Below are 54,465 nucleotides of genomic sequence, written 5' to 3'. Positions count from 1 at the left end.
ACCTGACCACCACCGAGCTGGCCGACGACCTGGTCGGCGGGGTGCTCTCCGCAGGACCGCAGCGGCTGTCCGCGGCCGGCCGCGCCGGACTGCCCCAGGTGGTCAGCCTCGGCGCGCTGGACATGGTCAACTTCGGTCCCCGGGACACCGTGCCGGAGCGCTTCGCCGAGCGGAACCTCTACGTGCACAACGCGACCGTGACGCTGATGCGCACCACGCCCGCGGAGAACCGGGAGCTGGGCCGCAGGCTGGCGGCCAAGCTGCGCGCGGCCACCGGGCCGACCGCGCTGTTCGTGCCGCTGCGCGGGGTCTCCGCGATCGACACCACGGGCGGTCCCTTCGACGACCGGGTGGCCGACGCCGCGCTGTTCGGGGTGTTGCGCACCTCGCTCGCGGGCAGCACGGTGGAGCTGCACGAGCACGACGCGCACATCAACGACCCGGAGTTCGCCGTCGCGATGGCCGACCGGTTGCACGAGTTGATCACAGCGGGCGCCCGGTCCGGGAACGCGGCGCTCGCGGGAGGGCCGTCCCGATGAGCCGCAGCGAGGTCCTGGCCGCCTTGCGGTCCACAGTGGAGCGAGGCAGGCCGGTCATCGGCTCGGGTGCGGGCAACGGCCTCTCCGCCAAGTGCGCGGAGGCCGGTGGCGCGGACCTGCTGATCATCTACAACTCCGGGCGCTACCGGATGAACGGCCGGGGCTCGCTGGCCGGGCTGATGCCCTACGGCGACGCGAACGCGATCGTGCTGGAGATGGCCGGCGAGGTGCTGCCGGTGGTCCGGCACACCCCGGTGCTGGCCGGTGTGTGCGGCACCGACCCGTTCCGGGTCATGCCGCACTTCCTGGACCAGCTGGCCGCGCTGGGTTTCGCCGGGGTGCAGAACTTCCCCACGGTCGGCCTGATCGACGGCAACTTCCGGGCCAACCTGGAGGAGACCGGGATGGGCTACGACCTGGAGGTCGAGCTGATCCGCCTTGCCGCGCAACGCGACCTGCTCACCGCGCCGTACGTCTTCGACCCCGGCCAGGCGGCCGCGATGGCCGCGGCCGGCGCGGACGTGCTGGTGCCGCACATGGGTCTGACCACCAAGGGCTCGATCGGGGCTGCCACCGCGGTGTCCCTGGACGAGGCGGTCGAGCGGGTACAGGCCATGCGGGACGCGGCGGTGGCGGTGAACCCGGAGGTCCTGGTGCTCTGCCACGGCGGCCCGATCGCCGAGCCCGCGGACGCGGCCTACGTGCTCTCCCGGACCGAGGGGGTGGCCGGGTTCTTCGGCGCCTCCTCGATGGAACGACTACCCACCGAGCTGGCGATCACCGCGCGGGTGGCGGAGTTCAAGGGCATCGACATCTAGCCCGGCCGTCGACGGTCACCCCCAGGACTTGAGACGGCCTGCCCGTCGTCCGGTGCGGCCCGCCAGCCCGCCGGACGACCCCGAAGCCCCCCGTGTTGCCCGTCAATGCGGGGGGCTTCGCCCCAGTACGACAACGGGCCCCGACCGTCCGAAGTGGACGGTCGGGGCCCGTTGCGTCGTGTCAGGCTCCGGTGCGCTGGCCCGAGCTCACCAGTGCGGCCAGCCGGTCGCCGACCGCGTAGGTCGCGCCGGGCGCCGCGTGGTCCCTGGTGGCCAGGTCGAAGGCCACCGAGGCCTCGATCCGGCGGGCCGACTCGGTCTCGCCGAGGTGGTCGAGCATGAGCGCGACGGAGAGCACCGCCGCGGTCGGGTCGGCCACGCCCTGGCCCGCGATGTCCGGGGCGCTGCCGTGCACCGGCTCGAACATGCTCGGGTTGCGCCGCGTCACGTCCAGGTTGCCGCTGGCCGCCAGGCCGATGCCGCCGGTGACCGCGGCCGCCAGGTCGGTGATGATGTCGCCGAAGAGGTTGTCGGTGACGATCACGTCGAACCGGCCGGGGTCGGTGACCATGTGGATCGTGGTGGCGTCCACGTGCTGGTAGGCCACGGAGACGTCCGGGTACTCCAGGGAAACCTCCTCCACCACCCGCGACCACAGCTGGCCGGCGTGGGTGAGGACGTTGGTCTTGTGCACCAGGGTCAGGTGCTTGCGCGGGCGGTTGGACGCCCTGGCGAAGGCGTCCCGCACCACCCGGTTGACCCCGAACTGGGTGTTGATGCTGACCTCGGTGGCGATCTCGTGCACCGTGTCCTTGCGCAGCAGGCCGCCGTTGCCCGCGTACAGGCCCTCGGTGCCCTCGCGCACCACGACCATGTCGACCTCTGGCGAGTCGGCCAGCGGGCTGCGCACGCCCGGGTAGAGCCGGGCCGGCCGCAGGTTGACGTGGTGGTCGAGCTCGAACCGCAGGCGCAGCAACAGCCCTCGTTCGAGGATGCCGCTGGGCACCGACGGGTCGCCCACCGCGCCCAGCAGGATCGCGTCGTGCTGGCGCAGCTCGCCGAGCACGGATTCAGGCAATAGCTCCCCCGTGGCGTGCCAGCGAGCCGCACCGAGGTCGAAGCGGGTGATCTCCGCGGTCGGAAGGACCTCACCGAGCACCTTGAGCGCTTCAGCGATCACCTCGGGGCCGATCCCATCTCCTGGGATCACCGCGAGCCGCATGCACACACCTCCTGGCTAGTTGCCCCACCTACAGGGACAAACCGTTGCGCGCAGGTTACCGGCTGAGGGGCCGGAAAACGCAGTCCGGACACGCTTTCCCACCGATCTCTCCCGTACTGCGGGACACCCGATCGGGTTTCCCCCGTCAAGGGAGCCCGATTTTGGCCGTTTCGAAGGGTGGAAAGCCCGTCTCAACCGACGAAGTCCCGTCCTGGGGCGGGAGGATGGCAGCCTAACCGGGCTCACCGGGCCCAAACCGGCCGCCAGCGGGGCGTGGCCGGAAGTTGGGGAAAGTCCACCCGTCCGGGTGAACCAAGGGTCAGGTCGTGTCCGCGGAGCCGCGTCTGCGAGAGCCGTGATCGAGGTGGTCGCTGGCGGAGCGGCCGAGGCGCCCTCATACCGGGTCGTATTCGGGTGTCTCGGCCGCTCCGCCAGCGGCCGCCTCGGCGCGGCTATCGCGGGCGCGGCTCCGCGGACACGACCTGTGTCACTCTGGTTCTCGTGCGGAGAGCACCACCGTCGGCAGCGATCCGGAGAGCGTCTCCTGGGTCAGCCGGACCCCGGTGACCCGCTCGGCCAGCGCCAGCGCGGCGGCGTCCGGGTCCGGCGCGGTCCCACCATCCGGATCCAGCCCGACGGCCAGCATCACCGGCAGCAGCGCGTCCGGCAGGCTGCCCCAGCGCAGGTACGGCACCAGCTGGTCGAAGGCGGTGCGCAGGCCGCCGTCCACCGCGTGGCTGATCTGTCCGACCGCGTCCAGGTTGCGGTAGACCGAGAGCACCTCGCCGCCGTGCGAGACCACCGAGAGCACCTCGTCCAAAGTGGACTGGAACCCGTTGGGCTCCACCACCAGCACCCAGTCCCCCACCTTGGTCACCGCGGCCAGCAGCAACGACTCGGGCAGCGCGTCTTGCTGCGCCCGGTCGATCTCCTCCAGCGTCATGGCCCGCGCGCTGTCCGGGTCGGCCCCGAACCGGCGCAGCACCTCGGCCTCGTCCACCCCGCGCACGAAGGCCAGCGCGAACGCCGCGCCCAGCGGCAGCTCGGCCAGCCACGCGTAGGCCCCGGCGCCGTCACCCGCGCCGGAGAGCATCCCGGCCCCTGGAGATCCACATACGCCGAATGCTGCCACCAGAACCCCCAGGACTCCACGGCCATCCGTCGGTCCCGCCCATATCTACCAACGCACGATGCCCCGGCGCGCTCGCACACCGGGGCATCGTGGTCAGGAATCGCTCAGTGGGACTGCCTCAGAAGGCGATGGCCTTCACCGTGCGGGCGCCGACGGTGGCGCCGATGGGCTCCAGCACGCCGGCGTCGACCGGGCGGTCCACCCGGAGCAGCATGGTGGCGTCCTGGCCGTCGCGGGTCTGGGAGATCTGCGCGGCCTCCACGTTGACCCCGGCCTCGCCGAGCAGGGTGCCGACGGTGCCCATCACGCCGGGGCGGTCCGGGTACTCCAGCAGCAGCACGTGGCCCTCGGCGCGCAGGTCGAAGCTGCGGCCGTTGACCTCGACCAGCTTCTCCACCTGGTTGCGGCCGCTGAGCGAGCCGGAGACGCTGTGCGCGGTGCCGTCCGCGCTGACCGTGCGCACGGTGACCAGGCTGCGGTGGTTGGCGCTCTCGGACTCGGTGACCACGCGCACGTCCACGCCCAGGTCGGCGGCCAGCTTGGGCGCGTTGACGAAGGTGACCTGCTCGTCCACCAGGTGCGCGAACACCCCGCGCAGCGCGGCCAGCGGCAGCACCCGGACGTCCTCAGTGGACAGTTCGCCGCGCACCTCGACGGTGACCGACACCGGCGCGCGGTTGGCGCCGAAGGCGGCCAGCACGGTGCCCAGCTTCTGGGTCAGCGGCAGGTACGGGCGGACCTCCTCGCCGACCACGCCGCCGCCCTGCACGTTCACCGCGTCCGGCACGAAGTCCCCGCGCAGCGCGAGCACCACGGACCGGGCCACGTCGGTGCCCGCGCGGTCCTGCGCCTCGGCGGTGGAGGCGCCCAGGTGCGGGGTCACCACGGCCTTGGGCAGCTCGAACAGCGGGCTCTCGGTGCACGGCTCGGTGACGAAGACGTCGATGCCGGCGCCGCCGACCTGGCCCTCGCGGATGGCGTCGGCCAGCGCGGCCTCGTCGATCAGCCCGCCGCGGGCGGCGTTGACGATGAGCACGCCCTTCTTGGTCCTGGCCAGCTGCTCCTTGCCGATCAGACCGAGGGTCTCCGGGGTCTTGGGCAGGTGGATGGAGATCGCGTCGGCGCGCTCCAGCAGCTCCTCCAGGCTGACCAGCTCGATGCCGAGCTGGGCGGCGCGGGCCGGGGCCACGTACGGGTCGTAGGCGATCAGGTTGGTGCCGAAGGCGGCGATCCGCTGGGCGAACAGCTGGCCGATCTTGCCGAGGCCGACCACGCCGACGGTCTTGCCGTTGAGCTCGACGCCGCCGTAGGCGCTGCGCTTCCACTGGCCGTTGCGCAGGCTGGCGTCGGCGGGGGCGATGTTGCGGGCCACCGCGAGCAGCAGGGCCACCGCGTGCTCGGCGGCGGAGACGATGTTCGAGGTGGGCGCGTTGACCACCATCACGCCGCGCGCGGTGGCGGCGGGCACCTCGACGTTGTCCAGGCCGACACCGGCCCTGGCGACCACCTTGAGCTTGCCTGCGGCGGCGAAGACCTCGGCGTCGACCTTGGTGGCCGAGCGCACGAGCAGCGCGTCGGCGTCCGCGACCGCGGACAGCAGCGCGGGGCGGTCGGTGCCGTCGACGTGGCGGATCTCGACATCGTCGCCGAGCACGTCGAGCACCGAGGTGGCGAGCTTCTCCGCGATCAGCACGACGGGGCGGTTGGGGTTGGTCACCGGTGCGCTCCTGAGAGGACGGATTGCCTTGGTCCGGGTCACCGCGTTGTGCCCCGAGCGGGAAAGCCGCAGTCTAGCTGCGGTGTTACCGCCATGTTTCAGGTGGCGGGGGCGAGCTTGGTCACCCCCGCTCCACCCGCTGTTCACCAGGGCTCGGTGAACTCCCCGTCCTTGGCCCCGGCCAGGAACGCCTCCCACTCACCGGTGGTGAACACCAGGATGGGTCCCTCGGGCTGCGCGCTGTTGCGCATCCCGATGTAGGTGGCGCCGCCGGAGTCGACGAAGGCGATCTCCACCTTGCCGGTGCCGTCCGGGTCGTCCTCGCTGGAGAGCCACCGGGCCCCGGAGAAGTCGAGCGTGTCCCTGATCCCGGACTTGTCGTCGTAGACCGGGACCTTGGTGCTGGGGTGCCGCTCGGTCACGCGCCGGTCCCGCGCAAGGCTGGGGCCGCGGTGAGGAAGCCGTGCCACTGGGCGCGGCTGAACACCAGCGCGCCGCCTGCGCGGTTCTTGGAGTCGCGGACCGCGGCGGCGGTCACGGGTAGAGCGACCTCGACGCAGTTGTTACCGCCGCCGCTGTAGCTGCTGACCCGCCAGGACAGCGATTCGGTGTGGTTGCTGGCGAACATGACTTGCTCCTTGCCGGATAACAGATGGTGCGATTCCTGAGCGCAGCGCCGGATGGCCTGCCTCCTGCTCATGCCAGTTCTTCCGCCATGGCGGCCATCAGGGCCACCGACTCCTCGGTGCCCAGCGCCGCGGCGCGGACGTGGTCGAAAACGGTGCTGTACAACCGGATCTCCTCCGGCTTCTCCAGGTAGAGCGCGCTGGTGAGGCTCTCCACGTAGACCACGGTCGGGTCCAGCGGATCGGGGAAGCCGAGGATGACGAACGGGCCGTCGGAGGCCGCGTGCGCGCCCGCGGTGAACGGGAGCACCTGGATCTCCACGTTCGGCAGCGAGCTCATCTTCACCAGCCGGTCGAGCTGTTCGCGCATCACGTCGGCGTCGCCCACCCGCCTGCGCAGCGCGCCCTCGTCCAGCACCGCCCAGTACTTGGGCCCGTGGTCGGCCGAGAGCAGGCCCTGGCGGGCCATCCGGGCGGAGACCCGGCGCTCGACCTCGTTGGGCGCGGCCTTGGGCCGTACCGCGCGGAAGACCGCCAGCGCGTACCGCTCGGTCTGCAGCAGACCCGGCACGACCAGCGACTCGAAGGTGCGGATGGAGGAAGCCTCCGCCTCCATCCCGGCGAAGCCACCGGTGAGCACGTCGCCGTAGTTGTGCCACCAGCCCTTGAGCTTGGCCATCCGGGCCAGGTCGATCAGCGCGTTCTGCCGGTCGCCCTCGACGCCGTAGAGAACGAGCATGTCGCGCACGTCCCTCGGGTTGACCCCGGTGCGGCCGGTCTCGATCCGGCTGACCTTGGCCGCTGAGCATTCAAGATGGGCCGCCACCTCCTCACAGGTGAGGTTGGAGCTCTCACGGAGTCGTCGTAACTCGGAGGCCAGTCGCCTTCTGCGCACGGTCGGGCTGTGACTGGTGGACATCTCCTGGCCTCCGGGCAAGTTCGCGAGATCGCGGCGTGTCCGCGGTGCGGTGCCGGCCGCCCGCCGTGACACGCAGTGAGAAGGAACTTGCGCAGTGTGCCCGTCCAGGCTAGCTACCTGCAATCGCTTGTGGTTTGCAGGACGACACTCTCACCCGATCGTGTCTTTCGCAGTATGTACGTTGCATTTTCGATGGTCCGTCTTGCACGCTAGGTACCCGCGCCGTCGCTCTCCGAAATCGGGGGCAGACACCGACGGTAAGCGATCGGTGACACAGTACTCACGTTAGGGGCGGTGGAGACCGTGTGGTCGTCAGGCAGGCCCATCCTGGATGTGCACGAGGCGCCCGACCGCTGCACGACCCGCGGCCGCGAGTGCTACCGCGCGGTGGCCTCCCGCCTCGCCGAACTGGCGGAGCTGGCTGAGGAGCAGACCGACCCGGCCGCCCGCAACGCGCTGCTGCGCACCGTCCGCGGCTGGCAGTTCCTGCTCGCCCAGCACCGCTCGGTGGGCCGCAAGAAGCGCAGGCGGTGCCGCCTGTGCCGGCCGAGCTGGGGCCTCGGCGGCGAGTGGCCCTGCCCGACCTGGCGGATCGCCTACGTCCAGCTGTGCCTGGTGGAGGACGCGCCCTCCCCTTCCCCTGAGCTGTCGTCCTGGCCTGGTAGCCCCCCGCCGGGCCAGGACGACATCCCCGTGCAGCGCGCCCGCCACCGGTTGCGGCTGGCGCCGGACCAGGTGGCCTAGAACTCGCTGGCGGAACACGGTCGGCACGGACCACGCTCAGGTCCGTGCCGATCATGCTGCCCAGCCTGTCCACCGAAGAGGAATATGCCCAGGCATTGGGCGACCCGGCGGTCTGGTTACCCGTGCACCGGGCCGCGCTGGCCGCCGCGAACCTGCCGCTACCAGCGAGGATGTGGCTGGCGGGGCGCAGCACCTACCCCACCGCGCTGACCGGTTCGGGCCTGGTGGTGAAGCTGTTCACCCCGTTCTGGCACGGCCCGGACAGCATCGAGGCGGAGCGGGCCGCCTACCGCCTGCTGGCCGCGGACCCCGCGCTGCCGGTGCCGGAGCTGCTAGCCGACGGCGAGCTGGCTGCTGGCTGGAGCTACCTGGTCTGCCGCCGGCTGCCCGGCCTGCCGCTAACTACGCTGAGTCACAGGTGGCAATTTTCTGCGGCCGAACGGACCAGGTTCGCTGAACACGTCGGAGCGGTCTTGTGCAGGTTGCATCAACTTGCGTTACCAAGTTCAGGGCGGCTGGCGGCCAGTTCATCGACCATGACCGGGTTACTGCACCGGCGGCTGGCGGAGGCGCCTCGCGAACGACGTGCCGCGGTCCCACTGCGCCGCAGCCTGCTCGATGAGCTGACCGAGTGGCAAGCGACCTTCGTCGGGTCCTGGCGGCCACCGGAACCGGTGCTGGTGCACGGGGATCTCAGCGGCGAGCATCTGTTGGTCTCGGCGGGCCGGCTGACCGGGCTGATCGACTTCGGCGAGGCGCAGACCGGGGACCGCCGCTACGACGTGGTCTCGTTGCACCTGGGCGCGTTCGAGGGCGATGTGCGGATGCTGCGGGCGTTCGCGGCCGGGTACGGCGATCCTGGCCTGCTGGGGGCGCCGGAGGACCTGCTGGGGATGAGCCTGTGCCACGACTTCGAGCTGCTGGGTCCGCTGCTGGCACGGCGGCCGGAGCTGGCGGCGGCGCGCGGCGCGGCCGAACTGGCGGAATGGCTCTGGGGGTTGGGAGCCTGACCGGCCGCCCCCAACCCCTGTCGCGGCCCGCGGTCAGTGCAGCGCGTGCCTCGGACGATGGTCGGCGAAGGCGGTCTGCTGGGCCTGCACCAGCATCTGCGGCAGGCCGCGTTCCACCGCCAGGAAGCGCTGGGCGCTGTCGTAGGCGCGGCAAGGCTCGAAGGGCAGCCGGTGGCGCCGTTTGCCGGGCTGGCACTGGCGGCAGTGGCCGTACTCGTCCGGCTCGTGCGCGTCCAGCACCAGCTTCAGCGCGGAGATCAGACGGGGCATCTCGGCCCTGGCCAGTTCGGCCACGTCCAGGTCGTCGAGGGTGTGGATCAAGGTGAACAACTTGGCCAGGTGGGTCCGGACCGACTCGTCCAGCCCACCGGTCATGTTGCCGGTCATGGCTTTGCACGCTCCCCGCGTCGTCATGAGGCGGCGCTTCCGCCGTCTCTCTGCTGCCGAACTGGGGTCCCAAGCCCCGTCGACGGACCGCGGATCACTGTTAGGTCAATGCTAAATAGGCAAATTACTGAGTGAAATGAACCGATCGGGTGGGATCACGGATGACCCTCCGTAACCCCCTGAACAGCGCGAACGCCGCCCACTCCAGGGTGGACGGCGTTCGCTCTCTGCTGGTTGCAGACGTCAGGCGGTCTCGGTGATGGGCCGGTCGACCCAGGACATGAGCGCCCGAAGCTTCTTGCCGGTCTCCTCGATCGGGTGAGCTTCGCCCTCCTGCTGGAGCTTGCGGTAGTTGGCGCGGCCGTTGTCGTCCTCGGCCACCCACTCGCGGGCGAAGGTGCCGTCCTGGACCTCGCCCAGGATCTTCTTCATCTCCTCCTTGACCGCAGCGGTGATCACGCGCGGGCCGCGGGTCAGGTCGCCGTACTCGGCGGTGTCGGAGATCGAGTAGCGCATGCGGGCGATGCCGCCCTCGTACATCAGGTCGACGATCAGCTTCAGCTCGTGCAGGCACTCGAAGTAGGCGACCTCGGGGGCGTAGCCCGCCTCGGTCAGCACCTCGAAGCCGGCCTGGACCAGCGCGCTGGCGCCGCCGCAGAGCACCGCCTGCTCGCCGAAGAGGTCGGTCTCGGTCTCCTCGGTGAAGGTGGTCTTGATGACGCCGGCCCGGCTGCCGCCGATGGCCTTGGCGTAGGAGAGCGCGAGCGCCTGGGCGTTGCCGGAGGCGTCCTGCTCCACCGCGATCAGGCAAGGCACGCCCTTGCCGTCGACGAACTGGCGGCGGACCAGGTGGCCGGGGCCCTTCGGCGCGACCATGGCGACGTCCACATTGGACGGCGGGGTGATCAGGCCGTAGCGGATGTTGAAGCCGTGGCCGAAGAACAGCGCGTCGCCGTCGTTGAGGTTCGGCGCGACGTCCTGGGCGTAGATGTGCCGCTGCGCGGTGTCCGGCGCCAGGATCATGATCAGGTCAGCTTCCGCGGACGCCTCGGCGGGGGTGAGGACGCGCAGGCCCTCCTCCTCGGCCTTGGCCCGGGACTTGCTGGTCTCCGGCAGGCCGATCCGCACGTCGACGCCCGAGTCGCGCAGGCTCAGCGCGTGCGCGTGGCCCTGGCTGCCGTAGCCGATCACCGCGACCTTGCGACCCTGGATGACACTGATGTCGGCGTCGTCGTCGTAGAAGATCTCGACACTCATGCTCTTGCTTCTCCTATATGTGTACTAGCGAACCGCGGTCGCGGTGATGGAACGAGCGCCCCTGCCGATGGCCACCATGCCGGACTGGACCATCTCCCTGATGCCGTAGGGCTCCAGCATGCGCAGCAGGGCGTCGAGCTTGTCGGTGGTGCCGGTGGCCTCGATGGTCAGCGCCTCCGGCGAGACGTCGACCACCTTGGCGCGGAAGAGCTGCACGGTCTCCAGCACCTGGCTGCGCACGGTGGCGTCCGCCCGGACCTTCACCATCAGCAGTTCGCGGCGCACGGACACCGAGGCGTCCAGCTCAACGATCTTGATCACGTGCACGAGCTTGTTGAGCTGCTTGGTGACCTGCTCCAGCGGCAGCAGCTCCACGGCGACCACGATGGTCATCCGGGACACCTCGGGGTGCTCGGTCGGCCCCACCGCGAGGCTCTCGATGTTGAAGCCCCGCCGGGAGAACAGGCCCGCGACCCGAGCGAGCACACCGGGCTTGTTCTCCACCAGCACGCTCAGCGTGTGCCGAGTCATCGCCTCACACCTCGTCTTCGTCGAACAGCGGGCGGATGCCGCGCGCGGCCATGATCTCGTCGTTGCCGGTGCCCGCGGCCACCATGGGCCACACCTGGGCGTCCTTGCCGACCACGAAGTCGATGACCACCGGGCGGTCGTTGATCTCCATCGCCTGCTGGATGACCTTGTCGACCTCCTCCTTGGTCTCCGCGCGCAGACCGGCGCAGCCCAGCGCCTCACCGAGCAGCACGAAGTCCGGGATGCGGTGCTTGTGCGTGCCCAGGTCGGTGTTGGAGTAGCGCTCGGCGTAGAAGAGGTTCTGCCACTGCCGGACCATGCCCAGGTTGCCGTTGTTCATCACCGCGACCTTGATCGGGATGCCCTCGATCGCGCAGGTGGCCAGCTCCTGGTTGGTCATCTGGAAGCAGCCGTCGCCGTCGATCGCCCAGACCTGCTTGTCCGGCATGCCCGCCTTGGCGCCCATGGCCGCCGGCACGGCGAAGCCCATGGTGCCCAGGCCGCCGGAGTTGATCCAGGTGGCCGGCTTCTCGTACTTGACGAACTGCGCGGCCCACATCTGGTGCTGGCCGACGCCCGCGGTGTAGATCGCCTCCGGGCCGACCAGGTTGCCGATCCGCTCGATCACGTACTGCGGGGACAGCGTGCCGTCGGCCGGCCAGTCGTAGCCCAGCGGGAAGGAGCCGCGGATGCCGTCGAGCATGGTCCACCACGCGGAGATGTCCGCGCGGGCGCCGCCCTCGTACTCCGCGCGCACCGCGGGCACCAGGTCGGCGATGATGTCCTTGACGTCGCCCACGATCGGCACGTCTGCCTTGCGGTTCTTGGAGATCTCGGCCGGATCGATGTCGGCGTGGATGACCTGCGCGTCCGGCGCGAAGGTGCCGAGCTGGCCGGTGACCCGGTCGTCGAAGCGCGCGCCGAGGGTGATCAGCAGGTCCGAGCGCTGCAGCGCGGCCACCGCGGCGACCGTGCCGTGCATGCCCGGCATGCCCAGGTGGCTGCGGTGGGAGTCGGGGAAGGCGCCGCGGGCCATCAGCGTGGTGACCACCGGGATGCCGGTCAGCTCGGCCAGCTCCAGCAGCTCCGCGGACGCCTTGCCGCGCACCACGCCGCCGCCGACGTAGAGCACCGGGCGCTTGGCCGAGGCGATCAGCTTGGCCGCCTCGCGCACCTGCTTGCCGTGCGGCTTGGTGGTCGGCCGGTAGCCGGGCAGCCGCATCTCCGGCGGCCAGCTGAAGGAGGTGGTGGCCTGCAGGATGTCCTTGGGCAGGTCCACCAGCACGGGGCCGGGTCGGCCGGTGCTGGCGATGTGGAAGGCCTCGGCGATCGCGCGCGGGATCTCCGCGGCGTCGGTCACCAGGATGTTGTGCTTGGTGATGGGCATGGTGATGCCGCAGATGTCGGCTTCCTGGAAGGCGTCCGTGCCGATCGAGGAGCGCGCCACCTGGCCGGTGATCGCGACCATCGGGATGGAGTCCATGTAGGCGTCGGCGATCGGGGTGACCAGGTTCGTCGCGCCGGGACCCGAGGTGGCCATGCACACCCCGACCCGGCCGGTGGCGTGCGCGTAGCCGGAGGCGGCGTGGCCCGCGCCCTGCTCGTGCCGGACCAGGATGTGCCGCAGCTTGGTGGAGTCCAGCAGCGGGTCGTAGGCGGGCAGGATGGCACCGCCGGGGATACCGAAGACGATCTCGCAGCCCACCGACTCGAGCGAGCGCACGAGCGACTGCGCGCCGGTCACCCTGACCGGAGCGCCGGCGGGCGGGGTCGGGCGGGGTCTTGCCCCCTGGGACGGCTGGGGCGGCGGCGTGGGCCTCACCTGGGTCATCGGGTCTGCCTCGTGTTCGGTGTGAGCAAGCTACGGGCAACAAAAAACCCTCGTCGGCCTGGGTCGGCCGTACGAGGGTTGCGCGTCGACGAGTGCTTCCTAGGCGTCGACGCGCCTGGGAAGTACGAGGAGGAAAGTCTTGCGCTGCACCCTGCCGACGCTAGCCCTTGGCCGGGACAGGCGTCAACTCTGCGGGACGGTACTCCCGGATGTTGGACACGACCGAGGGACACCGCACCGTCGCGAACACCCGTTCGCGCACGTGGAAGGATCGAGGACGTGAGCGGACTGATTTTCCGGATCCCCACTGCGGCTATGATTCCGGCGGCGCTGCTGTTCGTGTGCGCGACCCCACTCGCCTTCGGCGCGCCCGGTCTCCAGGTGGTCTACCTGGTGCCGCTCGCACTGGTCCTGTGGGTGATCCGCACCAGGACCGTGGTCGACGCCGAACAGGTGCGCATCCGCACGCTGTTCGGCGCTCGCAGCATCGTCTGGTCGGACATCGCCGCGCTGCGCCTGACCAAGGCCTCCGGGGTGAAGGCGGTGCTCACCGACGACTCCGAGGTCACGCTGCCCGCGGTGCGGGTGCGCGACCTCGACGCGCTGGCGCGGGCCAGCGGCGGCCGCTTCGGCGAACCCGAGCCGGCCGCCGAGACCGAGCCCGCCAAGCCGGACCCCACTGACGAACCCCGTTAAGGAGGAGCTGTGCCCCCGCTCCGCTCCCGCGTGACCACCCACGGCCGCAACGCCGCGGGCGCCCGTTCGCTCTGGCGCGCCACCGGTATGACCGACTCCGACTTCGGCAAGCCGATCGTGGCGATCGCCAACTCCTACACCCAGTTCGTGCCGGGGCACGTGCACCTGCGTGACCTCGGTGACATCGTGGCCGAGTCAGTGCGCGAGGCCGGTGGCGTGGCGCGGGAGTTCCACACCATCGCGGTGGACGACGGCATCGCCATGGGGCACGGCGGGATGCTCTACTCGCTGCCCTCCCGCGAGCTGATCGCGGACGCGGTGGAGTACATGGTCAACGGCCACGCCGCGGACGCGCTGGTCTGCATCTCCAACTGTGACAAGATCACCCCCGGCATGCTGATGGCCGCGCTGCGGCTGAACATCCCGGTGGTCTTCGTCTCCGGCGGGCCGATGGAGGCCGGCAAGGCCGTGGTGGTGGACGGGGTCGCGCAGGCGCCCACCGACCTGATCACCGCGATCGCCGCCTCGGCCAGCCCGGACGTCGACGACGAGGGCCTGTCCATCGTGGAGCGCTCGGCCTGTCCGACCTGCGGCTCCTGCTCCGGCATGTTCACCGCGAACTCGATGAACTGCCTCACCGAGGCGCTCGGGCTTTCCTTGCCGGGCAACGGGTCCACCCTGGCCACGCACGCCGCCCGCCGGGCGCTGTTCGAGCGGGCCGGCACCACCGTGGTGGAGCTGGCCAAGCGCTACTACCAGCAGGACGACGAGTCCGCGCTGCCGCGCAACATCGCCAACCGGGCCGCGTTCGAGAACGCGATGGCGCTGGACGTGGCCATGGGCGGCTCGACCAACACCGTGCTGCACGTGCTGGCCGCCGCGCACGAGGCGGAGCTCGACTTCACCATGGCCGACATCGACGCGGTCAGCCGCCGGGTGCCCTGCCTGGCCAAGGTGAGCCCGAACTCCGACTACCACATGGAGGACGTGCACCGGGCCGGTGGCATTCCGGCCATCCTGGGCGAGCTGGACCGGGCCGGGCTGCTCAACCGAGACGTGCGCACCGTGCACAGCGCGAGCATGGACGAGTGGCTGGGCGCCTGGGACATCCGGGCGGAGTCGCCCTCGGCGGAGGCGGTCGAGCTGTTCCACGCCGCGCCCGGCGGGGTGCGCACCACGCAGGCCTTCTCCACCAGCAACCGGTGGTCCTCGCTGGACACCGACGCGGCAGGCGGCTGCATCAGGGACCGCGCGCACGCCTACACCGCCGACGGCGGCCTCGCGGTGCTGCACGGCAACCTGGCCGAGGACGGCGCGGTGATCAAGACCGCCGGGATCGACGAGGAGCTGTGGGTCTTCCGCGGCCCGGCCAGGGTGGTGGAGAGCCAGGAGCAGGCGGTCTCGGCGATCCTGGGCAAGCAGGTGCAGCCGGGCGAGGTCGTGGTGGTCCGGTACGAGGGCCCGGCAGGCGGCCCCGGCATGCAGGAGATGTTGCACCCCACCGCGTTCCTCAAGGGCGCGGGCCTGGGCAAGGTGTGCGCGCTGATCACCGACGGCCGGTTCTCCGGTGGCTCTTCGGGCATCTCGGTCGGGCACATCTCGCCGGAGGCGGCCGAGGGCGGGCTGATCGGGCTGGTGCAGGACGGGGACGAGATCGTCATCGACGTGCACCGGCGCAAGCTGGAGCTGCTGGTGGACGAGGCGGTGCTGGCCGAACGGCGGGCCAAGATGGAGGCCAGCGAGAACCCGTGGCAGCCGGTGGACCGGCAGCGCCCGGTGTCCAAGGCCCTGCGCGCCTACGCCCGCCTGGCCACCTCAGCGGCCACCGGCGCGGTCCGCGACCCGAACAAGTGACCAAGCAGCGCGGGCCCGGCTCGTGGTGAGCCGGGCCCGCGCTGTTTCTTGTGGCGTCAGCGCAGGACCACCAGGGTGATCACCGCGGCGCCCGCCGCGACCAGGAGGAAGAGCACGCCCCACGGGAGTGGGACGCGCGCCCAGGAGCGACCGTTGTCGAGAGAGGCGCGGCCGGGCCCGAGGAACAGCAGCGCGGCCGCCAGGGCGCCGAGCACGAGGTCGAACTCGAAGCCGGAGCCGGTCTGGCCGAGGAAGAAACCGTTGTTCCACTTGAGCGTGACCACGTTGATCATCACGCTGAGCAGGCCTGCCGCGCCGAGCGGGGTCAGGAAGCCCAGCACGATCAGCACGCCGCCGCCCAGCTCGGTGATCCCGGTGACGTAGGCCAGGATCCGGGTCTGCTGGAACCCGAAGGACTCCAGGAACTTGGCGAACCCGTTGATGCCGGGTCCGTTGAACACGCCGAAGAGCTTCTGCGCTCCGTGCGCGATGAACGTGCCACCGAGCACCAGCCGCAGGACGAGCAGGCCGAGGTCGGTGCCACCGTTCCAGGCGAAGGGCTTGCGCCGCACGGTGTCCGCACCGTCGGCCTGGTCAACGGGCAGTGCCGCCGTGGTGCCGGTGGCGGAATACCCCGCGTCGTCGAAGTGGTGCGCGCCCCCGCTGGTGCCGGGGCCGCTGTCGTGAGTGCTCACGCCCAAGCAGGCTAGGTGATCCGAGCCACTTCGGCGACCCGGGCGGCGTGGCGGCGGCGGTTCGCGGGGGTCAGTAGCTGCCGCGGATCAGGTTCTCCGGGTCCTTGCCTGCGGCGAACTGGGCGATCTGCCTGGCCACGATGCGGAAGGCGCGCTGGTGCTGACCAGCCACGCTGCCCGCTACGTGCGGAGTCAGCAGCAGGTTCGGCGCGCGCCACAGCGGGTGGCCCGCAGGCAGCGGTTCCGGGTCGGTGACATCCAGCGCGGCGCGCAGCCTGCCGCTGGTCAGCTCGGCCAGCAGCGCGTCGGTGTCCACCACCGGGCCGCGGGCGCCGTTGACGAAGATCGCGCCGTCGGCCATCCGGGCCAGGAACTTGGCGTCCACCAGGTGCCGGGTGTCCTCGGTCATCGGCACCACCACGACCACCACGTCGTACTCGCCGAGCAGCTCGGGCAGCTCGTCCTCGCCGCGCACCCCCTCCCGCGCGCTGCGCCCGACCAGGGTGACCTCGGTGTCGAACGGGATGAGCCTGCGCTCCAGCTGCCTGCCGAGGTCACCGGCGCCGACCACCAGGATCCGCTTGCCCTGGAGGGTGTCGGTCTGGTGGTAGGCCCACTCCCCGGCGCGCTGGGCGGCGTCGAACTCGCGGAAGTCGCGGTAGATCGACAGCAGCGCGCCGACCACCCACTCCGCGGTGCTGCCGCCGTGCGCGCCCCGGCAGTTGGACAGCTTCACGCGCTCGGGCAGCGCGCCGATCCAGGCCTCCGCGCCCGCGCTGAGCAGCTGCACCAGCTGGAGCCTTGGCAGCGACTCGGCCAGCGGCACCAGCTCCCGGGAGGCCAGGAACGGCGGCACGAACACCTCGGCCTCCACCGCCTCGGCCGGCATGTTGAGCTGGTCGTGCGGGTCGTAGGTGACCACCCGCACACCCTCGATCGCGGACACCAGGTCGGCGGCCCCTGGGTAGTCGGGCAGCAGCACAGTCAGGCTCACCTCGGCACTCTAACCTCGGGTTCACCTGCGGCCACCTACCCTGGAGCCCATGCCAGCCCCGGGTTCGAAGCGACGGACGTCCCTCATCGGGATGGTGGCGCTCGCCCTGCTGGTCTCCGGGTGCGCCAGCTTCCCCGAGGTGCGGCAGGCCGACTGGACCGAGCAGCCCCGGCTGCAACCCCAGGGCGCCCCGCCACCCGGTGGCGGGGGCGGGGGCGGCGGCCCGCAGCCGCCGACCCGGCCGAACACCCCGGTGCCGCCGCCGGACGGCTGCAAGGACTTCGACCCCTCGGTGGTCGCGACCTGCCTCGACCAGGTGGCCGCGGTCGCGGTGCTGCCGGACGGGCAGTCCGCGCTGGCCGCCGAGCGGGTCAGCGGGAAGATCCTGAAGGTGCAGCCGGGCAAGTCGCCGGAGGAGTTCGCCCGGATCCCGGTGGACGGGGCCGGTGGCGGCGGGCTGACCGGGCTCGCGCTCTCGCCCAGCTACGCCGAGGACGGCCTGGTCTTCGCCTACATCACCACCGGCTCGGACAACCGGGTGGTGCGCATCGCCAAGGGCGACGGCCCCAAGCCGGTGCTCACCGGCATCCCGCGCGGCGGCCGCAACAACGGCGGCGCGCTGGCCAGGGACCGCACCGGGGCGCTGCTGGTGGCCACCGGCAACGCGGGCAACGGCGGCGCGGCAGGCGATCCGAACTCCCTGGCCGGGAAGGTCCTGCGGATCACCACCTCCGGCAAGCCGGCCGACGGCAACCCCAACGCCGGCAGTACGGTGGTGGCCACCGGCCTGACCAGCCCCGGCGGCATCTGCAGCACCACCGACCACCGCACCACCTGGGTCACCGACCGCGCGGACAAGCAGGACGTGGTCTACAAGTTCGCCCTGGGCAAGCCCCTCGGCACCCCGGCCTGGACCTGGCCGGACCGCCCCGGCGTGGCAGGCTGCGCCGCCTACAGCGACCGCCTGTCAGTCGCACTGACCACCGGCGCCGGCATGTTCAACCTGGCCGTGAGCAACACCGGCGCCTTCACCGGCCGCCCGGAAACCACCCTGAAGGGCACCTACGGCCAACTCGGCGGCGTGGACCTGGGCCCGGACGGCAACGCCTGGGTGGGCACGCTGAACAAGGCCGGCGGCAAGCCGGTGAGCAGCGACGACCGGGTGTTCGTGCTGCCGCCGCAGGGCGGTGGCACCGGCGGGAACGACTAGCCGGTTCAGTCCCACCACAACACGACGACAAGTCCGCGACGTGCGGCCTCGCCGTAGAAGTCGCGCAGGATGGCGTGCTGCCGGGCCAGTTGTTCGGCCAGATCACCGACTACTTCGCGCGCGATCCCGCCCAGCGCGGCCTCGGCCTCGGCCGCGTTCAATGGCACCACGGCGCGGACCGCTGTGGGTGTTACGGCACGCAACGCCTCGGCGACCTCGCTAACCCGCGATGGCTCCAGCGCCGTAACCGGGTGTTCCCAGATCGTGTCGGGATGCTCCCGGTAGGCCGGGTTCACTTCTTCGTCACCGTCGAATCCGCGCCGGAGAACCGCCAAGGCCCGAGCATCGACTCCGGTCAGCGCCCACGCTCGTTTCAGCGCGCCGGGCCACCAGTTCAGCTCCAGGCGGTCCTCATCCGGAGTCGACGTGAACGAGCAGAGCTCGTCCAGCGCCGCCACCGACTGGCGGCAGGCGGCCAGTCGCGTGGCGGGGATGCGGACCAGCTGCTGGGTGACGGCCATGCGGTGCAGTATGGCGGGGGCCGAACCGTCCCAGCGCCCCCCGGAACCAGGTCCCGAGGGGCGGCGGTGTTGCCGGGGTTTCCGCCCGGGCGGCCGCGCGAGTTGAGCAGGCAGCGGGCGAGTGTGCCGCGGCCCGTGCCGCCCGGGAGTTGTCCGGGCGGCACGGGCCGCGGTGCTGGCGTTGTCGCTGGTGGTGTTACTGGCCGCAGCGCTCCAGGACCAGTTCGCGGACGCGTTTGGCGTCGGCTTGGCCCTTGGTGGCCTTCATGACCGCGCCGACCACGGCGCCTGCCGCGGCGACCTTGCCGGAGCGGATCTTCTCGGCGATGTCGGGCTGGGCGGCCAGGGCCTCGTCGACCGCGGCGAGCAGGGCCGAGTCGTCGGAGACCACGACCAGGCCGCGGGCCTCGACCACGGCGTCCGGCTCGCCCTCGCCTGCCAGCACGCCGTCGACAACCTGGCGGGCCAGCTTGTTGGTCAGCTTGCCCTCGGCGACCATGGCGATCACCCTGGCCAGCTGGGCCGGGGTGATGGCCAGGTCAGCGAGGTCGACGCCCTGGGTGTTGGCCTGCTGGGAGAGGTAGGCCACCCACCAGGAGCGGGCCTCGTCCGGGGCGGCACCCGCCTCGACGGTGGCCGCGACCAGTTCGAGTGCGCCCGCGTTGACCAGGTCGCGCAGTTCCGGGTCGGAGAGTTTCCACTCGGCCTGGATCCGCTTGCGGCGCTGCCAGGGCAGCTCGGGCAGGGTCTGCGCGAGCTCGGCCACCCACTCGCGGGATGGGGCGATCGGCACCAGGTCGGGCTCCGGGAAGTACCGGTAGTCCTCGCTGGTCTCCTTGCGCCGTCCCGGCCGGGTGCTGCCGGTGGACTCGTCGAAGTGCCTGGTCTCCTGGACGACCTCGCCGCCGCTGGTCAGCACCGCGGCGTGCCTGCGCATCTCGAAGTGCACGGCCCGCTCGACGCTGCGCAGCGAGTTGACGTTCTTGGTCTCCGAGCGGGTGCCGAGCACGCTGCTGCCCTTGGGCATCAGCGAGACGTTCGCGTCGCAGCGCAGCGAGCCCTGGTCCATCCGCACGTCCGAGACGTCCAGCGCCTTGAGCAGGTCGCGCAGCGCGCTGACGTAGGCGCGGGCCACCTCGGGCGCGCGCTCGCCGGTGCCGTGGATCGTCTTGGTGACGATCTCGATCAGCGGCACGCCCGCCCGGTTGTAGTCCAGCAGGGAGAACTCGGCGCCGTGGATGCGCCCGGTCGCGCCGCCCACGTGCAGCGACTTGCCGGTGTCCTCCTCCATGTGCGCGCGCTCGATCTCCACCCGGAAGATCTCGCCGTCGTCGAGCACCACGTCCAGGTGGCCGTTGAAGGCGATCGGCTCGTCGTACTGCGAGGTCTGGAAGTTCTTCGGCATGTCGGGGTAGAAGTAGTTCTTCCGCGCGAACCGGCACCACTCCGCGATCTCGCAGTTGAGCGCGAGACCGATCCGGATGGCCGACTCGACCGCCTTGCCGTTGACCACCGGCAGCGCGCCGGGCAGGCCGAGGCAGGTCGGGCAGACCTGGGTGTTGGGCTCGGCCCCGAACTGTGTGGGGCAGCCGCAGAACATCTTGGTGTTGGTGTGCAGCTCGACGTGCACCTCCAGCCCCAGCACCGGGTCGAAGCGCTCGACCACGTCGGAGTAGGGCAGCAGTTCTGCCGTGACGTCAGTCGTCATCGCCGTCGTCCTCCCAGTCGGACAGGATGTCCCGCTTGAGCAGCTCGGACTGGAGCACCATCGTGCCGAGCAGTTCCTCGTCGTTGATCCCGGCGGTGCGCCGGGTGCACCAGGTGGGCGTGCCACTGGCGTCCAGGCACTTCACCACCGCGAGTGCCTCTATCGGGGTCCAGCCGTCGGGCAGCGGGAACAGTTCGAGTCCCCGCAGCACCTGGCCGACCGATTGGCGGGTGTCCTCCCGCTCGCTGCGTTCGCTCACCGCACGCCCGCCGCGAGGTCCGGCACCCGGTGGATCTGCGCACCGCCCTCGGCGTCGTTGCGCGCGACCTCGTAGGCCGCGGCCACCCGGTACATCCGCTCGTCGGCCAGCGCGGGCGCCATGATCTGCAGCCCGACCGGCAGCCCGTCCTCGTCGGAGAGGCCGCTGGGCACGCTCATCGCCGCGTTGCCGGCCAGGTTGGCCGGGATGGTGCACAGGTCGGCCAGGTACATCGCCATCGGGTCGGCGGTGCGCTCACCGAGCCGGAACGCCGTGGTCGGCGTCGTCGGCGAGATCAGCACGTCGACCTGCTCGAACGCGCTGGTGAAGTCGCGCGAGATGAGCGTGCGGACCTTCTGCGCCGAGCCGTAGTAGGCGTCGTAGTACCCGGCGGAGAGCGCGTAGGTGCCCAGGATCACCCGGCGCTTGACCTCGGGGCCGAAGCCGGCCTCACGGGTGAGCGACATGACCTGCTCGGCGTCCAGCGCCGGGTCCTCGCCGCCGACCCGCAGGCCGTAGCGCATGGCGTCGAAGCGGGCCAGGTTGGAGGAGCACTCGCTCGGCGCGATCAGGTAGTAGGCGGGCAGCGCGTAGGTGAAGTTCGGGCAGGAGACCTCCACGACCTCCGCGCCCAGCTTCTCCAGGGTGGCCACCGCCGCCTCGAAGGAGCGCAGCACGCCCGGCTGGTAACCGTCGCCGCTGAACTCGCTGACCACGCCGATGCGCAGGCCGCTGAGGTCGCCGGTCGCACCCTGGCGGGCGGCCGCGACCACCGGCGGGACCGGCACGTTCAGCGAGGTGGAGTCGAGCGGGTCGTGCCCGGCGATGACCTCGTGCAGCAGCGCCGCGTCCAGCACGGTGCGGGCGCAGGGCCCGGCCTGGTCCAGCGAGGAGGAGAAGGCGACCAGGCCGTAGCGGGACACGCCGCCGTAGGTGGGCTTGACGCCGACGGTGCCGGTGACCGCGCCGGGCTGGCGGATCGAGCCGCCGGTGTCGGTGCCGATGGCCAGCGGGGCCTGGAAGGCGGCCAGCGCGGCCGAGGAGCCGCCGCCGGAGCCGCCGGGGATGCGGTCGAGGTCCCACGGGTTGTGCGTGGGGCCGTAGGCGGAGTTCTCGGTGGAGGAGCCCATCGCGAACTCGTCCATGTTGGTCTTGCCGAGGATGACCACGCCCGCCTCGCGCAGCCGCCGGGTGACGGTGGCGTCGTAGGGCGGGATCCAGCCCTCCAGCATCTTGGAGCCGCAGGTGGTGGGCACGCCCTTGGTGGTGAGCACGTCCTTGAGCGCCAGCGGCACCCCGGCCAGCGGCGAGGCCGGGGCCTCGCCGGCGGCGATGGACTTGTCCACGGCCTCGGCGGCGGCCAGCGCACCCTCGGAGTCCACGTGCAGGAAGGCGTGCACGGCGCCGTCGACCGCGGCCACGCGGTCCAGGTGCGCCTTGGCGACCTCCACCGCGGAGACCTCACGCGAGTGGATCTTGCCGGCCAGTTCGGCCGCGGTGAGCCTGGTCAGGTCGGTCATGTCAGGCCTCCCCGAGGATGCGCGGCACGCGGAACCGGCCGTCCTCGGCCGCGGGCGCCGCGGCGAGCGCGTCCTCCCTTGGCAGCGAGGGGGTGATCTCGTCGGCGCGGAAGACGTTGGTCAGCGGCACGGAGTGCGAGGTCGGCGGGACGTCCTCGGCGGCTACCTCGCCGACCTTGGCCACCGCCTGGATGATGCCGTCCAACTGGCCGGCGAACAGGTCCAGTTCGGCATCGGTGACGGCGAGCCTGGCCAGCCTGGCCAGGTGCGCTACCTCGTCGCGCGAGATGGTGGGCACTGGTGGACTCCCTGAAAGTTGCTGCCCGGATGCGGGGCTTCGTTGCGGGCTGAGTCTATGGCGCAGCCCGTCACGGCCCCGAACGGGTTGTTGGTCTGGCCGTCACGCTGTGGATAACTGGACGGGTTCTCTCGACATGTGGACGGCGGAGTCGGTGTTGTCGGCCGGGTCTGCGACAATCGGCGGCCGTGTCCTTCCTGATCCGCGTGCAGCTTCCCGACCGTCCCGGCACCCTGGGGGCGGTCGCGTCGGCGCTCGGTGAGATCGGGGCCGACATTCTGAGCGTGGACGTGGTCGAACGCGGCGTCGGCGTGGCCATCGACGACCTGGTGGTGGAGCTGCCCTCCGGCCGGCTGCCGGACGTGCTGATCACCGCCGCCGAGTCGGTCGAGGGCGTCGAGGTGGACGCGGTCCGGCCCTACGCCGGCATCCTCAACACCCACCGCGAGCTGGAACTGGTGGAGGAGATCGCCGCCGAGCCGCGCAAGGGCCTCGAGGTCTTCACCGAGGGCGTGCCGCGGATCATCCGGGCCGGCTGGGCCGTGGTGGTCGGCAACAACGGCGACGGCCCGTACCGGCTGGCCGCCAGCAGCGCGGCCCCGGAGACCAAGGCGATCGACCTGCCCTGGCTGCCGCTGTCCAAGGCGACCATCCTGGACGGCGAGGAGCCGTGGGTGCCCGAGACCTGGCAGGAGCTGGGCACCGAGCTGGCGGCCACCCCGCTGGGCAACCCGGACCGGGTGCTGCTGGTGGGGCGGCCGGGCGGGCCGATGTTCCGGGCGGCCGAGGTGGCGCGGCTGGCGCACCTGGCCGGGATCGTCGCGGTGGTGCTGCCCGACTAGCGCGGGCCGGCCTGCGGTCACGCGGCCCGGTAGCGCCCGTGGCGCGGCTTGGCGTCTGCCGGATTGCAGACGCGGTGCACCGGTCCTCAGCGCGAGCCTGGGCGGGTGACCAAGACCCTTCGCCTGCTCGCGGTCGCGGCCAGCGCGGCCGTGGCCGTCCTGCACGCCCCACCCGCGACCGCCGCACCCACGCTGACCTGGCGGGACTGCGACTCCGGCGTCCAGTGCGCCGAGCTGTCCGTACCCACTGACCACGCCAACCCGCGCGGGTCCCGCTTCGACCTCGCGCTGGCCCGCTACCCCGCCAAGGACCCGGCCACCCGCCTCGGCTCCATCGTGGTCAACCCCGGCGGACCGGGCGCCTACCTGGACCTGTTGCCGCAGCTGGGCGGGCAGTTCGCCGAGCTGACCCAGTGGTTCGACGTGGTGCTGTTCGACCCGCGCGGGATGGGGCGCAGCGCCGGGATCACCTGCCCGACCGGCGCGCCGATCCCGCTGGAGTGGACCTTCCCCGACGAGGCCGCCTACCGCGTGCACGTGGCGCGCAGCCGGGAGTTCGGCGCAGGCTGTGCCAAGGCCGCCGGGCCGCTGGCCGGGAAGCTGGACAGCTGGCAGGTCGCGCACGACCTGGACGCGATCAGGGCCGCGCTGGGCGAGTCCAAGCTGCGGTACCTGGGCAACTCCTACGGCACCGTGTTCGGCCAGGCCTACCTGTCCCTGTTCCCGCACCGGTCCGGGCGGTTCTTCCTGGACAGCGTGTACGACCACACCAACCGCTCACAGCGGGACTGGGTGACCTCGCGGGCCGAGGTGGCCGAGCGGAACCTGCACCGCTTCGGCGACTGGTGCGCGCGCACGCCGGACTGCGCGCTGCACGGGCGGGACCTGGTCAAGGTGTGGACGGACCTGGTGGCGCGGGCCGAGCGGCAGCCGATCCCGGCGCCCAACGCGAAGTTCGGCGGGCCGGGCACCGCGGCGCGGATCGTCTCCAGCACGCACTCGGACTTCGAGCGGGACTGGCCGCGACTGGCCCAGGCGATCGCCGAGGCCGACGCCGGTGATGCCAGCAAGCTGGTCGGCGTGCCCGCGATCCCGGTGGAGACCGACGTGAACCGGCAGATCAACTGCGCCGACTTCCCCTACGCCACCGACTACCGCGAGGTGAGCCGGATCGTGGCCGGGATCAGGGCCACCGTGGCTCCGCTGCTGGGCTGGCGGCACACCTGGGTCAACGTGCTCAAGTGCGCCGGGCTGCCCGAGGTCACCGGCTTTGCCCCGCAACCGATCCCGCCCGCGCACCGGCCGCCCGCGCTGCTCGCCGACGGCATCCACGACTCGGTGACCACGGTGGACTACGGGCGGCGGGTGACCGCGCAGCTGCCCGGTTCCCGGCACATCGCGGTGGTGGGCGGGCACGCCAACTACCTCTACGCAGGCAACCGCTGCCTGCGCGGGCACGTGCACCGCTACCTCACCACCGGCGCGCTGCCACCGGCCGGCCTGACCTGCCCGGCGAACACCTGAAGACTGGCCGCATGAACGACGCCACTCTGGCCGGGGCCGCCTTCCTCGCCCTGCTCGGCGGGGTGCTGCTGGAACGCGGCGAGCTGTCCTGGCCGCCGGTGCTGCTCAGCCTGGCGCTGTGCCTGCCGCTGGCGCTGCGCCGCCGGTACCCGGTCGCGGTGGCGGTGGCCTGCGCGGCGGTGGCTTTCTTCGGCACCGGGGTGGCCGGTTGGTCGGGGCGCACCGTGGCCGCGGCCGCCTTCTGCTCGGCGGTCTACCACCGCGGCGAGAAGTTCGGGCCGGTGGTGGCGCTGTCGGTGGGCTGGACGGTGCTCTACGGGCTCAGCGCGCCGGCACCGCCCAGCACACCGGTGCTCACCGAGGCGGTGCTGCTGGGCCTCGCCCCGGTCGCGGCCGGGGCGGCGCTGCGGCTGCACCGGGAGCGGGTGCGCTCGGCGGTCGCGCTGCGGCAGGCGGAGCTGGCCAGGGTGGTGGCGGACGAGCGGCTGCGCATCGCCAGGGACGTGCACGACGCGGTCGGCCACCACCTGACCGCGATCCGGTTGCAGGCCATGGCGGCCAGGCGGGTGCCCGAGGCCGCGCCCTCGGCGCTGGCGCTGATCACCGACCTGTCCGCCACCGCGCTGACCGAGACCAGGGGCCTGTTGGCCGAGCTGCGCGAGGATCCCGGGCTGGACCAGGTGCCCGAGCTGGCCGCCCGGCTGGCCAGGGGCGGACCGCGGATCACCGTGCGCGGCTTGGAGATCGGGGTGCCGGAGCTGGTGGGGCGGCACGCCTACCGGATCGTGCAGGAGGCGCTGACCAACGTGCTGCGGCACGCGGCGGCGACCGAGGTCGAGGTGGAGCTGCGCCGGACGGGGACGGACCTGGTGATCACGGTGTGCGACAACGGCCGGAGCGCGGGTGAGCCCCGGCCCGGCCACGGTCTGCGCGGACTGGCCGAGCGGGCCGCACTGCTCGGCGGCACCTGCACCGCCGGGCCGACCGGTGACGGCTGGCTGGTGCGGGCCGTGCTGCCCTGGGAGCCGCGATGATCCGGGTGCTGCTGGCCGACGACCAGCAGCCGGTGCGCGAGGCGCTGCGCCTGCTGCTGGACGCCGAGCCCGATATCGAGGTGGTCGGCGAGGCGGCCAACGGCGCGGAGGCGGTGCACCTGACCCGCTGGCGGCGGCCGGACGTGGTGCTGATGGACATCCGGATGCCGCACCAGGACGGCCTGGCCGCGATCGAGGAGCTGGCCGGGACCCCGGCGCGCATCCTGGTGCTCACCACCTTCGACCTGGACGACTACCTCTACCGCGCGCTGCGTGCCGGAGCGGCCGGATTCCTGTTGAAGGACAACGATCCCGAGCTGCTCACCACGGCGATCCGCGCGGTGCACGGCGGGCACGGGCTGATCGACCCCAAGGTCACCAGCGGGCTGATCCGGCGCTTCGCCGAGCTGGCCCCCGCGCCGCCGGGTCCGGAGCTGGCCGCGCTGACCGACCGGGAGCGGGAGGTGCTGCGGGCGCTGGCGCGCGGGCTGAGCAACGCCGAGATCGCGGCCGAGCTGGCGGTGGGCGAGGGCACGGTGAAGACCCACGTGGCCAGGGTGCTGGCCAAGCTCGGGCTGCGCACCAGGGTGCACGCGGTGATCTACGCGCACGAGCACGACCTGGGCTAGAACTCCGCGGCGTGGTCGGCCACCCACTGCCGGAAGGTGCGCGCGGGTGAACCGGTCACGGCCGCCACGGTGTCGGTGATCTCGGGGCTGGGCTGGCTCGACATCGCGGCGTAGGCGTCCAGCAGGACGTCCACAAAGGACAGTGACAGGCCGTCGGCGAGCAGCTGCCGCCGGGCGGCCGCACGGTCCAGCTCGACCCAGCGCAGCGGGCGGCCGAGCACCTCGCTGATGATCCGCACCTGCTCGGCCTGGCTGAGCACCTCGGGCCCGGTCAGCCGGTACACCTGGCCGTGGTGGCCCTCGCCGGTGAGCGCGCGCACCGCCACCGCCGCGATGTCCGCCTCGTGCAGCATGGGCAGGCCCAACCCGCCGTACGCGCCACGCACCTCTTCCCCCGCCTTGATCTGTGCGGCCCACCACCGGGCGTTGACCGCGAACGTGCTCGGCCGGATGACCGTCCACTCCAGACCCGACCGCCGGATCAGCTCCTCCTGCGCGTCCATGCTCAGGTCGCGGACCCCGCCGGAGCCGAGGAAGACCACCCGGCGCGCATGCTTGGCGATCTCCGCGAGCACCCCTGGCAGCGCTTCACCGCTGTGCAGCGGCCAGATCAGGAACACCGCGTCCACCCCGCGCAGGCTGCCGGTCAGGCTCTCCGGGCGGGCCAGGTCGGCGCGATCCCTGGGCAGGACAAGGACTTCGGCCTCCAGCTGGGCCACCACCCGGCGGCCGACGTTGCCGGTCGCCCCGGTCACCAGAACTCGTGTCGTCATGGCTTCACGGTCACGCCGGGATGCGGATTCCCGCCCGTCAACTACGGTGATCCGGTGAAATCCGTCATCCTGGATGAGCTGGAGCGGGAAATCGTCACCGCGCTCCAGCGGGACGGCCGGGCCCCGTTCAGCCGGATCGCCGCCGGGCTGGGCGTCTCGGAGAACACGGTGGCCCGCCGGTACCAGCGGCTGCGCTCGGCCGGGCTGCTGCGGGTGGTGGGCTCGGTGTACGGACCGCTGGCCGGTTACACCTCGTGGACCCTGCGCATCCGCTGCACCCCGGACGCGGCCACCCCGATCGCCACCGCGCTGGCCCGCCGCCCGGACACCTTCTGGGTGCACCTGCTCTCCGGCGGCACCGAGATCTCCTGCCACGTCCAGGCCCGCTCCGACGCCGACCGGGACACCCTGCTGATGGACAAGCTGCCGCGCACCGCCAGGGTGCTGGACCTCAGCGCGCACGCCCTGCTCGGCCCGAGCGGCCCCGCGGTCACCCTGGACGACGGCGACCACGCGCTGCTGGCGGCACTGGCCAGGGACGGCCGGACGAGGCACACCGAACTGGCGGCGGCCACCGGCTGGTCGGAGTCCACGGTGAAGCGGCGGATCGACGCGCTGCGGGAGAGCGGGGTGCTGGTCTTCGACGTGGATGTGCCGCCGGCGGCGCTCGGCCTGCGCGCCGAGGCCCGGCTGTGGCTGACCGTGCGGCCCTCGGCGCTGCGCCGGGTCGCGGCGGCGGTCAGCGGGCACCCGGAGGTGAGCTTCGCCGGGGTGACCACCGGGCGGACCAACCTGACCGCGATGGTGGCCTGCCGCGACGCCGGGGAGCTGTACCGGTACCTGACCGAGCGGGTGGGCGGGCTGGCCGGGGTGCACTCGATGGAGACCGCGCCGGTGGTGCGGACGGTGAAGCGGGCCGGGGCGCTGCTGCCGCGCTGACGCTCAGGCGGTCTGGGCGGAGTTCACAGCGCGGACATCGTCTTCAGTTCCGGGGCAACCGAGGAGATCACCTCGAAGTCCTTGCCCGCGCGGTACAGCTCGGAGCCGGTGTGGAAGTCCACCGCCGGGTCAACGCCGAGCAGCGTAAGACTGGTGAGCGCCTGGTCCAGCCGAATCAGCCGGAACCCGGCCAAACCCGACCGCACCTCCAAGATGACAGGTTCGGTGGTAGCCAAGGAGCCAGGATCGCGCATCAGATCACGAGCGGGCGTGGGCGAGGCGCGGAGGAAGTCGATCCACACCGAACTATCGATCAGGCGCTGTTCTACGCGCGCTCCGGGTTGTCGTCTCTCATCTGTTCCAGGTCACCCTCCCAGCCGATGCCTTCAAGAGACAGCAACTCGTCCGTGGTGATCTTTGGGTCGTATCGCCGCATGGCCTCGTTGACCAGCTCTTCATCGATATCGATGTTTGTGCGCGCCATACACCAGCCATACACCTAGAGGGCCTGGGCGGCTCGGACTAGGGCGGCGTTGTCCGGGGCTGGGGTGCCGTCGGGCAGCACCAGGGTGTCCTCCAGGCCGATCCGGCGGTGCAGGCCCAGGCGGACGGCTTCGGCGAGCACCGGCCAGGCGCCGCCCTCCTCGCCGTGCAGCAGGATCGGCAGGTCCGGCGGCAGGAAGTCCAGCGCGGCCAGCAGGTCGGTGGCGGCGGCCTGGGCGCGGTCGGGGTTGGTCTCCTGGACCTCGGCCAGCACCCGGACGGTGCCCGCAGGCACGCCCTCGGCGCGCAGGATGGCCGAGGCCTTGGTGGTGAACACGCCGAGCTCGATGCCGACGCCCGCGCGGTGCAGGGCGGCGCAGACCGACAGCCAGCCAGGCTCGTGCACGTTCACCGAGGCCACGTCCGGGCGTCCCGCGGCCAGGCCGGACCAGCCTTCGACCAGCTCGGTGCGGCGCACCGGGTCCGGGGTGATCCAGGCGCCGGTGCTGACGCCGATCTCCACACCCGGGGCGGCGGCGCGCACGGTGGCGACCACGGTGGCCAGCTCGGGACCAGCCAGGGTCTCCAGGCCGACCGCGTCCCTGGGGTGCAGGTGCACCGAGGTGACGCCCAGCTCGGCGACCTCGGCGACCGCGGTGGCCAGCTGCCAGGGGGTGATGGGCACGGTGGGGTGGGCCTCGGCGGGCCGGCTGCCGTTGGGGCAGCACTGCAGCAGCGGCAGCATTGCGGGCGCTCCTAGCTCAGTTCCCGGACAAAGCCGTGCAGCAAGACTCCCGGAACCGGGGAGAAGTCGCGCGACGGCAACCGGGTGAACCCGTGCCGCCGGTACAGCCGGTGCGCCGCGGCCATGGTGGACGTGCTGCACATGACCACCCGGCTGACGCCCAGGTCAGCGGCCCGGTCCAGGACCGCGCGGAGCAGCTGTTCGCCGATGCCGCGGCCGTGCTGGGCCGGGTCGACGGCGAGCATCCGGAACTCCAGTTCACCCGGTTCGGAGACCTCGGCGAACTCGGTGCCGGGCAGCACCACGGTCACCGTGCCCAGCAGCCGGCCGTCCTCGTCGGCGGCCACCAGCAGCTCGGCCGCGCGGGCGCGGGCGGCCGCGTTTCGCAGCGTGGTCCCGTAGTCGCTGCCTTCCGGGATGAACCCGCCTGCCTGGTAGGCGGCGACGGTCAGCTCGCCCACCGCGTCCAGCTCGGCCGGTTCAGCCGGTCGAATCCTGATCTCCGTCGCCATCCCCGGCTCCCCCGTCCGCGCCGACCGTGGCAACCTCGGCTGCTGCCTCCGGACCGGACTCCAGCAGCACCCGGAACCCGTCCTCGTCCAGGACCGGCACCTTCAGCTGCACCGCCTTGTCGTACTTGGATCCTGGCGCTTCGCCGACCACCACAAAACTGGTTTTCTTCGACACCGAGCCGACCGCCTTGCCGCCCCTGGACAGGATGGCCTCCTTGGCCTCGTCCCTGGAGAAGCCGGGCAGGCTGCCGGTGACCACAATGGACAGTCCGGCCAGCGTGCGCGGCACCGACTCGTCGCGGTCCTCGGCCAGCCGCACCCCGGCCGCGGCCCAGGCGTCGACCACCTCGCGGTGCCAGTCCACCTCGAACCACTCGCGCACGGCTTGCACGATGGTGGGCCCGACGCCGTCGACCGCGGCCAGCTGTTCCTCGGTGGCCTGCGCGATCACCTCGATCGAGCCCAGCTCGCGGGCCAGGTCCCTGGCCGCCTTGGGCCCGACGTGCCGGATGGACAGCGCGACCAGGATCCGCCACAGCGGCCGGGTCTTGACCGTTTCCAGGTTCTCCAGCAGCTTCTGCCCGTTCGCGGACAGCTCGCCCGCCATGGTGCGGAACAGCGGCACCTGGCGCAGCTTGTCCGCGTCCAGGTCGAACAGGTCGCGCTCGTTGGTGTAGACGTCGGAGGCGACCAGGGCCGCGGCGGCCTCGAAGCCGAGCACCTCGATGTCCAGCGCGGACCGGCTGGCCAGGTAGGACAGCCGCTCGCGCAGCTGCCCTGGGCAGAACTGGGCGTTCGGGCAGCGGATGTCGACATCCGCCTCCTTCATCGGCCGCAGCGTGGCCCCGCACTCCGGGCACTCGGTGGGCATGATGAACTCGCGCTCGCTGCCGTCGCGGGCCTCCACCACCGGGCCGAGCACCTCGGGGATCACGTCGCCCGCCTTGCGCAGCACGATCCGGTCGCCGATCAGCACGCCCTTGCGCCGGACCTCGTTGGCGTTGTGCAGAGTGGCCCGCGCGACCACCGACCCGGCCACCTTGACCGGCTCGGTCACCGCGAACGGGGTGACCCGGCCGGTGCGGCCCACGTTGACCCGGATGTCCAGCAGCTGGGTGGTGACCTCCTCCGGCGGGTACTTGTAGGCGATCGCCCAGCGCGGCGCGCGCGAGGTGGCCCCGAGGCGGCGCTGGTGGGTGACCTCGTCCACCTTGACCACCACGCCGTCGATCTCGTGCTCGGCGTCGTGCCTGCGCTCGCCCCAGCCGGTGATGTAGGCGGTGACCTCGTCCACAGTGGACAGCACCATGGTGTGCGCAGAGACCCGCAGGCCCCAGGCCTTGAGCGCGTTGTAGGAGTCGGACTGCCGGGCCGGTTCGAAGCCGGCGCGCTTGCCGAGGCCGTGGCAGATCATCCGCAGCGGGCGGCTCGCGGTGACCTTGGGATCCTTCTGCCGCAACGATCCGGCCGCCGCGTTGCGCGGGTTGGCGAACGGCGGCTTGCCCGCCTCCACCTGGGCCGCGTTCAGCTCGGCGAAGTCGGCGAGGGTGAAGAAGACCTCGCCGCGGATCTCCACCAGCTCCGGCACCGGGAACTCGTCCGTGCCGACCAGTCGCGCCGGCACGTCGGCCAGGGTGCGCAGGTTGAGCGTGACGTCCTCGCCGGTGCGGCCGTCGCCCCTGGTGAGGCCGCGTTCCAGCCGCCCGTCCCGGTAGAGCAGGTTGACCGCGAGGCCGTCGATCTTCAGCTCGCACAGGAAATGCGCGTCCGCGCCGACTTCCTTCTCCACCCGCTCGGCCCAGGCCTGGAGCTCCTCGGCGTTGAAGGCGTTGTCCAGGCTGAGCATCCGCTCCAGGTGGTCCACCGGGACGAACTCGGTGGCGAAGCTGCCGCTGACCCGCTGGGTCGGCGAGTCGGGGGTGACCAGGGCCGGGTGCTCGGCCTCCAGGGCCTGCAGTTCGCGGAAGAGCTGGTCGAACTCGGCGTCGGAGATCACCGGCGAGGTCACGTAGTACCGGTACTGGTGGTCGGTGATCTCCTGGGCCAGCTCCGCGTGGCGCTGGCGCGCCGCCGCGGTGACGTCTAGCTCACTGCTGTCGTTCCTGGTCACGGTGGGAAGCCTAGTCAAACCCACCGACAGTTTTACCGGGTCAGCGGCCGGAGTGTCGCCGGTCCAGCTCGACCACCAGCTCGCGCAGCTCGACCAGGGTGATGGCGTCCACCGGCTCGGCCTCGGCGGTCTCCACCCGGCCCAGCCGGTCCCCGGCCAGCCGCTCGCCGAGGGTCGCGTCCAGTGGCAGGAAGGTCATCGCTGCCTTGCCCGCGTCGTCCAGGGCGGCGATGCCGGGGTGGAACACCGCGACGTCGACCAGCCCGGCCTCCTCGTCGATCAGCGCGGCCAGCCGGACCTGGGACAGCGGCAGCCGGTGCGGGCCGAGGTTGACGGTGACCTCGTTGGGGTCGGGCACCGGCGGCACCGCGTCGTAGAACTCCCACATCGGCCCGGGATCGGGCGCCGCGGCCAGCCAGGCGTCGGTGTAGGGCCGCAGGTCCGGGTCGCCCTGGGCGCTGAGCACCAGCGCGTACACCGCCCGCTGGCCGCGTTCCACCGCGAACTGAAGGTTCGGGTGGATCGCGGTGACCGCCTCCACCACCAGGTTCTCCACCCGGCCGGGGTCCTTGTCGCCGAGCGCCGCGCTCACCTGCGGCAGCAGCTCGGTGTTCCAGCGCTGCCAGAACGTGACGGCGGCCTCCTGCGGGTCGGCTGGCTCGACCGGGTCGGGCTCGAAGCCGCCACGCAGCTTGCGCAGGAACCGTTTCATGGCCGCCAATCCTCATCCAGTGCGGTAGCTATACCCACCGTAGCGTCGAAGTCACCGGGCCGGGCGAGAAGCTCTGGTAGCCACGGCCAGCAGGGCTGCCGCCGGTGGCGCGAGCGCCCGTCCGGCAGGCCACACGGCGCGCAGCTGGCGCCGCAGGTCGATCCCGCTGACCGGCACCTCGACCAGCCGCCGGTCGGCCAGGTCGGCCTCGACCGCGAGCACGCTCAGCACCGCCGGGCCGGACCCGGCCGCGACCGCGCCGCGCACGGCCGTGGTGGAGCCCAGCTCGACCAGTGCCCGGACCTTACCCACTCCGGTGCGTTCCATCGCCCGTTCGAGGGTTTCCCTGGTGCCCGAACCCCGTTCCCGGACAACCAGCGGAGTACCCACGAGCTCGGCCGGGCCAACCGGTCTGCGCCGTTTCGCCCACGGATGGCCGGGCGCGACCACCACGGCCAGCCGGTCCTCGGCCACCCGGCGGGTGCGCAGATCGCGCGGGACCGAGGGCGACTCGACGAAGCCGAGGTCGACCTCGCCGCGCCGGGCCAGCTCGGCCACCGCGGCCGAGTTGGTCACCTGGAGACCCACGTAGAGCCCGGGGTTGCCGCGGCGCAGCTCGGTGATCCAGCCGGGCACCAGGTGTTCGGCCACGGTCATGCTGGCCGCCACGCTCAGCTCGGCCACCCGGCGGGCGCGCAGGGCCTCGGCGCCGTGCAGCAGCACGTCCAGTTCGGCGAGCACCCGTTTGGCCCATTCGGTGACCATCTGGCCGGACTCGGTGAGGGTGGACCCCCTGGTGCTGCGGTCGACCAGGGCCAGCCCGAGCCGCTTCTCCAGGGTGGCCAGGCGTTTGCTGGCCGCGGGCTGGCTGATGCCCAGCCGCGCGGCGGCCTGACCCAGACTGCCCAGCTCGGCGAGCCGGACGAGCAGGTCGAGTGACTCGGGGTCCGGCGGCTTGGTCATAACCAAAGGGTATGACGGCCTAGCCAACTCGGCCTACCGGAGTGTCACACGCGGGCCGATGCTGGTGTGGTGAGGACATTTACGCGGGGCTCGGCAACGGCGCCGGGCTTGCTGGTGGTCGCCGCCGCGGTGGCGGTCGCGCTGGCGGTGGCGGCGGTCGCGCCGTCGGTGAGCGCGCTGACCGTTGCGGTGCTGCTGGGGATCGTGGCAGGGAACCTCGGCAGGCGGCGGACCGGGACGGCGGACGGGCGGGCCGCGCGACCGGCGGGGTTGCTGCCCGCCTCCTGCGCCCCCGGGCTGGCGTGGGCGGCGCGGCGGCTGGTGCGGGCGGGTGTGGTGCTGCTCGGGCTCCAACTGGCGGTCAGCGACGTGCTCGACCTGGGCGGCGGCATGCTGCTGGTGGTGCTGGCCACGGTGGCCGGGACCTTCCTCGGCACCCGGCTGCTCGGCCGCTGGCTCGGCCTGCCCGAGGGGCTGAGCACGCTGGTGGCTACCGGCTTCTCGATCTGCGGCGCGGCCGCGGTGGCCGCGATGGAGGGCGTGGTGCCCAGGCGGGACCGGGACGTGGCCACCGCGGTGGCGCTGGTGACGCTGTTCGGCAGCCTCTGGATGCTGCTGCTGCCGGTGCTCGCCGAGCTGCTCGGCCTGTCCGCGCGGGCCACCGGTGGCTGGGCGGGGGCGAGCGTGCATGAGGTGGCGCAGGTGCTGGTCGGCGCGGCCCCGGCGGGCGCCGCGGCGGTGTCGGCGGCGGTGGTAGTGAAGCTGAGCCGGGTGGTGCTGCTCGCGCCCCTGGTGACCATCGTGGGCCGCCGTCAGGGGCAGTGGCTGCCGCCGGTGTTCGTGCTCGGCTTCGTGGCGATGATCCTGGTGCGCAGCACCGGGTTGCTGCCGGAGCCGGTGCTGGCGGTGGCGAAGGTGGCGGCCACCGTGCTGATGGCCGGGGCGCTGTTCGCGCTGGGCACCGCGGTGCGGCTGCGGGAGCTGCTCGCCACCGGACCGAGAGCGCTGGTGCTGGGCACCGCCTCCACCGCGCTGGCGGCCGGGATCTCGTTGGCGGGCTTGGCTTTGGTGGGCTGGTGACGGCCCCCGGTCGGGGTCAGGAGGCCGCCACCAGCACGTCGGTTCAGCGCAGGGCGGTCAGGCCCAGCGCCAGTGTTCCCGTTGCGGTGTAGTCGATCGCGGGCTCGCTGCTCGGCCAGGCCCGCACGTCGTCGACGAACCGGGAGCCCTGGCCATCGAAGGCCGCCATCGGGTGCGAGCACGCCACGCCGCCGCCGGGCAGGTCGCCGAGGCTGGCGAACTTCTCCGCCGCGTTCGGCCCGTTGACCACACCGCCGACCAGGATCTTCTCCCCGCCGGTGGTGCTGCCGGAGAGGTTGGCCGCCTGGTGGTGCGGGCAGTACGGGAACCGCGGCCCGACGCCGATCACCAGGGACAGGCCCCAGGAGTTGGCGCCAAGGGCGAAGTTGCGCTGCTGGGAGCCGAAGGCGTCGTAGCCGCGGTCCCTGGTCACCGAGCGGTACAGCTCGACGGTGGCCGCATAGCCGAAGCTGCGGGTGGCCACGTCGAAGGCGGTGATGTCCACCGCGGTGCGGAACGGGCTGGTCGCCGCGCGGGCCACGCCCTTGTCCAGCTGCCGCCTGAGGTCGCCGATGAGCTGCGCCTCGGTCACCTGCGCGTCGCGGACCCACCTGGTGCGCAACACCTTCACCAGGTCGGCGTGGCCGAGTGCGCTGGTGTTGTACAGGTTCAGCGTGTCCTGGTCACCGGAAGCCAGGTAGGCCTTGGCCCACTGGGTGGCCTGGGTGGCCCAGTCGCCGGCCCTGCGGTCACCGAGGGCGTACCCGGCCAGCGCGAGCTGGGTGGCCCCGTACTCCAGGTCGTCGGTCCAGGAGTTCTCCGGGTAGTAGGAGTGCGGGAACGCGGTGGTCAGCTGGCCCACGTCGGTGGTCTTGGCCTGGGCGAAGACCGAGGCGGCCTGCTCCAGGTAGTACCGGGCCTTGCGCCAGTCGCGGCCGGACTCGACCTGGGCGGCCAGCGCGAAGGCGGCCGCGGCGCGACCGGCCAGGTTCGGGCTGATCTTCTCCCCGGGCGCGGCGGCCCGGAACACCGGGCGGTGCTTGATGAAGTACTTCTCATCGCCCGGCTTCACCTGGAGCGCGTCGTCGGTCTCCGGCAGCCGCCACACGTCGTGGTCGCCGAGGATGCCCAGGTCCGGGCTGCCCACGCCGATGCCGACCTGCACGTAGAAGGTCTTGGACTTCTCGTCCCAGGCCTTGTCCAGCCACTTCAGGCCGAAGTCGATCTCGCTGGACAGGGTGCGGTCGCGGTTGCCCTCGCGCTGCACCAGCAGCAGCTCGCCGAGGGTGTAGGCGGTGTTGGAGGTGAACTTGACGAAGTCGCCCGCGTCGACCCAGCCGCCTTCCAGGTCCACCGTCTGCCCGGTGGGCTTGAGCGGCTCGGCCAGCTGGTTGTCCGGCCGGAAGTTCGGCGTGTCGTAGACGGTGGCCTTGGCGTCGCTGAGGTGCGAGGGCTTGCGGCCCAGCCTGCCGGGCACCACGTCGCCGCCGTCGCGCTGGGCGGCGTAGAAGTCGAAGGTCTTGTCCGCGACCGGCCCGAACAGCTGCCGGGCGGTGCCGATCTGGAAGGTGGCGGAGGTGGCCTGCACCGGGCCGGAGACGGTGACCCGGTAGCTGCCGGGCCGCTTCAGCGCGGAGAAGTCCAGTGGGTGCACCGCGGTGTACCCGGCGTTCCAGCCACCGAGGCTGGCCCCGGCCTTGCCGGCGAGCACGGTGCGGCCCGCGGCGTCGAGCACCGTGAACCGGGCGCCCGCACTGCTCGCGGGGGCCATCAGGTAGCCGATCTTGGTCTCGTCGTGGGCGTACCCCACGCCGTCGAGCCGGATCTGACCACTGGCGGCCGCGTTCGCGGTCGCCGCGCTCACCATCGCCGCGCCGAGGGCCACGGCGGTGCCGACCGCCACGGTTCGGAGCAGGGCAGGGCGAGGAACTCGCATGAATCCTCGGCATTCCTGGGTCGACGGACCCAAATAGTTAATAAAGTTGTCTATTTGGGCGGAAAGTATTCCCGGACATATCGCCCAAGGTCAATGCGTAGGCTTCCTAGGCATCAGCTGGCCTAGACCGCGGTGTAAGAAAGGAGGCATGCCGGAGGAACTTCCCAAGCCCGCCAAGCGCGGCTGGCTGTTGCCCGCCCTGGCCACCCTGCTCCTGCTGCTCGCGCTCGCGGCGACCTGGCTGCTGTTCTTCGACCGCCAGCCGTCCTTCCTGCCCGCGCTGGTGCTGCGCACCTTCCCGCTGCACGTGCTGGCGCTGACCCTGCTCGCGGTGGTGGTGCTGCTGCTCGCGCTGCGCAAGCGCCGGTGGCGGACCACGATCGCGGCCGCGGTGGCCGTCGCGCTGTCCGCGGCCACCGGCCTGGTGCCGACGATCATCGCCAGGGAGCAGGCGAGCCGGGCCGGCGCGGAGGTCAGCCTCGGCACGTACCTGGCCAACGCCGCACACCTCAACCTGGGCTCGCCGGAGCAGGGCCGCACCGTGCGCTACGCCTCGCCCGGCGGGCACGGGCTGGACCTGGACGTGTGGCCCTCGGCCGATCCCGGCTCGGGCAAGGCGATGCTGCTCATCCACGGCGGCGGCTGGGCCTCGGGCAACCGGAGCATGACCCCGGAGTGGAACCGGCTGCTGACCGGGCTGGGCTACACCGTCTTCGACATCGAGTACCGGATGGTGCGCGACCTGCCGCCCGGAACCGCTTGGCAGGCAACGGTGTCGGACAGCCGGTGCGCGCTGGCCTGGATCACCGCGCACGCGGCGGAGTACCGCGTCGACCCGAACCGGATCTCCGTGATGGGCCAGTCCGCCGGCGGCCACCTGTCGCTGATGACCGCCTACACCGCCGGGACCGACGCCTTCCGCCCCAGCTGCGACCTGCCCGACGGCAAGATCAAGTCAGTGGTGGACTTCTACGGCCCGTTCGACCTGCCCGCCTTCGCCACCGGACCGGACGGCACCGACACCGGCCGGGCCATCCTCAACGACGTGCTGGGCGGCAGCGCGCAGCAGCAGCCGGACCGCTACCGCGAGTTCTCCCCCAGCAGCTACCTGCGCGGCGGCCTGCCACCCACGCTGATCGTGCAGGGCGAGCGGGACTTCCTGATGCCCCAGTCCCAGGCCCGCCAGCTCGACGAGGGCCTGACCAAGGCAGGCGTGCCGCACCAGGCGCTGTTCCTGCCCTACGCCGACCACGGCTTCGACGCGAACTGGGGCTCCTACCAGACCCAGCTCGCCCGCTCGGCCGTGACGAGGTTCCTGGCCGAGCACGGCTGACTCACCAGCCCTCCGGCGGCTCCACGAACGCCTTGCCCAGGTCCCTGCTGAGCGCGAGCGCGCGCCGGACCCAGCTCAAGGAGGCCCCGGCCAGGCCGCAGCACGGGGTGGCCACCGCACGCTCGGCGAGCAGCTCGCGGTTGAAGCCGAGCCGGTCGACCAGGCGCAGCGCCGGGTCGGCCAGCGCGCGCAGGGTGGGCGGGGTCTTCGGTTCCAGGGTGGGCACCAGGCCGAGGAACAGCGTGGTGCCCGCGTCCCAGGTCTCGCCCAGCTCGTCCCAGAGCGCGGTGGGGGCCTTGCCGATCAGGGTGGCGTCCAGCGCGATCGCGTCCGCCCCCGCGTTGCGGAACAGCGTCACCGGCGGCCGGGGCGCGCAGCAGTGCACCACCACCGCGCACCCGGTCGCCGCCTTGACCCGCTCGATCACCTGCCCGAGCAGCCCCTGCGCGTCCGGCGCGGGCACCGCCGCCACGTTGCCATAGCCGGAGGGCGTGGGCAGCCGCCCGTCCAGCACCGCGGGCAGCGCGGGCTCGTCGAGCTGGAGCACCACACCCGCGCCGGTGCGCTCGGCGACCTCGCGGATGTGCCGGATCAGCCCCTCGGTCAGCGACTCGGTGAACTCGCGCAACGCGCCCCGGTCGGTGAGCACCCGGTGCCCGCGCACCAGCTCCACCTGCGAGACCAGCGTCCACGGCCCGGCCGACTGGAGCTTCACCGTCTCCCGCGGTCCGGTGGCCTCCAACGCCTCGTCGAAGGCGTCCAGGTCGGTGCGCAGCAGGTCCACCGCCCGCCGGTGGTCCCGCCCAGCCCGCGCGGTCACCCGGTACGCCGAGGGCACCACCTCCACCGCGAGCTCCACCAGCAGTCCCGCGGTCCGGCCGATGATGTCCGCGCCGACCCCGCGCGCGGGCAGCTCGGGCAGGTGCGGCAGCTCGGGCAGCTCGCCCAGCACGATCCGCGCGGCCTCCAGGGGGTCGCTGCCGGGCAGAGAGCCGATACCGGTAACCGTGCCGGGATTCACCTTCACCCGCCCAAGCCTGCCACGCCTGCCCCCTGGACCGGTCGGGGGTCAGCCCGTGAGCGCCACCGCGACGGACAGGCTGTCCTCGTAGACGTGGTAGCGCGTGATCAACCCGTCCACCACGGTGAACCGCAGCGCGCACAGGGCGGTGTAGGACCGGCCAGTGGCGCGCACGGTCTGGGCGAGCTCGACGAGCAGCACGGCGTGCTCGCCGTCGACGAGCAGCTCCGGGGCGCGGCTGGGCGTGCCGGGGATGTGGGCTTGGGCGAGCTCGCGGAAGTGGTCGGCGACGTCGGATCTGGTGTGGCGGCGGCGGATCCAGGGGACGGCGGGGTGGCCCTCGGCCGGCCAGTTGAGCTGCCAGTCGACCTCTTCGGCGAAGAGTTCGGCGATGTGGTCGGGGGTGCCGGTGGTGGCGCGGGTGAGGAAGTCCTCGATGACGGCGCGGGTGTCGGTGGGCAAGGCTGGTCCTTTCAGTGGATCTTGCCGCCGACCGTAGGCCTGGTTCGCTGACAAGGGGTGTCAGTGTTGCGAGATTGACGAATCAATCGTCAACGTGGACGATTGATTAATGCTATTCCGCGCGCCGGCACTGGATGCCGACGATCACCGGGTCATCGAGGAGATCGATGACTACCGGCGTCGGCTCCGGTACTTCCTGAGCGAGCCGCGCCGGTGGAAGGGGCAGCTCCGCCGCAACCTGAAGGCGCGCGCCATCCGCGGTTCCAACAGCATCGAGGGCTACGAGGTCTCCCTCGACGACGCCGTGGCGCTGCTGGAGGACGACGAACCGCTCGACGCCGACCGCCGCACGTCGATGGAGATCGTCGGCTACCGCAACGCGCTGACCTACATCCAGCAGCTGGCCGGCGACCCGGAGTGCGTGATCGACCAGTCGCTGCTGCGGAGCCTGCACTTCATGATGCTGGGCCACGACCTGGCCAAGAGCCCCGGGCGGTACCGGCAGAGCTCGATCTACGTGCACGACGAGGAACACGACGAGATCGTCTTCGAGGGGCCGGACCACGAGCTCGTGCCGGGGCTCATGCGGGAGCTGACCGAGGCGCTGGCCGCGGACGGCGACTGCCCGGTCTTCGTGCGCGCGGCGCTCGCCCACCTCAACCTGGTCATGATCCACCCGTTCCGGGACGGCAACGGCCGGATGGCGCGGGCGCTGCAAACCCTGGTGCTGGCCAGGGAGAAGATCCTCACGCCCGAGTTCAGCAGCATCGAGGAGTGGCTCGGCCGCAACACCAACGCCTACTACGACGCGCTCGCCGAGGCCGGTGGCGGGGCCTGGCGGCCCGAGCGCGGCACGCACGCCTGGATCCGGTTCAACCTGACCGCACACCACATGCAGGCCCAGACCGTGCTGCGCCGGATCGACGAGGCGGCCCGGATGTGGCAGCGGCTGGAGGCCGAGCTGACCGAGCGGAAGCTGCCGGAACGCACCGCCTCGGCGCTGTTCCAGGCCTCGATCGGGCTCACCGTGCGCCGCTCGGGCTACGGCAGGGACGCCGAGCTGGAGCCGGGCACCGCCGCACGCGATCTCCGGATGCTGGTCGAGCGGGGGCTGCTGGTCCCGCGCGGGGAGACCAAGGCCCGGATCTACGTGGCCAGCGAGGAGCTGCGCTCGATTCGCGGCCAGGTCATCACCTCACGGGAGCGGCCGCACGACCCCTACCAGGCCTCTCCGCGGGCCGGCGCTGCACCGCGCAAGCGCAGGAGCACGCGCTGAGCCTGGCGGCCGGGGCGCTGTGCGACGCCCCGGCCCGCCCGCTCAGAGCTGCAGCACCGACAGGATGTTGCCAGCCGGATCCGCGAACCATGCGATGTCCGGCCCCTGCCCGGCCTCCGCCCCCCGCGCGATCCCCCGCTCATCCGTCATCCCGGCGTACCGCTCAAACCGCACCCCCAGCGCGCTCAGCTCGGTCACCGCCGCGTCGATGTCCGCGACCGGGAAGTTCAGCACCGTGTACTCCGCCGGCACGTGGTTCGGCTTGGGATAGACGAAGACCTCCGCACCCGAGCCCAGGTGCAGCGTCAACATGCCGTGGGACTCGGTGACGCGCAGGCCCAGGGTGTCGGCGTAGAAGGTCTGGGCGGCGGGGATGTCGTTGACGGAGAAGCCGCTGAAGGCCTTGGTGTCAGCGAACATCGGCCATCTCCTCGCGGATGCGGGCCTGGTAGGCCTCGCCGAGCTCGATGATCTGGATGTAGTTGCCGTCGGGGTCCTCCAGGGTGCCGAAGAGCATGCCCTCGTTGCGTTCCTCCAGCTCGACGAGCCAGGTGACGCCCAGCTTGGTGAGGTGGGCGGCGGCGAACCGGGCGTCCTCGACGTGGAAGTTGAAGATGACGCGGCCGGGTTCGGCGGGGGCGGGGGCGATGTCGTCGCGGTGTTCGATGAGGACGGCGACCTCGCCGAACATGAGGAAGCCGTCCTTGCTGACGTGCGCGCCGAGGGCGTGCTGGTACCAGTCGCGCAGGCGGGCGGGGTCGGTGCTGGCGAGCAGGATGCTGCCGAGGGTGGCACTCATGGGATTTCCTTCCGGTTCGGGTCCTGTGGGACACCGACGAACGGGCCCGGCCGGAATCGACACTCAGCGGCGCTGGGTGGTCAGGCCGCTGAGGAAGTAGCGCTGGGCCAGCAGGAACACCACGATCATGGGCACGGTGGCGATGGTGCTGGCGGCCAGCACCAGCTCCCACTGGGCCTCGCCGCCCTGGCCGAAGCGGTCCAGCACCGCCTTGAGGCCGCGGGGCACCGTGAACAGGTCCGGGTCGCGCAGGTAGATCAGCGGTTTCATCAGCTCGGTCCAGCTGTTCTTCAGCTCGAAGACGAACACCACGATCAGGCCCGGCCGGACCAGCGGCAGCGCGATGCTGGTGAACAGCCTGGGGAAGGAGGCGCCGTCGACCCTGGCCGCCTCGAAGACCTCGCGGGACTGGCTGAGGAAGAACTGGCGGAGCAGGAAGACGAAGAAGGCCGAGCCGAACAGGTTCTGCGCCCACAGCGGGACCTGGGTGTTGCCCAGGCCGAGCCAGTCCCACTCCAGGTAGACCGGCACCATGGTGACCGCGGCCGGCAGCATCATGGTGCCCAGCACCAGGCCGAAGAGCAGGTTGCGGGTGCGGAAGCGGAAGTAGGCGAAGCCGAAGGCGACCAGCGCGCTGGACAAGGTGACCGCCAGCGCCGCGGCCAGGCCGACCAGCAGGCTGTTGAGCAGCCACAGCGGCAGCGGCGCCGCCTGCCAGACCTCGCTGAAGTTCGCCGGGGTGAACGGGTCCGGCCAGAGGCTGTTGTCGAAGACCCGCTCGCGCGGTTTGAGGCTGGCGCTGAGCAGCCACAGGAACGGGAACAGGAACAGCGCGGCCAGCGCCAGCAGCGCGAGCACGGTGAACGGGCGCCGCCTCACCTCGGGCTCCCCTCGTAGTGCACCAGGCGGCGGCTGGCCCGCACCTGGAACGCGGTCACCACCAGGATGATCAGGAACAGCAGCCAGGCCAGCGCGGAGGCGTAGCCCATCCGCAGCGCGCCGAAGGCCTGCTGGAACAGGTAGATCACGTAGAACAGGGCGGCGTCGCCGTCCGTGCCGGACTGGACGCCCGCGCCGAAGAACATCGAGTACGCCTCGGTGAAGGTCTGCAGCGAGGCGATGGTGTTGACCAGCACGGTGAAGTACACCGTCGGGCTGATCTGCGGCAGGGTCACGTGCCAGAACTGCCCCCACCGCCCGGCCCCGTCCAGCCGGGCCGCCTCGTACAGCTCCGGCGCCACCCCGGACAGCGCGGCCAGGTAGATCACCACGGTGCTGCCCACCGTCCACAGGCTCATCAGTACCAGCCCCGGCTTGATCCAGGTCGGATCGGTTGTCCACTGTGGACCGTCCACACCGAACCAGGACAGCAGCTCGTTGATCGCGCCGGTCTGGCCGTTGAGCAGCAGCAGGAACATCGCCGCCATGGCCACCGGCGGGGTCATCACCGGTAGGTACAGCACGGTGCGGAAGAAGCCGCGGGCCACCGCCATCCGGTGCAGCAGCACCGCGATGGCCAGCGCCAGCACGATCTGCAGCGGCACGTGCAGCACGGTGAACACCGCGGTGTTCCACAGCGCGGTGCCCACCTTCGGATCGGCCAGCAGGTCGGCGTAGTTGGCCACGCCGACCGCGCGCGGCGGGTTGACCAGGTCGTAGTCGGTGAAGGAGAGCACCAGCCCGGCGATGGTCGGCCCGATGGTGAACAGGGCCAGCCCGATCAGCCAGGGCGCCAGGAAGAACCAGGCCCAGCGACTCTCCCTGCGCACCACGCTCATGGCTACCTCCGCGCCCGCTCGATGGCCAGCTCGGCCTCCCGCTGCGCCTGCCGCATCGCGCTCGCCGGGTCCTGCGCGCCGGTCAGCACCCGGTGCGCGGCGCCCTCGTAGGCGTGGGTGAACTCCAGCCCGGCTGGCACCACCGGCAGCGCGAACGCCTTGTCCTGCAGGCCGAGCACCACCCGCACGCCCGCGTCGACCAGCGGCACCGAGGCGGCCGAGTACAGCTCGGCGAAGATCCGCTCATCCGCGGCCCGGTTGGCGGTATAGGTGCCCGAGTACGGCCTTCCCTTGCGCGCCAAGGCTTCCTTGCGGGCCTTGGCGGCGGCGAACCAGGTGTCCGCGGCGGTCATGGTCACCGCGAACTCGCACGCCTTGGCCGGATCGCGCACGCCGACCGGGATGCCCCAGGCCGAGCCGGAGGCATACGAGATCGGGTTGCCGCGCCGGTCGGTGAACGGGCGCACCGACACCGCGGCCTTCGGGGAGTTGTTGGCCAGGGTGTTGATGTACCAGTTCTCCATCGGCCGGGCGGCCTCCTGCCCGGTGGCGAACTCGTTGCGCGCGCCGTGGGTGTCGAAGGAGTCGCGCAGCGCCTTGAACACCGGCCAGCCGCCCTGCCGCCGCACCAGGTCCGCGGTGAAGGCCACCGCCTCGACCACCCTGGGGTCGTCCAGCTGCGGCGTGCGCCCGTCCTGGCTGACCAGGTCGGCCCCGTTGGCCTTGGCCCACAACGGGAGGAACTCCGGCACCTTGGGGTCGAAGCCGATCCGCCGCAGCCGGTTTCCGTCCACTTCGGACAGTCGATCGGTCAGTTCGGCCAGCGCGCCCCAGTCGGTGGTGCTGACCCGCTCCGGCGCCACCCCGGCCGCGCGCACGGTGTCCTCGCCCACCAGCAGCACCCGGACCAGGTTGAACTCCGGCAGCCCGTAGAGCCGCCCCTGGTAGGTCAGCTGGCCGAGCGCGGCGGAGCGGAACTGGCCGAGGTCGACCCGGTGCCGCCGCACGCAGTCCTCCAGCGGCTGGAGCGCGCCGCGGGCGATGAAGCCGCCCAGGGTGGTGCGGTCGGCGTAGACCAGGTCCGGCGGCCGGCCCGCGGCCACCGAGGAGAGGAACTGCTGGGCGTCGAAGGCGCCTTCCACGATCCGCACCGGGGTCTCCGGGTGCGCGGCGCGGTAGGCGGCGACCCTGGCGGTGGCGTGCTCGTCGGGCAGGCCGAAGCCCATGGTGGTCAGCCCGGCGGTCTCCGGGGTCAGCGCCGCGCCGACGCCGCCGCAACCGGCGCAGGCCAGCAGAGCAGTGCAGGTGAGGGCGGCAATGGCCGTCCGCAGGAAGGGCATGAGCCAAACTTCCCGGCGAGCAGCGCTTCTACACGCGGCAGTCGGGTTACACCCGCCGGTGCCAGGCGGCGACCATGGTGGGCAGGGTGACCGCGAGCTGGAACGGGATCAGCAGGGCCGCGATCACCACGCCCCGGCCGGGACTGGGCAGGTCGAAGGCGAGCCAGCCGCCGACCACGAGCAGCTCGGCCAGCAGCAGGGCCTGGCCGATCCGGTAGGCGCGGGCGTAGACCTCGCCGCGCAGCTGCCACTGGTACTCGTCCAGGTTGCGCTCCGGCAGCTCCTCCACGCCCCTGGTCGAGGCCTTGAGCAGCCCGATGCACAGCACACAGGCCGCGGTCAGCACCACCGCGATCACCAGCAGCGCCACCGGATTTCCCGGCAGCAGGATGAACAGCGCCGCCTCGGCGACCAGCAGCGCGGTCAGCGCGCCGACCAGGCGGCGGCGGGCGGTCAGCGGGCGGAACCGCTCGAACCTGGGGTCGTCGAGCAGTTGGGCGCGCCGGTAGGAGCGCTCCTCACGATCGGTCATGGTCGCCGCTCCTCCCGGTGCTCTGCCGGTACATCTTCGCCCCCGCCGTGGTGAGCAGCCGCACCACCTCCGCGGTCAGCGGCAGCGGGCGGGCCCGGTGCACCACGTGCATCTCGCGCACCGGCGCCAGGCCGGTCAGCGAGCGCACCGCCAGCCGCCGGGTGTCGGCCGCGCCGAGCACGCTCGCCGGCACCAGGGAGACGCCGACCCCGGCGCTGAGCAACCCGAGCGTCACGCCGTAGTCGCGGGTCTCGAAGGCCACGTGCAGGTCCAGCCGGGTCCGGGCGGCCAGGGCTTGCAGGCAGGTCCGGTTGGGCACGCCGGGGCTGCCGCTGATCCACTCCTCCCCGGCCAGCTCGGCCAGGGTGATCCGCTCGGCGGTGGCCAGCCGGTGGCCTGCGGGCAGCACCAGCCGGAGCGGGTCGGTGAGCAGGCGGTGCCGCCGCGCGCCGCCCAGCGGGGGCAGGGTCACCCCGGTGTAGCGGTGGGTGATCAGCAGGTCCAGCTCGCGGGAGGCGATGAGGCCGTAGCCCTCCGGCGGCTCGATGTCGAGCAGGGCCAGCCGGACCGTGGGGTGCCGCTGCCGGAACTCGGCCAGCACGGCGGGGACCAGCAGCGCACCCGCGGTGGCGAAGGTGCCCAGCGCGATCCGTTCCGGGCGCTGGCCCAGCAGCGCGCGCACCGCGTCCTCGGCGTCGCGCAGCTCGCCGAGCACCCGTTCGCCGTGCCGCACCAGCACCGCGCCCGCTTCGGTCGGCCGCACCCCGCCGGGACCGCGGTCCAGCAGCCGCACCCCGACCGCGCGCTCCAGCTTGGCCAGCTGCTGGGACAGCGCGGAGGGAGTGACCGACAGCCTGGCCGCGGCGCCGCTGATCGAACCGGCGTGCGCGACCTCGACCAGCACCCGCAGTCGGTCGGCGTCCATGCCTTAAGTATCGCTACAAACCCCCGAGCAGACATCGCTTCTGCTGAAGGCTCGCCGGGGGCAGGCTGGGGTCATGACTCGACTCCCTACCCCGGCGGATGTGGCCAGCGCGGCCGAGCGGATCGCCCCGTATGTCCGGCGCACGCCGATGCTGCGGGTGGCAGTGGACGGCAGGCCGCTGTGGCTCAAGCTGGAGCAGCTCCAGCTGACCGGCTCGTTCAAGCTGCGCGGCGCGACCAACGCGCTGCTGGCCGGGGACCGGCCGGCGCGGGTGGCCACGGTCAGCGGCGGCAACCACGGGTTCGCCGTCGGCACCGCTGCCCGGCTGCTGGACCTGCCGACCAGGGTGCACGTGCCCAGCTACGCCGCGGAGAGCAAGATCCGGCGGATCAAGGAGACCGGGGCCGAGGTGGTGCACCACCAGACCTACCCCGAGGCCAACGAGGCGGCCCGGCTGGAGGGCGAGCAGCCGGGCACCCGGTTCGTCTCCGCCTACGACGACCCGGCGGTGATCGCGGGCCAGGGCACGGTCGGCCTGGAGATCGTGGCGGACGCGCCCGAGGTGGACGCGGTGTTCGTCGCGGTCGGCGGCGGCGGGCTGGCCTCCGGGCTGGCGCTGGGCACCGGGCGGCGGATCGTCGCGGTGGAGCCGAGGGGCTGCGACTGCCTGCACGCGGCGCTGCGGGCAGGCGAGCCGGTGGACACCGAGGTGGACTCGGTAGCGATGTCCGCGCTGGGCGCGGCCAGGGCGGGCGAGCTGACCTTCGCCATCCTGCGCGCGGCCGGGGTCGAGTCGCACCTGGTCACCGACGCGGAGCTGCTGGCGGCCAGGGACCGGCTGTGGGAGGAGTTCCGGCTGGCGGTGGAACCGGCCGCCGCGGTGCCGTTCGCGTTGTGGCTCAAGGACGAGGTCCCGGCCGAGCAGGCCTGCGTGGTGGTCTGCGGGGCCAACACCGACTGGCTGCCGGAGTAGCTCAGCCGGTGGCGGTGGCGGCCGTCCTCGGCGCGGCCAGCAGCGGGGCCAGGGCCAGTTCGGCCGCGCCGATGAGCACCGGGTCGGGCAGGGCGGCGGTGGTCACCGGGACCGGGTGGATGCGGGCCACGTGCGAGGTCTCCATGCCGGCCAGGATGCGCTCGCGGGCGCCGGGCGCGCCGTGCATGGCGGCCAGCTGGCCGGTGAGGATGACCAGGTCCGGGTTGAGCAGGGTGACCAGCACGGCCAGGCCCGCGCCGATCCGGTCCGCGGTGGCCAGCACCGCGGCGGTGTGCCGGGGGTCGGCCAGCACCTCGGCGACCGCGGCACGCGGGTCGGTGGTGTCGGTGAACGGGATGCCGGCGTGCCGGAGCAGCGCGCGGGCATCGGCCTGGGTCTCGAAGCAGGAGGTCGCGCCGCAGGGGCAGCGGCTCGGCTCGGCGGTGTTCAGCTGGAGGTGACCGGCCTCCAGGGCGTGGCCGGCGCTGCCGTCGAAGGTGACGCCGTGCTGGACCAGGCCGCCGCCGATGCCCACGTCGTCGCCGCCCAGCACCACCGCCACCCTGGCCTCCTGGGCCGCGCCGTGCCTGCTCTCGGCCAGCGCGGCCAGGTGGCCGTCGTTGCACGGGTACAGGTCCAGGCCGGGCAGGCGCTCGGCGAGCAGCCGCTTGAACGGCACGTCGGTCCAGCCCAGGTGGAAGGCCGCGTGGATCTGGCCGTTCGGCGCGTCCAGCACCGCGGGCAGCGCGATGGCCAGCCCGGTCAGGCCCTGGTGGCGGCGCAGCAGCGGGCGGGCCAGCGCGGCCAGCCGGTCGGCCACCGCCTCGGGGGTGCGCTCGTCAGGAGCCAGCGGCACCTCGGTGCGGTCGGTGACCGCGCGGCCGAGGCCGACCGCGGCGATGCTCAGCGAGCGCGAGCGGACCTGGGCGGCCAGCACCCTGGGCCGCGGCACCACCGACACCTGCGGCGAGGGACGACCCAGGCGGCGCGGGCCGTCGGCGGGCGGGCCGCACTGGATCAGCCCCAGTTGCTCCAGCTCGGTGATCGCACTCCCGGTCGCGCTGCGCGCCAGGTCCAGGCGGCGGCTCAGGTCCGCTCTGGTCAGCGGCCCGTGCCGGTGCGCCAGCGAGAGCAGTCGCTGGGCCGCGGGTTCGGCAAACGGGCTTGTGCTCACACCCCTTAGCCTGCCACGCTCTTTTTGTTCTCCTTGAGAATAAAGTCCGTACAGGTGACAGGGGGTGTCCAGGTGATCACGCTGATCGGTGCGCTGGCAGGGGTGTTGACCACGGCGTGCTGGCTGCCGCAGGTGGTGCGCTGCCTGAAGCGGCGCAGCGCGCGCGACTTCTCCTGGGTCTACCTGGTCGCGCTGGGCTCGGGCGTGTTCTGCTGGGTGCTCTACGGCATCGGGCGCGCGGACACGGTGATCATCGCGACGAACTCGCTCACCCTGGTGCTGCTCTCGGTGCTGGTGGCGGTGAAGCTGCGCACCGAGCTGGGCCGGGCCCGGGTGCTGGTCAGCGCGTCCGAGTGATGGTGGCCGCGCCCAGCACCAGGTCACCCTGGGCCGCGTCCTGGCGGTAGAGCACCAGGCCCTGGCCGGGTGCCACGCCGCCGAGCGGCTCGCGCAGGCTGACCACCACCTGCTCGCCACGCAGCTGGGCCACCGCGCCCGCGGTGCCGCCGTGCGCGCGCACCTGCACCACGCACTCCACCGGCCCGTCCAGCGGCACCCCGGAGGGCCAGATCGCCCGCTCGCCGACCAGCTCGGTGACCTGGAGCCGTTCCCGGCTGCCGACCCGGACGGTGCCGGAGACCGGTTCCAGGGACAGCACGTAGCGCGGGCGGCCGTCCGGGGCCGGGCGGTCCAGGCCGAGGCCGTGCCGCTGGCCGATGGTGAAGCCGTGCACGCCCTCGTGCGCGCCGAGCACCTCGCCGGTGGCGTCGTCGACCAGCTCGCCTGGCCGGGTGCCGAGCTTGCGCTGCAAGAACTTCCGGGTGTCGCCGTCGGGGATGAAGCAGATGTCGTGGCTGTCCGGCTTGTTGGCCACGGACAGGCCGCGCTGCTCGGCCTCGGCGCGCACCGCGGTCTTGGTGGAGCCGCCGAGCGGGAACATCGCGTGGCTGAGCTGTTCCGGGGTCAGCGAGGCGAGCACGTAGGACTGGTCCTTGCCCGCGTCCGCGCTGCGGCGCAGCTCGGGGCGGCCGTCCACCTGGGCCAGCCGGGCGTAGTGGCCGGTGGCCACCGCGTCGAAGCCGAGCGCGATCGCCTTGTCCAGCAGCGCGGCGAACTTGATCTTCTCGTTGCAGCGCAGGCAGGGGTTCGGGGTGCGACCGGCGGCGTACTCGGCGACGAAGTCCTCGATCACGTCCTCGGTGAACCGCTCGGCGAAGTCCCAGACGTAGAACGGGATGCCGAGCACGTCCGCGGCGCGGCGGGCGTCGTGCGAGTCCTCGATGGTGCAGCAGCCGCGGGACCCGGTGCGCAGCGTGCCGGGCTTGGCCGAGAGCGCCAGGTGCACCCCGGTCACCTCGTGACCCGCTTCGACCGCCCGCGCGGCGGCCACGGCCGAGTCGACCCCGCCGCTCATCGCCGCCAGCACTCTTTTGCCCATCTCAGACTCCTGCCGGGGGTCGGACCGATCGCCGCAGGCCCGCCAGTCCGGCGCTGCGGGCCCGCGCCACCACCGGGCCGATCGCCGCGCCCAGCGCGGCCACGTCGGCGGCGGTGGAGGTGTGGCCGAGGGAGAAGCGCAGCGAGCCGCGGGCCGAGGACGGCTCCGCGCCCATGGCCAGCAGCACGTGGCTGGGCTGGGCGACGCCCGCGGTGCAGGCCGAGCCGGTGGAGCACTCGATGCCCTTGGCGTCCAGCAGCATCAGCAGGCTGTCGCCCTCGCAGCCGGGGAAGGTGAAGTGCGCGTTGCCGGGCAGCCGTCCCGGCATACCGTCCACAGTGGACTCGAAGCCGTCACCGTTGAGCACCGCGTCGGGCACCGCGGCCAGCACCGCGGCGGCCAGCTCGGCGCGCAGCGCGGTCAGCTCGGCGGCCCGCCGGTCCCGCTCGGCCGCGGCCTGCCGGGCGGCGGCGGCCAGGCCGAGCACCGAGGGCACGTCCAGGGTGCCGGAGCGGACCTCGCGCTCCTGCCCGCCGCCGTGCAGCAGCGGCACGCAGGCGGTGTCCCGGCGCAACAGCAGCAGGCCGATGCCGTAGGGGCCGCCGAACTTGTGCCCGGTGAGGGTCAGCGCGTCCGCGCCGAGCGCGGCGAAGTCCACCGGCAGCACGCCCGCGGCCTGCACCGCGTCGGTGTGCAGCGGGATGCCGTGCCGGTGCGCGACCTCGGCCAGCGCGCGGACCGGGTTGACCGTGCCCACCTCGTTGTTGGCCAGCATCACGCTGACCAGGGCCACGCTGTCCGGATCGGTCCCGATCGCGGCGTCCAGGGTCTCCGGCTGGATCCGCCCGGTGTGGTCGGCTGCCAGCCAGGTCAGCTCGGCGTCCTCGTGCGCGGCCAGCCACTCCGCCGCGTCCAGCACCGCGTGGTGCTCCACCGAGGAGACCAGCACCCGGCGGCGGCGCGGATCGGCCTGCCGACGGGCCCAGTAGATGCCCTTGACCGCGAGGTTGTCGCTCTCCGTGCCGCCGCCGGTGAACAGCAGCTCGGTCGGCCGCGCGCCGAAGGCCGCGGCGATGTCCTCGCGGGCCTCCTCGACCAGCCTGCGCGCCTGGCGACCGGCGGAGTGCAGCGAGGAGGCGTTGCCCAGTCCGGACAACGCCTCACTCATCACCGCGACCGCCCCCGGCAACATGGGGGTGGTCGCGGCGTGGTCGAGATATGTGCTCATCGCCCGTCAAGGGTAGACCGGCCAGCGAGGAAAGCCCCCATCGTGGCGACCCCCGCCATCAGCAGGTTGAGCACGATCACAGCGGTGGTCGGGTCGGTGGTGGAGCCCAGCAGGTTGAGCAGCACGCCGCCGATGCCCACGCAGACCGCCTGGAGCAGCAGGTCGGAGATCTGCAGCGCGCCCGAGTTGAACCCCCGGTCGCCCGGCTCGGACATGCTGAGCACCTTCACCGAGGTGCTGGCCATGGCCAGGCCCATGCCGCTGCCGGCCAGGATCCACAGCGGGATGGACAGCCAGGACAGGCCCCAGGCCGGCGCGATGAACACCAGCCCGGCCAGCGCGATCGCGACCAGGGTGAAACCGCGCCGGATGAGCACGTGCCGGGGCAGGTCCGGGTAGCGGCCCTGCCACATCGAGGCCACCGACCAGCCCAGCGCGCCCACGGTCAGCGGGATGCCCGCGGTGGCGGGCGAGTAGTGGTGCACCGAGGTCAGGGTGAGCGGCAGGTAGGCCTCCACGGCGAAGAACGAGCCGGAGAGCATGCCGCGCAGCAGCACCGTCACCGGCAGGCCGCGGCGGGCCAGCAGCGTGCCCTTGGGCAGCAGCTGGCGCAGCGCGGGGGCCAGCAGCACCAGGCCGAGGGCGCCGATGACCAGCGAGGACCACTGCGGGTGCTGGCTGGCCCAGGTCAGCGCGGGCAGCCCGACCCCGGCGGCGAAGGCGGCCAGCGGCAGCCACTTGCGCGGGGTGCTGGCGACCTCCTCGCGTTCCCGCGCCCGCAGCGAGCGGATGGTGGGACCCAGCAGCAGCGCGCCGATCAGCACCAGCGGGGCCAGGCCGAGGAAGACCCAGCGCCAGCTCGCGTACTGCACCAGCACCCCGGCCACGGTGGGGCCGACCAGCGCGGGCACCACCCAGGCCGCGGACAGCGCGCCGAAGACCGCGGGCCGGTCCCGCTCCGGGTAGACGATGGCGACCATGACGTAGAGCGCGACGATCTGCGAGCCCGCGCCCAGGCCCTGGAAGGCCCGGCCGATGAGCAGCTGGGTCATCGTGTCCGCGGTGCCGGCCACGATCAGGCCGATGAAGAACAGGGTCGGCCCGGCGATGATCCCCGGCACCGGGCCGACCCGGTCGGAGACCCGCCCGGCGAAGACGTTGCCGATGATGCTGGCGGCCAGGAACGCGGTGAACGGCCAGGAGTACAGCGAGGCGCCGTCCAGCTCGGCGATGATCGTGGGCAGCGCGGTGCCCAGGCCCATCGCCTCGAAGGCGGCCAGCGTGATGAGCAGCAGCAGTCCGGTGGTGGTGGCCCGGCGGTCGGGCGCCCAGAGCGCGGAGGGGGGCCGGGTACCGGTCGTCGACGAGGTCACCCCCGCACTCTGCACGCTCCAGTGCGGTGGAGGTCCAGCCCTTTTCCGGGAGGGCCTGCTCACGCCGCCGCGGCCACCTCCGGCACGGTGTGCTCGGCCTCGGGCTGACCCAGCGCCTCGGTCACCGCAGCTTCGGCCGCCGCGGCCATCGAGCGCCGGTCGTGGCCCTCCGGCGAGACCAGCGGCAGCACCGAGGCCTCGATCACCAGCCCGCGCAGGGCCGCGGTACGCAGCAGCGCGGTCAGCAGGGTCTCGTCACCGAGGAAGCCCGCCGCGGTGGTGCACTGCTCGTCCACCACGAACCGGAGCGCGACCGGCCGGGCGGGCACGCCCGCGTCGATCGCGGCCTGGAACGCCGCCCGTTTCCAGCGACCGGTGGCCTGGCCGCACCAGGTGGTGCCCTCGGGGAACACGCCCACCGCGGCGCCGCCGCGCAGCTCCCCGGCCACCTCGGCCACGGTGGCCGGCAGGGTGGACAGCCTGGGCCGGTCCACGAAGAAGGTGCCCGCGCGGGCGGCCAGCGCGCCGATCAGCGGCCAGTGCCGCACCTGGGCCTTGGCCAGCATGCGCACCGGCTGCAACGCGTTCAGCGCCACGATGTCCAGCCAGGAGCTGTGGTTGCCGACCACGAGCACCCCGCGGTCGCGGGGCCGCTCGCGCTCCTCCGGCGCGAGGCTGAGCGCGCCGGGCCGGTACACCCGCAGCCGGACGCCGAGCGCGCCCAGCACCATGCGGAACCAGCCGCGGATCACCGCCGCCCGGCCGCGGGGGCCGAGCACGGACAGGGTCAGGGCGCACAGCGGTCCGGTCAGGACCACCGCGGCCAGGGTCGCCAGGCGCAGCGCGCGCCGGGCCGGGGAAACCTTCGGCAGTGCGTCTCCGGTGGGCAGACACCATGCCCCGCACGGGGAGTGCGGCATCCAGGAGTGCAGTGCCTCTGCTGGACCAGCGGTCATGGTTCCAGGGTGCCCAGTTCGGCTGAACCTACGGGGAACCTCGCCTGACCGGCGGCTGAGCACTACCCGAAGGCGTGGCCCCGCCGGTGCGCGGCTGCGGTGGCAGCCCGCCCTTGTCCCGCAGCGTGGCGAACTCCGGGCCGAGCAGGAAGTTCAGGTACCGCTGGTCCACCCGCTGCATGGACAGCAGCACGTACATGTCGGCCACGCCGAACTCCGGGTCGTGCGCCGGACGCCCGCAGACCCAGGCGCCGATGCGCAGGTAGCCCTTGAGCAGCGCGGGCAGGGTGGCCTGCGGGATGCGGGCCACGCCGTCGGGGTCCCAGGGCTCGCGCGGGGTGATCCGGTACTCCTCCGGCGCGTAGTGCCGGGTGCGCACGATGTCCCAGACGCTGGCCGCGTAGGAGCCGCCGTCGGTCAGCGGCACCGAGGCGCAGCCGCCCAGCCAGGAGTGCCCGGAGAGCAGCATGTATCGGGCGATGCCCGCCCACACCAGCCCGACCACGGAGCCGGTGCGGTGGTCGGGGTGCACGCAGGAGCGGCCGGCCTCCACCAGGCCCGGCCGCAGCGGGTCGAGCGCGCTGAGGTCGAACTCGCTGTCGGAGTAGAGCCGGCCCGCCTCGGCGGCCCGCTCCGGCGGCAGCATCCGGTAGGTGCCGACGATCTCCTGGCTGCGGTCGTCCCTGACCACCAGGTGGTCGCAGAACTCGTCGAAGTAGTCCTCGTCCACGCCGGGGGTGCGGGCGGCGATGTTCGCGCCCATCTCCCCCGCGAAGACGCGGTAGCGCAGTCGCTGCGCGGCGCGCACTTCCTCGCTGTCCCTGGCGACCAGGAGCGAGTAGCGCGGAGTGTCGTCGGACAGGTCCGCGCCCTCGGTAGCGGTGCTGACCAGCAGTCTGGACTGCGTCATGCACTCGGTCTACCGGGCCATTCGGCCGGAGGAAAGTCCATTCGATGACGCGTCGGTGGAAAATCGGTGAAGACCCTGTGCCGCCTCCGGGGAGACCCTGAGTGTGAAACCCGTGTGAGCTGGCGAGACATGACCGAGGGGGTTCCGGCGGCCGTTTCCGGCGCCGGAACCCCCTCG

The 54,465-nt window shown here is 72.3% G+C and carries 58 protein-coding genes (1 of these 58 cut by a window edge); 17 read left to right on the top strand and 41 right to left on the bottom strand.

Annotated features, from left to right (window positions below):
- Together ACWDY5_RS03840 and ACWDY5_RS03835 are read left to right on the top strand one after the other, a co-directional pair.
- Nucleotides 1-539 carry the 3' portion of a Tm-1-like ATP-binding domain-containing protein gene (locus tag ACWDY5_RS03840; protein ID WP_449720855.1) on the top strand. 730 nt of this gene lie to the left of the window's left edge, so only the last 539 of its 1,269 coding nucleotides appear in the window; its start codon lies beyond the left edge, outside the window; it ends in the stop codon at nt 537-539.
- Nucleotides 536-1,357, top strand: coding sequence for a phosphoenolpyruvate hydrolase family protein (locus tag ACWDY5_RS03835; RefSeq protein WP_449720832.1), 822 nt, complete (start codon nt 536-538; stop codon nt 1,355-1,357). Before ACWDY5_RS03840 ends, ACWDY5_RS03835 begins: the two co-directional genes overlap by 4 nt.
- Nucleotides 1,358-1,538: 181 nt before the next feature.
- Here ACWDY5_RS03835 and ACWDY5_RS03830 read toward each other — a convergent pair whose 3' ends face one another.
- The 6 genes from ACWDY5_RS03830 to ACWDY5_RS03805 all read right to left on the bottom strand — a co-directional run bounded on the left by ACWDY5_RS03830 (nt 1,539) and on the right by ACWDY5_RS03805 (nt 6,973).
- Entirely contained in the window at nt 1,539-2,579 is a 1,041-nt protein-coding gene (locus ACWDY5_RS03830; RefSeq protein ID WP_252484971.1) for a 3-isopropylmalate dehydrogenase, read from the bottom strand.
- Between the two features lie 487 nt (nt 2,580-3,066).
- Nucleotides 3,067-3,672, bottom strand: a complete 606-nt coding sequence (locus ACWDY5_RS03825) for a DUF6461 domain-containing protein (protein ID WP_449720831.1) — start codon at nt 3,670-3,672, stop codon at nt 3,067-3,069.
- A 157-nt stretch (nt 3,673-3,829) separates the two neighbouring features.
- Nucleotides 3,830-5,428 carry a phosphoglycerate dehydrogenase gene (serA, locus tag ACWDY5_RS03820; protein ID WP_449720830.1) on the bottom strand — a complete coding sequence of 533 codons (1,599 nt, stop codon included), beginning with the start codon at nt 5,426-5,428 and terminating at the stop codon, nt 3,830-3,832.
- 143 nt (nt 5,429-5,571) lie between these two features.
- Complete coding sequence (locus ACWDY5_RS03815; protein ID WP_449720829.1) at nt 5,572-5,850, bottom strand: DUF397 domain-containing protein; 279 nt, start codon at nt 5,848-5,850, stop codon at nt 5,572-5,574.
- Entirely contained in the window at nt 5,847-6,056 is a 210-nt protein-coding gene (locus ACWDY5_RS03810; protein WP_283661115.1) for a DUF397 domain-containing protein, read from the bottom strand. The genes ACWDY5_RS03815 and ACWDY5_RS03810 overlap by 4 nt, the downstream gene beginning before the upstream one ends.
- Before the next feature lie 68 nt (nt 6,057-6,124).
- Nucleotides 6,125-6,973 (bottom strand): helix-turn-helix domain-containing protein, encoded by an 849-nt coding sequence (locus tag ACWDY5_RS03805; RefSeq protein WP_252484976.1) that lies wholly within the window; start codon nt 6,971-6,973, stop codon nt 6,125-6,127.
- Between the two features lie 294 nt (nt 6,974-7,267).
- Here ACWDY5_RS03805 and ACWDY5_RS03800 point away from each other — a divergent pair, with 294 nt between their 5' ends.
- Both ACWDY5_RS03800 and ACWDY5_RS03795 read left to right on the top strand, forming a co-directional pair.
- Entirely contained in the window at nt 7,268-7,717 is a 450-nt protein-coding gene (locus ACWDY5_RS03800; protein ID WP_449720828.1) for a hypothetical protein, read from the top strand.
- Nucleotides 7,718-7,770: 53 nt separating this feature from the next.
- Entirely contained in the window at nt 7,771-8,727 is a 957-nt protein-coding gene (locus tag ACWDY5_RS03795; protein WP_449720854.1) for a phosphotransferase family protein, read from the top strand.
- Nucleotides 8,728-8,760: 33 nt separating this feature from the next.
- On the opposite strand, the gene ACWDY5_RS03790 is transcribed toward ACWDY5_RS03795, so the two are convergent.
- The 4 genes from ACWDY5_RS03790 to ACWDY5_RS03775 all read right to left on the bottom strand — a co-directional run bounded on the left by ACWDY5_RS03790 (nt 8,761) and on the right by ACWDY5_RS03775 (nt 12,733).
- On the bottom strand, nt 8,761-9,114 hold the full coding sequence (locus ACWDY5_RS03790; RefSeq protein WP_449720827.1) for a hypothetical protein: 354 nt from the start codon (nt 9,112-9,114) through the stop codon (nt 8,761-8,763).
- Between the two features lie 243 nt (nt 9,115-9,357).
- Entirely contained in the window at nt 9,358-10,371 is a 1,014-nt protein-coding gene (gene ilvC / locus ACWDY5_RS03785) for a ketol-acid reductoisomerase (RefSeq protein ID WP_252484979.1), read from the bottom strand.
- Between the two features lie 24 nt (nt 10,372-10,395).
- The gene (gene ilvN, locus ACWDY5_RS03780) at nt 10,396-10,902 is read right to left on the bottom strand and encodes an acetolactate synthase small subunit (RefSeq protein ID WP_252484980.1); all 507 of its coding nucleotides are present in this window, start codon (nt 10,900-10,902) and stop codon (nt 10,396-10,398) included.
- Nucleotides 10,903-10,906: 4 nt separating this feature from the next.
- The gene (locus ACWDY5_RS03775) at nt 10,907-12,733 is read right to left on the bottom strand and encodes an acetolactate synthase large subunit (RefSeq protein WP_449720826.1); all 1,827 of its coding nucleotides are present in this window, start codon (nt 12,731-12,733) and stop codon (nt 10,907-10,909) included.
- A gap of 279 nt (nt 12,734-13,012) precedes the next feature.
- Here ACWDY5_RS03775 and ACWDY5_RS03770 point away from each other — a divergent pair, with 279 nt between their 5' ends.
- Nucleotides 13,013-13,429: a PH domain-containing protein gene (locus ACWDY5_RS03770; RefSeq protein WP_449720825.1), complete on the top strand. Its 417-nt coding sequence runs from the start codon at nt 13,013-13,015 to the stop codon at nt 13,427-13,429.
- A gap of 9 nt (nt 13,430-13,438) precedes the next feature.
- Nucleotides 13,439-15,283 (top strand): dihydroxy-acid dehydratase, encoded by a 1,845-nt coding sequence (gene ilvD, locus ACWDY5_RS03765; RefSeq protein ID WP_449720824.1) that lies wholly within the window; start codon nt 13,439-13,441, stop codon nt 15,281-15,283.
- 56 nt (nt 15,284-15,339) lie between these two features.
- Here ilvD and ACWDY5_RS03760 read toward each other — a convergent pair whose 3' ends face one another.
- Entirely contained in the window at nt 15,340-15,978 is a 639-nt protein-coding gene (locus ACWDY5_RS03760) for a DoxX family protein (RefSeq protein ID WP_449720823.1), read from the bottom strand.
- A 70-nt stretch (nt 15,979-16,048) separates the two neighbouring features.
- A complete protein-coding gene (locus ACWDY5_RS03755; RefSeq protein WP_449720822.1) occupies nt 16,049-16,972 on the bottom strand; it encodes a 2-hydroxyacid dehydrogenase in 924 nt (307 codons plus the stop codon).
- 49 nt (nt 16,973-17,021) lie between these two features.
- Between ACWDY5_RS03755 and ACWDY5_RS03750 the strand changes: the two genes are divergently transcribed.
- On the top strand, nt 17,022-18,182 hold the full coding sequence (locus ACWDY5_RS03750; protein ID WP_449720821.1) for a PQQ-dependent sugar dehydrogenase: 1,161 nt from the start codon (nt 17,022-17,024) through the stop codon (nt 18,180-18,182).
- A gap of 5 nt (nt 18,183-18,187) precedes the next feature.
- Here the strand turns inward: ACWDY5_RS03750 and ACWDY5_RS03745 are convergent, their stop codons facing one another.
- The 5 genes from ACWDY5_RS03745 to gatC all read right to left on the bottom strand — a co-directional run bounded on the left by ACWDY5_RS03745 (nt 18,188) and on the right by gatC (nt 22,488).
- A complete protein-coding gene (locus tag ACWDY5_RS03745; protein ID WP_449720820.1) occupies nt 18,188-18,703 on the bottom strand; it encodes a DUF1877 family protein in 516 nt (171 codons plus the stop codon).
- Between the two features lie 196 nt (nt 18,704-18,899).
- On the bottom strand, nt 18,900-20,411 hold the full coding sequence (gene gatB / locus ACWDY5_RS03740) for an Asp-tRNA(Asn)/Glu-tRNA(Gln) amidotransferase subunit GatB (protein ID WP_449720819.1): 1,512 nt from the start codon (nt 20,409-20,411) through the stop codon (nt 18,900-18,902).
- Entirely contained in the window at nt 20,401-20,670 is a 270-nt protein-coding gene (locus ACWDY5_RS03735) for a hypothetical protein (RefSeq protein ID WP_252484989.1), read from the bottom strand. The genes gatB and ACWDY5_RS03735 overlap by 11 nt, the downstream gene beginning before the upstream one ends.
- Nucleotides 20,667-22,190 carry an Asp-tRNA(Asn)/Glu-tRNA(Gln) amidotransferase subunit GatA gene (gatA, locus tag ACWDY5_RS03730; protein WP_449720818.1) on the bottom strand — a complete coding sequence of 508 codons (1,524 nt, stop codon included), beginning with the start codon at nt 22,188-22,190 and terminating at the stop codon, nt 20,667-20,669. The genes ACWDY5_RS03735 and gatA overlap by 4 nt, the downstream gene beginning before the upstream one ends.
- Before the next feature lies 1 nt (nt 22,191).
- Nucleotides 22,192-22,488, bottom strand: a complete 297-nt coding sequence (gene gatC, locus ACWDY5_RS03725; RefSeq protein WP_252484991.1) for an Asp-tRNA(Asn)/Glu-tRNA(Gln) amidotransferase subunit GatC — start codon at nt 22,486-22,488, stop codon at nt 22,192-22,194.
- A gap of 188 nt (nt 22,489-22,676) precedes the next feature.
- Between gatC and ACWDY5_RS03720 the strand changes: the two genes are divergently transcribed.
- The 4 genes from ACWDY5_RS03720 to ACWDY5_RS03705 all read left to right on the top strand — a co-directional run bounded on the left by ACWDY5_RS03720 (nt 22,677) and on the right by ACWDY5_RS03705 (nt 26,517).
- Nucleotides 22,677-23,330: an ACT domain-containing protein gene (locus ACWDY5_RS03720; RefSeq protein ID WP_449720817.1), complete on the top strand. Its 654-nt coding sequence runs from the start codon at nt 22,677-22,679 to the stop codon at nt 23,328-23,330.
- Between the two features lie 105 nt (nt 23,331-23,435).
- Nucleotides 23,436-24,854 (top strand): alpha/beta fold hydrolase, encoded by a 1,419-nt coding sequence (locus ACWDY5_RS03715; protein WP_449720816.1) that lies wholly within the window; start codon nt 23,436-23,438, stop codon nt 24,852-24,854.
- Between the two features lie 11 nt (nt 24,855-24,865).
- Nucleotides 24,866-25,888: a sensor histidine kinase gene (locus ACWDY5_RS03710; RefSeq protein ID WP_449720815.1), complete on the top strand. Its 1,023-nt coding sequence runs from the start codon at nt 24,866-24,868 to the stop codon at nt 25,886-25,888.
- On the top strand, nt 25,885-26,517 hold the full coding sequence (locus ACWDY5_RS03705; RefSeq protein WP_449720814.1) for a response regulator: 633 nt from the start codon (nt 25,885-25,887) through the stop codon (nt 26,515-26,517). The genes ACWDY5_RS03710 and ACWDY5_RS03705 overlap by 4 nt, the downstream gene beginning before the upstream one ends.
- Here the strand turns inward: ACWDY5_RS03705 and ACWDY5_RS03700 are convergent.
- Nucleotides 26,514-27,290, bottom strand: a complete 777-nt coding sequence (locus ACWDY5_RS03700; protein WP_449720813.1) for an NADPH:quinone reductase — start codon at nt 27,288-27,290, stop codon at nt 26,514-26,516. The two genes, ACWDY5_RS03705 and ACWDY5_RS03700, sit on opposite strands and share 4 nt — an antisense overlap.
- 54 nt (nt 27,291-27,344) lie before the next feature.
- Here ACWDY5_RS03700 and ACWDY5_RS03695 point away from each other — a divergent pair, with 54 nt between their 5' ends.
- Nucleotides 27,345-28,229 carry an Lrp/AsnC family transcriptional regulator gene (locus tag ACWDY5_RS03695; protein ID WP_449720812.1) on the top strand — a complete coding sequence of 295 codons (885 nt, stop codon included), beginning with the start codon at nt 27,345-27,347 and terminating at the stop codon, nt 28,227-28,229.
- Nucleotides 28,230-28,252: 23 nt separating this feature from the next.
- Here the strand turns inward: ACWDY5_RS03695 and ACWDY5_RS03690 are convergent, their stop codons facing one another.
- From ACWDY5_RS03690 to ACWDY5_RS03660, 7 genes are read right to left on the bottom strand one after another with little or no spacing between them, the layout of a single operon-like run.
- Nucleotides 28,253-28,543 (bottom strand): hypothetical protein, encoded by a 291-nt coding sequence (locus ACWDY5_RS03690; protein ID WP_449720853.1) that lies wholly within the window; start codon nt 28,541-28,543, stop codon nt 28,253-28,255.
- 11 nt (nt 28,544-28,554) lie between these two features.
- Nucleotides 28,555-28,713, bottom strand: a complete 159-nt coding sequence (locus tag ACWDY5_RS03685; protein WP_449720811.1) for a type II toxin-antitoxin system VapB family antitoxin — start codon at nt 28,711-28,713, stop codon at nt 28,555-28,557.
- A gap of 15 nt (nt 28,714-28,728) precedes the next feature.
- The gene (locus ACWDY5_RS03680; protein WP_449720810.1) at nt 28,729-29,457 is read right to left on the bottom strand and encodes a 3-keto-5-aminohexanoate cleavage protein; all 729 of its coding nucleotides are present in this window, start codon (nt 29,455-29,457) and stop codon (nt 28,729-28,731) included.
- Between the two features lie 11 nt (nt 29,458-29,468).
- Complete coding sequence (locus ACWDY5_RS03675) at nt 29,469-29,969, bottom strand: GNAT family N-acetyltransferase (protein ID WP_449720809.1); 501 nt, start codon at nt 29,967-29,969, stop codon at nt 29,469-29,471.
- Nucleotides 29,938-32,079 (bottom strand): NAD-dependent DNA ligase LigA, encoded by a 2,142-nt coding sequence (gene ligA, locus ACWDY5_RS03670; RefSeq protein WP_449720808.1) that lies wholly within the window; start codon nt 32,077-32,079, stop codon nt 29,938-29,940. The genes ACWDY5_RS03675 and ligA overlap by 32 nt, the downstream gene beginning before the upstream one ends.
- A 40-nt stretch (nt 32,080-32,119) precedes the next feature.
- On the bottom strand, nt 32,120-32,791 hold the full coding sequence (locus ACWDY5_RS03665) for a hypothetical protein (protein ID WP_449720807.1): 672 nt from the start codon (nt 32,789-32,791) through the stop codon (nt 32,120-32,122).
- 51 nt (nt 32,792-32,842) lie between these two features.
- Nucleotides 32,843-33,754 (bottom strand): LysR family transcriptional regulator, encoded by a 912-nt coding sequence (locus tag ACWDY5_RS03660; RefSeq protein ID WP_449720806.1) that lies wholly within the window; start codon nt 33,752-33,754, stop codon nt 32,843-32,845.
- A gap of 69 nt (nt 33,755-33,823) precedes the next feature.
- Here ACWDY5_RS03660 and ACWDY5_RS03655 point away from each other — a divergent pair, with 69 nt between their 5' ends.
- Nucleotides 33,824-34,834, top strand: coding sequence for a YeiH family protein (locus tag ACWDY5_RS03655; RefSeq protein ID WP_449720805.1), 1,011 nt, complete (start codon nt 33,824-33,826; stop codon nt 34,832-34,834).
- A 43-nt stretch (nt 34,835-34,877) separates the two neighbouring features.
- Here ACWDY5_RS03655 and ACWDY5_RS03650 read toward each other — a convergent pair whose 3' ends face one another.
- Nucleotides 34,878-36,770 (bottom strand): glycoside hydrolase family 9 protein, encoded by a 1,893-nt coding sequence (locus ACWDY5_RS03650; protein ID WP_449720804.1) that lies wholly within the window; start codon nt 36,768-36,770, stop codon nt 34,878-34,880.
- Nucleotides 36,771-36,918: 148 nt separating this feature from the next.
- On the opposite strand from ACWDY5_RS03650, the gene ACWDY5_RS03645 reads away from it, so the two are divergent.
- Nucleotides 36,919-38,103 carry an alpha/beta hydrolase fold domain-containing protein gene (locus ACWDY5_RS03645; RefSeq protein ID WP_449720803.1) on the top strand — a complete coding sequence of 395 codons (1,185 nt, stop codon included), beginning with the start codon at nt 36,919-36,921 and terminating at the stop codon, nt 38,101-38,103.
- 1 nt (nt 38,104) lies between these two features.
- Here the strand turns inward: ACWDY5_RS03645 and ACWDY5_RS03640 are convergent, their stop codons facing one another.
- Complete coding sequence (locus ACWDY5_RS03640; protein ID WP_449720802.1) at nt 38,105-39,130, bottom strand: methionine synthase; 1,026 nt, start codon at nt 39,128-39,130, stop codon at nt 38,105-38,107.
- Nucleotides 39,131-39,172: 42 nt separating this feature from the next.
- The gene (locus ACWDY5_RS03635; protein WP_449720801.1) at nt 39,173-39,586 is read right to left on the bottom strand and encodes a nuclear transport factor 2 family protein; all 414 of its coding nucleotides are present in this window, start codon (nt 39,584-39,586) and stop codon (nt 39,173-39,175) included.
- Between the two features lie 109 nt (nt 39,587-39,695).
- On the opposite strand from ACWDY5_RS03635, the gene ACWDY5_RS03630 reads away from it, so the two are divergent.
- Nucleotides 39,696-40,862 (top strand): Fic family protein, encoded by a 1,167-nt coding sequence (locus ACWDY5_RS03630; RefSeq protein WP_449720800.1) that lies wholly within the window; start codon nt 39,696-39,698, stop codon nt 40,860-40,862.
- A gap of 42 nt (nt 40,863-40,904) precedes the next feature.
- On the opposite strand, the gene ACWDY5_RS03625 is transcribed toward ACWDY5_RS03630, so the two are convergent.
- The 7 genes from ACWDY5_RS03625 to ACWDY5_RS03595 all read right to left on the bottom strand — a co-directional run bounded on the left by ACWDY5_RS03625 (nt 40,905) and on the right by ACWDY5_RS03595 (nt 46,236).
- Complete coding sequence (locus ACWDY5_RS03625; RefSeq protein WP_449720799.1) at nt 40,905-41,282, bottom strand: VOC family protein; 378 nt, start codon at nt 41,280-41,282, stop codon at nt 40,905-40,907.
- Complete coding sequence (locus tag ACWDY5_RS03620) at nt 41,272-41,661, bottom strand: VOC family protein (protein WP_449720798.1); 390 nt, start codon at nt 41,659-41,661, stop codon at nt 41,272-41,274. Before ACWDY5_RS03620 ends, ACWDY5_RS03625 begins: the two co-directional genes overlap by 11 nt.
- Nucleotides 41,662-41,724: 63 nt before the next feature.
- Nucleotides 41,725-42,540: a carbohydrate ABC transporter permease gene (locus ACWDY5_RS03615; RefSeq protein WP_449720797.1), complete on the bottom strand. Its 816-nt coding sequence runs from the start codon at nt 42,538-42,540 to the stop codon at nt 41,725-41,727.
- On the bottom strand, nt 42,537-43,439 hold the full coding sequence (locus ACWDY5_RS03610; RefSeq protein ID WP_449720796.1) for a carbohydrate ABC transporter permease: 903 nt from the start codon (nt 43,437-43,439) through the stop codon (nt 42,537-42,539). Before ACWDY5_RS03610 ends, ACWDY5_RS03615 begins: the two co-directional genes overlap by 4 nt.
- Before the next feature lie 2 nt (nt 43,440-43,441).
- Nucleotides 43,442-44,779: an ABC transporter substrate-binding protein gene (locus ACWDY5_RS03605; RefSeq protein WP_449720795.1), complete on the bottom strand. Its 1,338-nt coding sequence runs from the start codon at nt 44,777-44,779 to the stop codon at nt 43,442-43,444.
- 46 nt (nt 44,780-44,825) lie between these two features.
- Nucleotides 44,826-45,311, bottom strand: coding sequence for a hypothetical protein (locus tag ACWDY5_RS03600; protein WP_449720794.1), 486 nt, complete (start codon nt 45,309-45,311; stop codon nt 44,826-44,828).
- Nucleotides 45,298-46,236, bottom strand: coding sequence for a LysR family transcriptional regulator (locus ACWDY5_RS03595; RefSeq protein ID WP_449720793.1), 939 nt, complete (start codon nt 46,234-46,236; stop codon nt 45,298-45,300). Before ACWDY5_RS03595 ends, ACWDY5_RS03600 begins: the two co-directional genes overlap by 14 nt.
- A gap of 73 nt (nt 46,237-46,309) precedes the next feature.
- Here ACWDY5_RS03595 and ACWDY5_RS03590 point away from each other — a divergent pair, with 73 nt between their 5' ends.
- Nucleotides 46,310-47,209 carry a serine/threonine dehydratase gene (locus ACWDY5_RS03590; RefSeq protein ID WP_449720792.1) on the top strand — a complete coding sequence of 300 codons (900 nt, stop codon included), beginning with the start codon at nt 46,310-46,312 and terminating at the stop codon, nt 47,207-47,209.
- A gap of 1 nt (nt 47,210) precedes the next feature.
- Here the strand turns inward: ACWDY5_RS03590 and ACWDY5_RS03585 are convergent, their stop codons facing one another.
- Nucleotides 47,211-48,383 (bottom strand): ROK family protein, encoded by a 1,173-nt coding sequence (locus tag ACWDY5_RS03585; protein WP_449720791.1) that lies wholly within the window; start codon nt 48,381-48,383, stop codon nt 47,211-47,213.
- Nucleotides 48,384-48,455: 72 nt separating this feature from the next.
- Between ACWDY5_RS03585 and ACWDY5_RS03580 the strand changes: the two genes are divergently transcribed.
- Nucleotides 48,456-48,740, top strand: a complete 285-nt coding sequence (locus ACWDY5_RS03580) for a SemiSWEET family sugar transporter (protein ID WP_449720790.1) — start codon at nt 48,456-48,458, stop codon at nt 48,738-48,740.
- Here ACWDY5_RS03580 and mnmA read toward each other — a convergent pair.
- The 5 genes from mnmA to ACWDY5_RS03555 are packed head-to-tail and all read right to left on the bottom strand — an operon-like array spanning nt 48,724 to nt 54,288.
- On the bottom strand, nt 48,724-49,821 hold the full coding sequence (gene mnmA / locus ACWDY5_RS03575; protein ID WP_449720789.1) for a tRNA 2-thiouridine(34) synthase MnmA: 1,098 nt from the start codon (nt 49,819-49,821) through the stop codon (nt 48,724-48,726). The genes ACWDY5_RS03580 and mnmA overlap by 17 nt on opposite strands.
- A 1-nt stretch (nt 49,822) precedes the next feature.
- Entirely contained in the window at nt 49,823-51,049 is a 1,227-nt protein-coding gene (locus tag ACWDY5_RS03570) for a cysteine desulfurase family protein (RefSeq protein WP_449720788.1), read from the bottom strand.
- On the bottom strand, nt 51,046-52,422 hold the full coding sequence (locus ACWDY5_RS03565; RefSeq protein ID WP_449720787.1) for an MFS transporter: 1,377 nt from the start codon (nt 52,420-52,422) through the stop codon (nt 51,046-51,048). Before ACWDY5_RS03565 ends, ACWDY5_RS03570 begins: the two co-directional genes overlap by 4 nt.
- A 59-nt stretch (nt 52,423-52,481) precedes the next feature.
- Nucleotides 52,482-53,378 (bottom strand): lysophospholipid acyltransferase family protein, encoded by an 897-nt coding sequence (locus tag ACWDY5_RS03560; protein WP_449720786.1) that lies wholly within the window; start codon nt 53,376-53,378, stop codon nt 52,482-52,484.
- A gap of 28 nt (nt 53,379-53,406) precedes the next feature.
- Complete coding sequence (locus ACWDY5_RS03555; protein WP_449720785.1) at nt 53,407-54,288, bottom strand: GNAT family N-acetyltransferase; 882 nt, start codon at nt 54,286-54,288, stop codon at nt 53,407-53,409.
- Nucleotides 54,289-54,465 lie beyond the last annotated feature (177 nt).

It is taken from the genome of Crossiella sp. NPDC003009 (genome assembly GCF_053591555.1).
This window is presented reverse-complemented; position numbering and strand designations above follow the sequence as displayed.

Excerpts from the sequence above, each read along its gene's own strand:
- ACWDY5_RS03665 (WP_449720807.1), bottom strand. The coding sequence starts at position 32,791 with ATGAAACGGTTCCTGCGCAAGCTGCGTGGCGGCTTCGAGCCCGACCCG.
- ACWDY5_RS03745 (WP_449720820.1), bottom strand. The coding sequence starts at position 18,703 with ATGGCCGTCACCCAGCAGCTGGTCCGCATCCCCGCCACGCGACTGGCC.
- ACWDY5_RS03710 (WP_449720815.1), top strand. The coding sequence starts at position 24,866 with ATGAACGACGCCACTCTGGCCGGGGCCGCCTTCCTCGCCCTGCTCGGC.
- ACWDY5_RS03570 (WP_449720788.1), bottom strand. The coding sequence starts at position 51,049 with ATGAGCACATATCTCGACCACGCCGCGACCACCCCCATGTTGCCGGGG.
- ACWDY5_RS03680 (WP_449720810.1), bottom strand. The coding sequence starts at position 29,457 with ATGCTGCCGCTGCTGCAGTGCTGCCCCAACGGCAGCCGGCCCGCCGAG.
- ilvC (WP_252484979.1), bottom strand. The coding sequence starts at position 10,371 with ATGAGTGTCGAGATCTTCTACGACGACGACGCCGACATCAGTGTCATC.
- ACWDY5_RS03645 (WP_449720803.1), top strand. The coding sequence starts at position 36,919 with ATGCCGGAGGAACTTCCCAAGCCCGCCAAGCGCGGCTGGCTGTTGCCC.
- ACWDY5_RS03625 (WP_449720799.1), bottom strand. The coding sequence starts at position 41,282 with ATGTTCGCTGACACCAAGGCCTTCAGCGGCTTCTCCGTCAACGACATC.
- gatA (WP_449720818.1), bottom strand. The coding sequence starts at position 22,190 with ATGACCGACCTGACCAGGCTCACCGCGGCCGAACTGGCCGGCAAGATC.
- ACWDY5_RS03830 (WP_252484971.1), bottom strand. The coding sequence starts at position 2,579 with ATGCGGCTCGCGGTGATCCCAGGAGATGGGATCGGCCCCGAGGTGATC.
- ACWDY5_RS03590 (WP_449720792.1), top strand. The coding sequence starts at position 46,310 with ATGACTCGACTCCCTACCCCGGCGGATGTGGCCAGCGCGGCCGAGCGG.
- ACWDY5_RS03700 (WP_449720813.1), bottom strand. The coding sequence starts at position 27,290 with ATGACGACACGAGTTCTGGTGACCGGGGCGACCGGCAACGTCGGCCGC.
- ACWDY5_RS03805 (WP_252484976.1), bottom strand. The coding sequence starts at position 6,973 with ATGTCCACCAGTCACAGCCCGACCGTGCGCAGAAGGCGACTGGCCTCC.
- ACWDY5_RS03835 (WP_449720832.1), top strand. The coding sequence starts at position 536 with ATGAGCCGCAGCGAGGTCCTGGCCGCCTTGCGGTCCACAGTGGAGCGA.
- ACWDY5_RS03610 (WP_449720796.1), bottom strand. The coding sequence starts at position 43,439 with ATGAGCGTGGTGCGCAGGGAGAGTCGCTGGGCCTGGTTCTTCCTGGCG.
- ACWDY5_RS03790 (WP_449720827.1), bottom strand. The coding sequence starts at position 9,114 with ATGACCGGCAACATGACCGGTGGGCTGGACGAGTCGGTCCGGACCCAC.
- ACWDY5_RS03685 (WP_449720811.1), bottom strand. The coding sequence starts at position 28,713 with ATGGCGCGCACAAACATCGATATCGATGAAGAGCTGGTCAACGAGGCC.
- ilvN (WP_252484980.1), bottom strand. The coding sequence starts at position 10,902 with ATGACTCGGCACACGCTGAGCGTGCTGGTGGAGAACAAGCCCGGTGTG.
- ACWDY5_RS03795 (WP_449720854.1), top strand. The coding sequence starts at position 7,771 with ATGCTGCCCAGCCTGTCCACCGAAGAGGAATATGCCCAGGCATTGGGC.
- mnmA (WP_449720789.1), bottom strand. The coding sequence starts at position 49,821 with ATGGGCAAAAGAGTGCTGGCGGCGATGAGCGGCGGGGTCGACTCGGCC.
- ACWDY5_RS03775 (WP_449720826.1), bottom strand. The coding sequence starts at position 12,733 with ATGACCCAGGTGAGGCCCACGCCGCCGCCCCAGCCGTCCCAGGGGGCA.
- ACWDY5_RS03750 (WP_449720821.1), top strand. The coding sequence starts at position 17,022 with ATGCCAGCCCCGGGTTCGAAGCGACGGACGTCCCTCATCGGGATGGTG.
- ACWDY5_RS03560 (WP_449720786.1), bottom strand. The coding sequence starts at position 53,378 with ATGACCGCTGGTCCAGCAGAGGCACTGCACTCCTGGATGCCGCACTCC.
- ACWDY5_RS03595 (WP_449720793.1), bottom strand. The coding sequence starts at position 46,236 with ATGGACGCCGACCGACTGCGGGTGCTGGTCGAGGTCGCGCACGCCGGT.
- ACWDY5_RS03620 (WP_449720798.1), bottom strand. The coding sequence starts at position 41,661 with ATGAGTGCCACCCTCGGCAGCATCCTGCTCGCCAGCACCGACCCCGCC.
- ACWDY5_RS03675 (WP_449720809.1), bottom strand. The coding sequence starts at position 29,969 with ATGGCGACGGAGATCAGGATTCGACCGGCTGAACCGGCCGAGCTGGAC.
- ACWDY5_RS03555 (WP_449720785.1), bottom strand. The coding sequence starts at position 54,288 with ATGACGCAGTCCAGACTGCTGGTCAGCACCGCTACCGAGGGCGCGGAC.
- ACWDY5_RS03600 (WP_449720794.1), bottom strand. The coding sequence starts at position 45,311 with ATGACCGATCGTGAGGAGCGCTCCTACCGGCGCGCCCAACTGCTCGAC.
- ACWDY5_RS03705 (WP_449720814.1), top strand. The coding sequence starts at position 25,885 with ATGATCCGGGTGCTGCTGGCCGACGACCAGCAGCCGGTGCGCGAGGCG.
- ACWDY5_RS03825 (WP_449720831.1), bottom strand. The coding sequence starts at position 3,672 with ATGCTCTCCGGCGCGGGTGACGGCGCCGGGGCCTACGCGTGGCTGGCC.
- ACWDY5_RS03650 (WP_449720804.1), bottom strand. The coding sequence starts at position 36,770 with ATGCGAGTTCCTCGCCCTGCCCTGCTCCGAACCGTGGCGGTCGGCACC.
- ACWDY5_RS03810 (WP_283661115.1), bottom strand. The coding sequence starts at position 6,056 with ATGTTCGCCAGCAACCACACCGAATCGCTGTCCTGGCGGGTCAGCAGC.
- ACWDY5_RS03630 (WP_449720800.1), top strand. The coding sequence starts at position 39,696 with ATGCTATTCCGCGCGCCGGCACTGGATGCCGACGATCACCGGGTCATC.
- ACWDY5_RS03660 (WP_449720806.1), bottom strand. The coding sequence starts at position 33,754 with ATGACCAAGCCGCCGGACCCCGAGTCACTCGACCTGCTCGTCCGGCTC.
- ACWDY5_RS03605 (WP_449720795.1), bottom strand. The coding sequence starts at position 44,779 with ATGCCCTTCCTGCGGACGGCCATTGCCGCCCTCACCTGCACTGCTCTG.
- gatB (WP_449720819.1), bottom strand. The coding sequence starts at position 20,411 with ATGACGACTGACGTCACGGCAGAACTGCTGCCCTACTCCGACGTGGTC.